Origin of the sequence: Pseudomonas sp. PS01301 (assembly GCF_029960215.1) — a bacterium.
Taxonomy (GTDB): domain Bacteria; phylum Pseudomonadota; class Gammaproteobacteria; order Pseudomonadales; family Pseudomonadaceae; genus Aquipseudomonas; species Aquipseudomonas coleopterorum.
On record NZ_JASCPM010000013.1, the window covers coordinates 1 to 57,456 of the forward strand.

At 62.7% G+C, this 57,456-nt stretch carries 49 protein-coding genes, 5 tRNA genes and 1 pseudogene; 32 read left to right on the top strand and 23 right to left on the bottom strand.

Features of this window, described 5'->3' with window-relative positions; genetic code table 11:
- Nucleotides 1-99: 99 nt before the first annotated feature.
- On the bottom strand, nt 100-1,578 hold the full coding sequence (gene gltX, locus QMX89_RS08970; protein ID WP_282347863.1) for a glutamate--tRNA ligase: 1,479 nt from the start codon (nt 1,576-1,578) through the stop codon (nt 100-102).
- A gap of 202 nt (nt 1,579-1,780) precedes the next feature.
- Nucleotides 1,781-3,796 (bottom strand): excinuclease ABC subunit UvrB, encoded by a 2,016-nt coding sequence (uvrB, locus tag QMX89_RS08975; RefSeq protein WP_049861466.1) that lies wholly within the window; start codon nt 3,794-3,796, stop codon nt 1,781-1,783.
- Between the two features lie 286 nt (nt 3,797-4,082).
- On the opposite strand from uvrB, the gene QMX89_RS08980 reads away from it, so the two are divergent.
- Together QMX89_RS08980 and QMX89_RS08985 are read left to right on the top strand one after the other, a co-directional pair.
- Entirely contained in the window at nt 4,083-5,279 is a 1,197-nt protein-coding gene (locus QMX89_RS08980; RefSeq protein WP_282347864.1) for an amino acid aminotransferase, read from the top strand.
- A 59-nt stretch (nt 5,280-5,338) separates the two neighbouring features.
- Nucleotides 5,339-5,414 (top strand) — tRNA-Asn (locus QMX89_RS08985).
- Between the two features lie 119 nt (nt 5,415-5,533).
- Here QMX89_RS08985 and QMX89_RS08990 read toward each other — a convergent pair.
- The 3 genes from QMX89_RS08990 to QMX89_RS09000 all read right to left on the bottom strand — a co-directional run bounded on the left by QMX89_RS08990 (nt 5,534) and on the right by QMX89_RS09000 (nt 9,536).
- Nucleotides 5,534-7,963: a TonB-dependent siderophore receptor gene (locus QMX89_RS08990; RefSeq protein ID WP_282347865.1), complete on the bottom strand. Its 2,430-nt coding sequence runs from the start codon at nt 7,961-7,963 to the stop codon at nt 5,534-5,536.
- A 121-nt stretch (nt 7,964-8,084) separates the two neighbouring features.
- Entirely contained in the window at nt 8,085-9,023 is a 939-nt protein-coding gene (locus QMX89_RS08995) for a FecR domain-containing protein (protein WP_282347866.1), read from the bottom strand.
- A 3-nt stretch (nt 9,024-9,026) separates the two neighbouring features.
- Nucleotides 9,027-9,536 (bottom strand): sigma-70 family RNA polymerase sigma factor, encoded by a 510-nt coding sequence (locus tag QMX89_RS09000; RefSeq protein WP_090356845.1) that lies wholly within the window; start codon nt 9,534-9,536, stop codon nt 9,027-9,029.
- 285 nt (nt 9,537-9,821) lie between these two features.
- On the opposite strand from QMX89_RS09000, the gene QMX89_RS09005 reads away from it, so the two are divergent.
- From QMX89_RS09005 to QMX89_RS09055, 11 genes are all read left to right on the top strand, one after another.
- On the top strand, nt 9,822-10,832 hold the full coding sequence (locus QMX89_RS09005; protein WP_090356843.1) for a ligase-associated DNA damage response exonuclease: 1,011 nt from the start codon (nt 9,822-9,824) through the stop codon (nt 10,830-10,832).
- Complete coding sequence (locus QMX89_RS09010) at nt 10,829-12,538, top strand: ATP-dependent DNA ligase (RefSeq protein WP_282347867.1); 1,710 nt, start codon at nt 10,829-10,831, stop codon at nt 12,536-12,538. The genes QMX89_RS09005 and QMX89_RS09010 overlap by 4 nt, the downstream gene beginning before the upstream one ends.
- 256 nt (nt 12,539-12,794) lie before the next feature.
- Nucleotides 12,795-13,577 (top strand): transporter substrate-binding domain-containing protein, encoded by a 783-nt coding sequence (locus QMX89_RS09015; protein WP_049861470.1) that lies wholly within the window; start codon nt 12,795-12,797, stop codon nt 13,575-13,577.
- 68 nt (nt 13,578-13,645) lie between these two features.
- Nucleotides 13,646-14,374 (top strand): ABC transporter permease, encoded by a 729-nt coding sequence (locus QMX89_RS09020; protein WP_282347868.1) that lies wholly within the window; start codon nt 13,646-13,648, stop codon nt 14,372-14,374.
- Nucleotides 14,371-15,081, top strand: coding sequence for an ABC transporter permease (locus tag QMX89_RS09025; protein WP_049861472.1), 711 nt, complete (start codon nt 14,371-14,373; stop codon nt 15,079-15,081). Before QMX89_RS09020 ends, QMX89_RS09025 begins: the two co-directional genes overlap by 4 nt.
- 9 nt (nt 15,082-15,090) lie before the next feature.
- Nucleotides 15,091-16,206, top strand: a complete 1,116-nt coding sequence (locus QMX89_RS09030) for a succinylglutamate desuccinylase/aspartoacylase family protein (protein WP_282347869.1) — start codon at nt 15,091-15,093, stop codon at nt 16,204-16,206.
- Nucleotides 16,207-16,219: 13 nt separating this feature from the next.
- Entirely contained in the window at nt 16,220-16,984 is a 765-nt protein-coding gene (locus tag QMX89_RS09035) for an ATP-binding cassette domain-containing protein (RefSeq protein WP_049861474.1), read from the top strand.
- A 170-nt stretch (nt 16,985-17,154) separates the two neighbouring features.
- Complete coding sequence (locus QMX89_RS09040; RefSeq protein WP_282347870.1) at nt 17,155-18,927, top strand: N-acetylglutaminylglutamine amidotransferase; 1,773 nt, start codon at nt 17,155-17,157, stop codon at nt 18,925-18,927.
- 3 nt (nt 18,928-18,930) lie between these two features.
- Nucleotides 18,931-20,673 carry an N-acetylglutaminylglutamine synthetase gene (ngg, locus tag QMX89_RS09045; RefSeq protein ID WP_282347871.1) on the top strand — a complete coding sequence of 581 codons (1,743 nt, stop codon included), beginning with the start codon at nt 18,931-18,933 and terminating at the stop codon, nt 20,671-20,673.
- A gap of 105 nt (nt 20,674-20,778) precedes the next feature.
- Nucleotides 20,779-21,969 (top strand): osmoprotectant NAGGN system M42 family peptidase, encoded by a 1,191-nt coding sequence (locus QMX89_RS09050; protein ID WP_056843330.1) that lies wholly within the window; start codon nt 20,779-20,781, stop codon nt 21,967-21,969.
- Between the two features lie 111 nt (nt 21,970-22,080).
- Nucleotides 22,081-22,308, top strand: a complete 228-nt coding sequence (locus QMX89_RS09055) for a YheU family protein (protein WP_043187253.1) — start codon at nt 22,081-22,083, stop codon at nt 22,306-22,308.
- Between the two features lie 3 nt (nt 22,309-22,311).
- On the opposite strand, the gene csrA is transcribed toward QMX89_RS09055, so the two are convergent.
- Both csrA and QMX89_RS09065 read right to left on the bottom strand, forming a co-directional pair.
- Complete coding sequence (csrA, locus tag QMX89_RS09060) at nt 22,312-22,509, bottom strand: carbon storage regulator CsrA (RefSeq protein WP_049861478.1); 198 nt, start codon at nt 22,507-22,509, stop codon at nt 22,312-22,314.
- 226 nt (nt 22,510-22,735) lie between these two features.
- Nucleotides 22,736-23,068: a YnfA family protein gene (locus QMX89_RS09065; protein ID WP_049861557.1), complete on the bottom strand. Its 333-nt coding sequence runs from the start codon at nt 23,066-23,068 to the stop codon at nt 22,736-22,738.
- 167 nt (nt 23,069-23,235) lie between these two features.
- Between QMX89_RS09065 and QMX89_RS09070 the strand changes: the two genes are divergently transcribed.
- Nucleotides 23,236-23,394 (top strand): DUF3309 family protein, encoded by a 159-nt coding sequence (locus tag QMX89_RS09070; protein WP_090356827.1) that lies wholly within the window; start codon nt 23,236-23,238, stop codon nt 23,392-23,394.
- 101 nt (nt 23,395-23,495) lie between these two features.
- Here QMX89_RS09070 and QMX89_RS09075 read toward each other — a convergent pair whose 3' ends face one another.
- From QMX89_RS09075 to QMX89_RS09095, 5 genes are all read right to left on the bottom strand, one after another.
- Nucleotides 23,496-25,154 carry a cation acetate symporter gene (locus QMX89_RS09075; protein WP_056843331.1) on the bottom strand — a complete coding sequence of 553 codons (1,659 nt, stop codon included), beginning with the start codon at nt 25,152-25,154 and terminating at the stop codon, nt 23,496-23,498.
- On the bottom strand, nt 25,151-25,462 hold the full coding sequence (locus tag QMX89_RS09080) for a DUF485 domain-containing protein (protein WP_049861480.1): 312 nt from the start codon (nt 25,460-25,462) through the stop codon (nt 25,151-25,153). The genes QMX89_RS09075 and QMX89_RS09080 overlap by 4 nt, the downstream gene beginning before the upstream one ends.
- 236 nt (nt 25,463-25,698) lie before the next feature.
- Nucleotides 25,699-26,553, bottom strand: coding sequence for a glycine betaine ABC transporter substrate-binding protein (locus tag QMX89_RS09085; protein ID WP_049861481.1), 855 nt, complete (start codon nt 26,551-26,553; stop codon nt 25,699-25,701).
- A gap of 153 nt (nt 26,554-26,706) precedes the next feature.
- Entirely contained in the window at nt 26,707-27,486 is a 780-nt protein-coding gene (locus QMX89_RS09090; RefSeq protein WP_049861482.1) for an ABC transporter permease, read from the bottom strand.
- Nucleotides 27,483-28,415, bottom strand: a complete 933-nt coding sequence (locus QMX89_RS09095) for an ABC transporter ATP-binding protein (protein ID WP_282347873.1) — start codon at nt 28,413-28,415, stop codon at nt 27,483-27,485. Before QMX89_RS09095 ends, QMX89_RS09090 begins: the two co-directional genes overlap by 4 nt.
- Nucleotides 28,416-28,800: 385 nt before the next feature.
- Here QMX89_RS09095 and QMX89_RS09100 point away from each other — a divergent pair, with 385 nt between their 5' ends.
- The 3 genes from QMX89_RS09100 to QMX89_RS09110 all read left to right on the top strand — a co-directional run bounded on the left by QMX89_RS09100 (nt 28,801) and on the right by QMX89_RS09110 (nt 32,881).
- Nucleotides 28,801-31,248, top strand: a complete 2,448-nt coding sequence (locus QMX89_RS09100) for an acyl-CoA dehydrogenase (RefSeq protein ID WP_282347874.1) — start codon at nt 28,801-28,803, stop codon at nt 31,246-31,248.
- A gap of 72 nt (nt 31,249-31,320) precedes the next feature.
- Nucleotides 31,321-31,731, top strand: coding sequence for a PA2817 family protein (locus QMX89_RS09105; protein ID WP_192000122.1), 411 nt, complete (start codon nt 31,321-31,323; stop codon nt 31,729-31,731).
- 184 nt (nt 31,732-31,915) lie between these two features.
- The gene (locus tag QMX89_RS09110) at nt 31,916-32,881 is read left to right on the top strand and encodes an aliphatic sulfonate ABC transporter substrate-binding protein (protein WP_282347876.1); all 966 of its coding nucleotides are present in this window, start codon (nt 31,916-31,918) and stop codon (nt 32,879-32,881) included.
- An 89-nt stretch (nt 32,882-32,970) separates the two neighbouring features.
- On the opposite strand, the gene mntP is transcribed toward QMX89_RS09110, so the two are convergent.
- The 3 genes from mntP to QMX89_RS09125 all read right to left on the bottom strand — a co-directional run bounded on the left by mntP (nt 32,971) and on the right by QMX89_RS09125 (nt 35,941).
- The gene (gene mntP / locus QMX89_RS09115; protein WP_282347877.1) at nt 32,971-33,537 is read right to left on the bottom strand and encodes a manganese efflux pump MntP; all 567 of its coding nucleotides are present in this window, start codon (nt 33,535-33,537) and stop codon (nt 32,971-32,973) included.
- Between the two features lie 226 nt (nt 33,538-33,763).
- Entirely contained in the window at nt 33,764-34,888 is a 1,125-nt protein-coding gene (locus tag QMX89_RS09120; protein ID WP_282347878.1) for an acyl-CoA dehydrogenase family protein, read from the bottom strand.
- A 159-nt stretch (nt 34,889-35,047) separates the two neighbouring features.
- Nucleotides 35,048-35,941, bottom strand: coding sequence for a LysR family transcriptional regulator (locus QMX89_RS09125; RefSeq protein ID WP_056843338.1), 894 nt, complete (start codon nt 35,939-35,941; stop codon nt 35,048-35,050).
- A gap of 94 nt (nt 35,942-36,035) precedes the next feature.
- On the opposite strand from QMX89_RS09125, the gene QMX89_RS09130 reads away from it, so the two are divergent.
- The 12 genes and pseudogenes from QMX89_RS09130 (at nt 36,036) to QMX89_RS09185 (ending at nt 49,694) form a co-directional block, all read left to right on the top strand.
- Nucleotides 36,036-36,674: a cysteine dioxygenase gene (locus QMX89_RS09130; protein WP_282347879.1), complete on the top strand. Its 639-nt coding sequence runs from the start codon at nt 36,036-36,038 to the stop codon at nt 36,672-36,674.
- On the top strand, nt 36,671-38,254 hold the full coding sequence (locus QMX89_RS09135) for a rhodanese-related sulfurtransferase (protein WP_282347881.1): 1,584 nt from the start codon (nt 36,671-36,673) through the stop codon (nt 38,252-38,254). The genes QMX89_RS09130 and QMX89_RS09135 overlap by 4 nt, the downstream gene beginning before the upstream one ends.
- A 115-nt stretch (nt 38,255-38,369) precedes the next feature.
- Entirely contained in the window at nt 38,370-39,164 is a 795-nt protein-coding gene (locus QMX89_RS09140) for a class II aldolase/adducin family protein (protein ID WP_049861492.1), read from the top strand.
- Nucleotides 39,165-39,228: 64 nt separating this feature from the next.
- Nucleotides 39,229-40,002, top strand: a pseudogene (locus tag QMX89_RS09145) (ABC transporter permease); the annotation flags it as partial.
- Between the two features lie 5 nt (nt 40,003-40,007).
- The gene (locus QMX89_RS09150; RefSeq protein WP_282347884.1) at nt 40,008-40,790 is read left to right on the top strand and encodes an ABC transporter ATP-binding protein; all 783 of its coding nucleotides are present in this window, start codon (nt 40,008-40,010) and stop codon (nt 40,788-40,790) included.
- Between the two features lie 175 nt (nt 40,791-40,965).
- Nucleotides 40,966-42,618, top strand: coding sequence for an ABC transporter substrate-binding protein (locus QMX89_RS09155; RefSeq protein ID WP_282347885.1), 1,653 nt, complete (start codon nt 40,966-40,968; stop codon nt 42,616-42,618).
- Complete coding sequence (locus QMX89_RS09160) at nt 42,615-43,574, top strand: ABC transporter permease (protein WP_043187222.1); 960 nt, start codon at nt 42,615-42,617, stop codon at nt 43,572-43,574. Before QMX89_RS09155 ends, QMX89_RS09160 begins: the two co-directional genes overlap by 4 nt.
- A gap of 20 nt (nt 43,575-43,594) precedes the next feature.
- A complete protein-coding gene (locus tag QMX89_RS09165) occupies nt 43,595-44,539 on the top strand; it encodes an ABC transporter permease (RefSeq protein ID WP_282347887.1) in 945 nt (314 codons plus the stop codon).
- Nucleotides 44,536-46,155: an ABC transporter ATP-binding protein gene (locus QMX89_RS09170; RefSeq protein ID WP_282347889.1), complete on the top strand. Its 1,620-nt coding sequence runs from the start codon at nt 44,536-44,538 to the stop codon at nt 46,153-46,155. The genes QMX89_RS09165 and QMX89_RS09170 overlap by 4 nt, the downstream gene beginning before the upstream one ends.
- Before the next feature lie 285 nt (nt 46,156-46,440).
- A complete protein-coding gene (locus QMX89_RS09175; protein WP_282347891.1) occupies nt 46,441-47,418 on the top strand; it encodes an ABC transporter substrate-binding protein in 978 nt (325 codons plus the stop codon).
- A gap of 12 nt (nt 47,419-47,430) precedes the next feature.
- Nucleotides 47,431-48,765 carry an LLM class flavin-dependent oxidoreductase gene (locus QMX89_RS09180; RefSeq protein ID WP_049861498.1) on the top strand — a complete coding sequence of 445 codons (1,335 nt, stop codon included), beginning with the start codon at nt 47,431-47,433 and terminating at the stop codon, nt 48,763-48,765.
- A gap of 62 nt (nt 48,766-48,827) precedes the next feature.
- On the top strand, nt 48,828-49,694 hold the full coding sequence (locus tag QMX89_RS09185; protein WP_282347892.1) for a TauD/TfdA family dioxygenase: 867 nt from the start codon (nt 48,828-48,830) through the stop codon (nt 49,692-49,694).
- Nucleotides 49,695-49,787: 93 nt separating this feature from the next.
- On the opposite strand, the gene QMX89_RS09190 is transcribed toward QMX89_RS09185, so the two are convergent.
- The 4 genes from QMX89_RS09190 to QMX89_RS09205 all read right to left on the bottom strand — a co-directional run bounded on the left by QMX89_RS09190 (nt 49,788) and on the right by QMX89_RS09205 (nt 50,199).
- Nucleotides 49,788-49,863, bottom strand: a tRNA-Gly gene (locus QMX89_RS09190).
- A 3-nt stretch (nt 49,864-49,866) separates the two neighbouring features.
- Nucleotides 49,867-49,942: transfer RNA gene (locus QMX89_RS09195), tRNA-Glu, on the bottom strand.
- Nucleotides 49,943-50,045: 103 nt separating this feature from the next.
- Nucleotides 50,046-50,121: transfer RNA gene (locus QMX89_RS09200), tRNA-Gly, on the bottom strand.
- Between the two features lie 2 nt (nt 50,122-50,123).
- Nucleotides 50,124-50,199: transfer RNA gene (locus tag QMX89_RS09205), tRNA-Glu, on the bottom strand.
- Between the two features lie 332 nt (nt 50,200-50,531).
- Here QMX89_RS09205 and QMX89_RS09210 point away from each other — a divergent pair.
- Entirely contained in the window at nt 50,532-51,302 is a 771-nt protein-coding gene (locus tag QMX89_RS09210) for a hypothetical protein (protein ID WP_282347893.1), read from the top strand.
- Between the two features lie 13 nt (nt 51,303-51,315).
- Here the strand turns inward: QMX89_RS09210 and QMX89_RS09215 are convergent, their stop codons facing one another.
- Nucleotides 51,316-51,807: a GAF domain-containing protein gene (locus QMX89_RS09215; RefSeq protein WP_049861501.1), complete on the bottom strand. Its 492-nt coding sequence runs from the start codon at nt 51,805-51,807 to the stop codon at nt 51,316-51,318.
- Nucleotides 51,804-52,694 (bottom strand): ATP-binding protein, encoded by an 891-nt coding sequence (locus QMX89_RS09220; RefSeq protein WP_049861503.1) that lies wholly within the window; start codon nt 52,692-52,694, stop codon nt 51,804-51,806. The genes QMX89_RS09215 and QMX89_RS09220 overlap by 4 nt, the downstream gene beginning before the upstream one ends.
- A gap of 125 nt (nt 52,695-52,819) precedes the next feature.
- On the opposite strand from QMX89_RS09220, the gene QMX89_RS09225 reads away from it, so the two are divergent.
- Nucleotides 52,820-55,129, top strand: a complete 2,310-nt coding sequence (locus QMX89_RS09225) for a response regulator (RefSeq protein ID WP_282347895.1) — start codon at nt 52,820-52,822, stop codon at nt 55,127-55,129.
- An 18-nt stretch (nt 55,130-55,147) separates the two neighbouring features.
- Here QMX89_RS09225 and QMX89_RS09230 read toward each other — a convergent pair whose 3' ends face one another.
- Together QMX89_RS09230 and msrB are read right to left on the bottom strand one after the other, a co-directional pair.
- Entirely contained in the window at nt 55,148-55,630 is a 483-nt protein-coding gene (locus QMX89_RS09230) for a glutathione peroxidase (RefSeq protein ID WP_049861505.1), read from the bottom strand.
- Nucleotides 55,631-55,650: 20 nt separating this feature from the next.
- Entirely contained in the window at nt 55,651-56,058 is a 408-nt protein-coding gene (gene msrB / locus QMX89_RS09235) for a peptide-methionine (R)-S-oxide reductase MsrB (RefSeq protein WP_049861506.1), read from the bottom strand.
- Nucleotides 56,059-56,222: 164 nt separating this feature from the next.
- Between msrB and QMX89_RS09240 the strand changes: the two genes are divergently transcribed.
- Nucleotides 56,223-57,434, top strand: coding sequence for a pyridoxal phosphate-dependent aminotransferase (locus QMX89_RS09240; RefSeq protein ID WP_056843477.1), 1,212 nt, complete (start codon nt 56,223-56,225; stop codon nt 57,432-57,434).
- Nucleotides 57,435-57,456 lie beyond the last annotated feature (22 nt).

A 57,456-nucleotide genomic window follows, 5' to 3' on the forward strand; every position in this document is an offset into this window, starting at 1 on the left:
GGCTTGCGCCGCTGCTACAGGGATCGTGGTGCATCGGATGCACATGCGGTGTGCCTGGCCCGCGATCTTCTGTAGCAGCGGCGCAAGCCGCGTCGGGGGTCAGGCGATCGCGGCCAGGAGCTTTTCCCATTCCTTGTTTTCTTTCTTGGAAACACCGCCGAGCAGATCCAGGGCTTGGCGCAGGCGGAAGCGGGTCAGGTCGGGGCCGAGGATTTCCATGGCGTCCAGGACCGACACCGAACTGGCTTGCCCGGTGATCGCGGCAAACATCAGAGGCATGGCGTCGCGCAGTTTCAGGCCGAGCGACTCGACCACGGCCTGGATGGTTGCAGTGATGCGCTCCTTGTCCCACTGGCGCAGGCTTTCCAGCTTCCAGAGGATCAACTGCATCAGCTGCCGCACCTGGTCGGCGGAAAGCTTCTTGCTCTCGAACAGGCGGGCATCCAGTTGCAGGCCGCCGGCGAAGAAGAAGCCGCCCAGCGGAACGATCTGACTGAAGGTCTCTACCCTGCCCTGCACATGGGGGGCGATCTTCATCATGTAGTCGGGATTGAACGCCCACTGCTGCACTCGTGCGGCGAACTCCTGTACCGGCAGCTCGCGCAACCACTGGCCGTTGAGCCACGAGAGCTTCTCGATATCGAAGATCGGACCGCCCAGGGAAACGCGGGAGAGATCGAAGTGCTCGACCATTTCGGCAAGGGAGAACTTCTCGCGTTCGTCAGGCATCGACCAGCCCATGCGCCCCAGGTAGTTGAGCATGGCTTCGGGCATGAAGCCCATGCGCTCGTAGAAGGTTACCGAGGTCGGGTTCTTGCGCTTGGACAGCTTGCTCTTGTCCGGATTGCGCAGCAGCGGCATATAGCACAGCGCCGGTTGCTCCCAACCGAAGTATTCGTAGAGCTTCATCAGCTTGGGCGCCGACGGCAGCCATTCTTCGCCGCGCAGCACGTGGGTGATGCCCATCAGGTGGTCGTCGACCACGTTGGCCAGGAAGTAGGTAGGCAGGCCGTCGGTCTTCATCAGGACCTGCATGTCCATGCGGTCCCATGGGATTTCGACGTCGCCGCGCAGCATGTCGGGAACCACGCAGACGCCTTCGGTGGGGACCTTCATGCGGATGACGTGGGGTTCGCCGGCGGCCAGGCGGCGCTGGACTTCCTCGGCCGACAGCAACAGCGCGCGGCCGTCGTAGCGAGGGGTTTCGCCACGGGCGGTCTGTTCGGCGCGCATCTGGTCGAGTTCTTCGGCGGTGCAGAAACACGGGAATGCGTGGCCCATGTCGACCAGTTGCTGGGCGTATTGCTTGTAGATATCGCCCCGCTCGCTCTGCCGGTACGGACCGTGCGGGCCGCCTACGTCGGGGCCTTCGCTCCATTCGATGCCGAGCCAGCGCAGGGCGTCGAAGATCTGCTGCCCGGATTCGCGGGTCGAGCGCAACTGGTCGGTGTCTTCGATGCGCAAGATGAATTCGCCGCCATGCTGTTTGGCAAAGCAATAGTTGAACAGGGCGATGTAGGCCGTGCCGACATGGGGGTCGCCGGTGGGCGATGGGGCGATACGCGTACGAACGGTCATTGAGGGTCTCGAGCAGGTTGAATCGAAACGCCGATGTTAGCAGGGCTTGGGGGGCAGGCTCCAGAATCGTGTGGCAGGGGGTATGGGCGTTCGGTTTGGGGACGGTGGTGTGTCCTTCGCGGGCAGAGGGCTCGCCGCCCGCCCCGCTCCCACAGGTCGGGTGGTTGCGGGTGGGCTCTGGTGTGGTGTTCGCGGTTCGGCGTCAGACCTTGAGCAAGCGCTCGCGCAGTTTGCCGATTTCGTCGCGCATCTGCGCGGCGGCTTCGAATTCCAGGTCGCGGGCCAATTGGTACATCTTTTCTTCCAGTTGCTTGATGCGCTTGGTGATCTCGCTGGGCGAACGCAGCTCGTTTTCGTAGCGCGCATTTTCCTCGGCGGCCTTGGCCATGCCCTTGCGCTTCTTGCTGCGCGAGCCAGGCACGGTGGCGCCTTCCATGATATCGGCGACGTCCTTGACCACGCCTTTGGGCACGATGCCATTGGCTTCGTTGAAGGCGATCTGCTTCTCGCGACGACGCTCGGTCTCGCCGATGGCGCGCTCCATCGAGCCGGTCATGCGATCGGCATAGAGGATGGCCCGGCCATTGAGGTTTCGCGCGGCACGGCCGATGGTCTGGATCAGCGAGCGATCCGAACGCAGGAACCCTTCCTTGTCGGCATCGAGGATGGCCACCAGCGAAACCTCGGGCATGTCCAGGCCTTCGCGGAGCAGGTTGATCCCCACGATCACATCGAATGCGCCCAGACGCAGGTCGCGGATGATCTCCACTCGCTCCACGGTATCGATGTCCGAGTGCAGGTAGCGCACGCGCACGTCGTGGTCTGCGAGGTAATCGGTAAGGTCCTCGGCCATGCGCTTGGTGAGTACGGTGACCAGAATGCGGTCGTCGTTGGCCACCCGCTTGCGAATCTCCGACAGCAAATCGTCGACCTGGGTCAATGCGGGCCGCACCTCGACCTGGGGATCGACCAGACCGGTCGGCCGTACCACCTGCTCGATGATTCGCCCGGCATGCTCGGCCTCGTAGTTGCCGGGGGTGGCCGAGACGAAAATGGTCTGGGGGCTCACCCCTTCCCATTCGTCGAAACGCATGGGTCGGTTGTCCAACGCAGAGGGCAGGCGGAAACCGTATTCGACCAGGGTTTCCTTGCGTGAGCGGTCGCCCTTGTACATGGCCCCCACCTGCGGAACGCTGACGTGGGACTCGTCGATCACCAGCAAGGCGTCAGGGGGCAGGTAGTCATAGAGGGTGGGCGGAGCTGCGCCAGCAGGACGTCCGGACAGGTAGCGGGAATAGTTTTCGATACCGTTGCAGTAGCCCAACTCCAGGATCATTTCCAGATCGAAGCGCGTGCGTTGTTCCAGACGCTGGGCTTCGACGAGTTTGTTCTTGTCGCGGAAGTAGTCCAGGCGGTCCTTGAGTTCTTCCTTGATGCCTTCCACGGCGCCCAGCAGGGTTTCCCGTGGGGTGACGTAGTGGCTCTTGGGGTAGAAGGTGAACCGTGGCAACTTGCGCGTGACCTCGCCAGTCAGCGGATCGAACGCGGCGATGTTCTCGACTTCATCGTCGAACAGCTCGATACGGATGGCTTCCAGATCGGATTCGGCGGGGAACACGTCGATCACGTCGCCACGCACGCGGAAGGTGGCGCGGGCGAAGTCGATCTCGTTGCGGGTGTATTGCAGGTCGGCCAGCCGGCGCAGCAGCGCGCGCTGGTCGAGCTTGTCGCCGCGGTCGACGTGCAGGACCATTTTCAGATAGGTTTCGGGACTGCCCAGACCGTAGATGCATGACACAGTGGTGACGATGATGGCGTCCTTGCGTTCGAGTAACGCCTTGGTCGCGGACAGGCGCATCTGTTCGATGTGGTCGTTGATCGAGGAGTCCTTCTCGATGAAGGTGTCCGACGATGGCACGTAGGCCTCGGGCTGGTAGTAGTCGTAGTAGGAGACGAAGTATTCGACCGCGTTATTGGGGAAGAACGCCTTGAACTCACCGTACAGCTGAGCGGCCAAGGTCTTGTTCGGCGCCAGCACCAGCGTCGGGCGCTGAACCTGCGCAATCACGTTGGCGATGCTGAACGTCTTGCCCGACCCGGTTACCCCCAGCAAGGTCTGGTGCGCCAGGCCCGCTTCGATACCCTCCACCATCAGGCGAATGGCTTCCGGCTGGTCGCCGGCCGGCTCGAAACGGGTAACCAGTTGAAACTCGGACATGCCACACCTCATGAGTCGCTACAGTCGGACTTTTCCGACTGTATTTATAGACAGTACTTAACCCTAATTGGCACCTGTTGCGGCAAGTTTCAAGGGCATGGCCCAAGACCTTCGGCAAGCACGGGACCAATGGTCGAAAAATAATCGGCAAAAATCGGTAAAACCAGGTGCAACCTGTCGCCCCATGGGCCAAGCGTCTTTATACTGACTCCCCACTCGTGCACCGCTTCGTGCCGCATGGATGAAGCGTGCATCCTCTTCACTCCCGATCAGAGCTACGGTAAAAATGAGCCTGTTTTCCGCTGTCGAATTGGCACCCCGCGATCCTATCCTGGGCCTCAACGAAGCATTCAACGCCGACACCCGCACCGACAAGGTGAATCTGGGCGTTGGCGTGTACTGCAACGAAGAGGGGCGAATTCCCCTGCTGCGCGCGGTCATCGAAGCCGAAACCCAGCGCGTTGCACAGCACGCCGCACGTGGCTATCTGCCCATCGACGGTATCGCCGCCTACGACAAGGCTGTACAGACCCTGATCTTCGGCGCCCAGTCCCCGCTGCTGGCGGCAGGTCGCGTGGTGACCACGCAGGCCGTCGGCGGTACCGGCGCCCTGAAGATCGGTGCCGACTTCCTCAAGCAATTGTCGCCTGACGCCGTGGTCGCGATCAGTGACCCAAGCTGGGAAAACCATCGTGCCCTGTTCGAGACCGCCGGTTTCAGCGTGCAGAACTATCGCTACTATGATGCGACCAGCAACGACGTGAACCGTTCAGGCATGCTCGAAGACCTCGACGCCCTGCCCGCCGGTTCCATCGTCGTGCTGCATGCCTGCTGCCACAACCCGACCGGCGTCGACCTCAGCGCATCCGACTGGGTCAACGTGCTGGACGTGGTCAAGCGCAAGGGTCATGTGCCGTTCCTCGACATGGCCTACCAGGGTTTTGGCGAAGGCATCCACGAAGACGCCGCGGCCGTGCGCCTGTTCGCCGAGTCGGGTTTGAGCTTCTTCGTGTCCAGCTCGTTCTCCAAATCGTTCTCGTTGTATGGCGAGCGTGTCGGCGCATTGTCGATCGTCACCCAGTCGAGCGACGAGACCTCTCGCGTGCTGTCGCAGATCAAACGCGTCATCCGCACCAACTACTCCAACCCGCCGACCCATGGCGCAATGATCGTCGCCAACGTGTTGAACAGCCCGGAGCTGCGCGCCATGTGGGAAGACGAGCTGGGCGAGATGCGCCAGCGCATTCGCAGCATGCGTCTGCAAATGGTCGAGGGGCTGGCGGCCCAGGGTGCGAACCGCGATTTCGGTTTCGTTGCCCGTCAGGCCGGCATGTTTTCCTATTCGGGGCTGAGCGCCGAGCAGGTCGCTCGCCTGCGCAACGAGTTCGGCATCTACGCACTGGACACCGGACGTATCTGCGTGGCCGCGCTGAACCAGCGCAACATCGATGGCGTGATCAAGGCCATCGTTCAGGTGCTGTAGCCTTTTTGCCTGGGGGAGGCTTGACTTCCCCTTAGCAATCAGTAACATACGCAGCAGATTCCGCGATAGCTCAGTTGGTAGAGCAAATGACTGTTAATCATTGGGTCCCTGGTTCGAGTCCAGGTCGTGGAGCCAAACTTGATGTCAGAGAGGGTTCCTACCCACTCTGATATCACCAAAAAACCCGCCTTATGGCGGGTTTTTTCGTTTTGGCACCTTGAAGAAGACGGGCATGAACGGATCGAATTCGGCGATCACCAAACGTACTTGACGCTGGTCAGCAACGTGCGTCGCATGCCAGGGTAGCACTCGTAGGAGTCGTCACAGGTGGCCACATACTCGGTATTCAACAGGTTTTGCGCGTTGACCGAGACAGTCACGTGTTTGTTGATCGGATAGCTGGCGCCGGCATCGAACAGGGTGTAGTTGTCGATGTGATAGGTATTGCCGTTGTCGCCATACAGCACGCCGGTGTACCGGACACCGCCACCCAGGCTCAGTCCCTTGAGCGGGCTGTCGTCGAACGTGTAGTTCAACCAGGTGGACGCCATGTGCTTGGGCACGTTGGCTGGCCGGTTGCCTTCGTCGCCACGATTGCTCCTGGTGATTTCAGCGTGGGTGTAGGTGTAGGACGCAATCAGGTCCCAGTGCTGATCCAGCCGCGCCTTGATCTCGGCTTCGATGCCGCGCGATTGCTGCTCGCCCGACGCAACGGTGAAGCCGGTGTTCACACCACCAATGATTTCAGTGGTCAGCACATTGGTCTTGGTCAGGTCATAAGCAGACAGGGTTATCAGGATGGTATCGCTGGGTTGGTATTTCACACCCACTTCCCATTGATGCGCCGTGCTGGGGTCGAACGCACTACCGCTGCGGTCGGTGCCGGTATTGGGCGTGAACGATTCGGCGTAGCTGACGTAGGGCGCCAGACCAAACTCCGTGAGATAGGTCAAACCCAGGCGTCCGGTAAAGGCAGTGTCCTTCTGGTTCGATAAGGCACCTACATGGTTGTCCAGGTCGTTGCGAACATAGTCATAGCGCCCGCCGCCCGTGAGAATCCAGCGATCGTCGAACTTGATCTGATCCTGAATGTAACCGCCCGCCTGTTCGATGGTCTGGTCGTAATCGATCGAGCTCAGACTGTTGCCAGCGCTGGGACGAGCGATCGCCAGGCCATACTGTGGCGCAGTCAGGTTCAGGCTTGGCGCTCGGGTGCGCCAGCGCGAGATATCGGCGTCTTGCCAGGTGTAGTCGACGCCCATCAGAAGGGTGTGGCTCAGTGGGCCGGTGGTAAAATCGGCTTGCAATTGGTTGTCGAGGTTGAACGTGTTCAGGTGCTGATCGAAGCGGTCGGCGATCCGTGTCACATTACCTGTGGTGGTGTCGACAGCGGCCGGTAGCAAGTTCTGGAAGATCAAGTCGACCTGTCCGTAGCGGGCGTTCTGGCGAAACTCCCAAGTATCGCTCAGCCGATGGCGGAATTCGTAGCCCAGACTGAATTGCTCCTGGTCCAGATGGTTGAAGCTGTGATCGCCCATCAGCGTGTTGGTGGTATGACCGCTCGGCGTGCTGTAGGCGAACAGCGAGCCGCCGTTCGAATCGCGCATGAAGTCGCTGAGCATGGTCAGGCTGGTGTCTTCGTCCGGCGCCCAGGTCAGAGACGGCGCTATGTACAAGCGGTCGTCCGTCAGCGCGTGGCCATCCGCATAATCCACCTGGGTATCGGCTTCGCGGGCGAGGCCAATCATACGGTAGATCAGATGTTGGTCGTCGCTAAGCACACCGCCCACATCGAACTGGCCTTGCAGGCGATCATGGTTACCACCGGTCAACTGCACTTCGTTGACGTGGTTGGCCTCGGGTCTCTTGCTCACACGGTTGATGATGCCACCCGCGTCCCCTTGACCGAACAGGCTGGAGGCCGGGCCTCGTACGACGTCTATGCGCTCCAGAGAATAGGGTTCGCTGCGGAAAAACGCGTAGCTGTTGTTCTGCTGACGCAGCCCGTTGAGATAGTCACTGCTTGCCTGGCCGTTGAAGCCGCGGATATACAACCAGTCAAAACCCTTGGGGTCCAGGCCGTAGGCTTCCACTTTGACGCCGGGCACGTAACGCAACGCTTCGGTGACGGTCTGCACGCCTTGGGCCTGCATCTGCTGACGGGTCACTACCGAGATCGACTGCGGGATCTCGATGATAGGTGTATCGGTCTTGGTACCTGCACTGCTACGAATGGCCACGTAACCCTCCACCGGGCTGGCAGCTGAGTCAGCCGATCTGCCGGTGATGTTCGTGGGGTCCAATTGCAGCGTTGCGTCGATGACAGGGATCAGCGAGTAGCTGCCGTTGCTCAGCGGCACGGCTTGCAATTTGCTCGCGGACAACAACTGGCGCAAGCCTGAGTCCACGGTGTAGACGCCATGCAGACCCGGCGAGCGTTGTCCTTGTGCCTGGGCTGGATCGAAAGACACATTGATTTGCGCCGCAGTCGCGAACTGCGCCAGCGCGGCGTTGACCGTGCCGGAAGGGATATCGAACTGAAGGGTCGCGGCCGTCTGCCCCCAGGCGGGCGCAGCGTTCATGACCGAAGTCAGCGGTGCGCCCAACGCGATGCCGAGCAACGTGCGGCGCACGATGCGGGTCAGTGACGAAGGTCGTTGAGTGATTGGCTTGTGTCCGGACATACCGTTTCCTTTCGCCCAGTGGCAGTAGAGTGACAGCGCCGTGTGATGCGCTTCTATCTACCAAGTCGAATGAAAACTGGAATCGGCAACCCCAAGCGGCTATTTATTTTGTGGTATTGGTTCAGACCGACTCCACGCGCGTCCAATAACGGCTGAATCGGCGAATACGCACGGGCAGGGTCGAGGAAAGGTTTTCCAGGATCGTATCGATATTGCGCAACTGAAACGCCCCCGAGATGCGCAACTCTGCGATCTGCGCCTGACAGCCCAAATGCCCGGGACGGTAGCGTTGGAGCTCGAGGATCAAATCTTCCAGCCGCCAGTTGTTGACGACCAACATGCCGCGAGTCCAGGCGTCGGCGTCGGGGCTTGCAGCCTGCACGTTGCCCATTCGGTCCTGGTTGAACCACATTTGCTGGCCCGCCTCCACCCGCACGGTCGGCGTGAGAATTACGCTGCGCACTTCCACGGCCTGTTCGAGCACGCAGACTTGGGTTCGAGCGTCCAGGCGGCGCACGATAAAGCGTGTACCCAGCGCGCGGATGCTGCCTTCTTGAGTGTGCACCACAAACGGCCGTGCCAGAGAATCGCGCGCCGTTTCCACGAGGATTTCTCCATTGAGCAGTTGCAGCTCGCGAAGGCTTGGGCCGAAGTGGATGTTCACCGCGGTGGCGGTATTGAGGCGTACCTGACTGCCATCCTCCAGGGACAGGCTTTTGCTTTCACCCGTCACGGTGTGCTCATCTGCTATCAATGACGGCAGGGCAGTGTTACGCCAGGCCAACGTGCCAGCCCCTCCGGCCGCGAGCAGTAGCGACAGCACCTTGAGCGCTTCGCGGCGTTTGATTCGAGCACTTTTGAGCGTTGGCTCGGCCATTCCAGGGCCGATCCGATCAAAGCGTTCCTGTAATCGGATCAGCCTTTCCCAGGCCTGGCGATGGCCGGGCGCACTCTCAAGCCAGCGCAGATGCGCTTCCCGAGTGGCGTTATCGGCGTCATCACATCGCAAATCGACGTACCAGCGCGCGGCGGCTTCAAGGATCGCGGTCTCCAGTGCCACGTTTTAATCCTCGGTGGCTAACAAACAATGCATCAAAGCGCGCACCGCGTGTTTCTTGACGGTGTTGACCGATACCTGCAGTTGCCGACCGATTTCCACATAGCTCAAGCCATCCAGGTGGGCCATCAGGAAAATCTGTCGAGTTCGAGCACCGAGGCCGTGCAGAATTCGGTCGATTTCCAATAGCGTTTCAATGATCAGAAGGCGTGTTTCCGGCGAAATATCCAACGCTTCGGGTCGGGATGCCAGGGTTTCCAGATACGCCTGCTCCACCGTGCGGCGCCGGAACATATCAATCATCAGGCTACGTGCGATGGTGCTTAAATACGCACGCGGCTCACGCAGTTCGTGGGCCTTGCGCTGGGTCAGTACCCGCATGAAGGTGTCCTGCGCCATGTCAGCCGCGTGATCGACGCAGCCCAGGCGCTGGCGCAGCCAACCACACAACCAGCGATGATGATCGAGGTACAGGGTGTGTACGGTCTGTTTATGCAGGGGATCGACGCAAGACATGGCTCAAACCTAGGAAGGCTTATGTGATAATGACTCTCATTTTCGTGTTTGCCGGGTTATTTTGCAATGCTGGAAACCGGGCCGGTCTGCGTCATTTCGACTGTAAATCAGTCACAGCGATGGGACGACCTGTTTCAGTCGTGAGCGCCGACCACGTCGTCGGCGAAGTGAGGATCATTTCTTACGTCCGACTCCATGCAAGCTATCTATCCTCAAGCCTTCGCACCCGAACTTTCCCCCGCCCTCCTCGCTCATAACAACACACCCATCACCTGGCCACCTGCCATGGACCTAGTCGTCGCGCGTCCCGAAGGTTTGTATTGCACCGCCGGGGATTTCTATATCGACCCGTGGCGGCCCGTCGAGCGTTCGGTGATCACCCATGGTCACGGCGACCATGCGCGGACCGGCAATGAACATTATCTGGCGGCAGCGCCGGGCGAAGGCATCCTGCGTACCCGTCTTGGCCAGGACATCAATCTGCAGTTGCTCGAGTACGGGGAAGTCCTGCAGCACAATGGCGTGACGCTGAGCTTTCATCCGGCCGGACACGTGCTGGGCTCGGCCCAGGTTCGCCTGGAATACAAGGGTGAGGTGTGGGTCGCTTCCGGTGACTATAAAGTCGAGCCGGACGGTACGTGCGCGCCCTTCGAGCCGGTGCAATGTCACACCTTCATTACCGAATCGACGTTCGGCCTGCCGATCTATCGCTGGCAGCCGCAGGCGGAGATTTTCGAGGAAGTGAACCAGTGGTGGCGTGCCAACGCCGAGCAAGGCAAAGCCAGCGTTCTGTTCGCCTACGCGTTCGGCAAGGCTCAGCGCTTGCTGCACGGCATCGATGCCAGCATCGGGCCGATCCTGGCGCACGGTTCGGTGGAGCCGCTAAACAGGGTCTACCGTGATGCCGGCGTCTACATCCCGGAAACCCAGTACGCCGGCGACTTCAAGAAAACCGACCCGGCGTTGCGCAATGCTCTGATCATCGCGCCGCCTTCGGCTGGGGGCAGCACCTGGATGCGCCGCTTCGGCGACTACAGCGATGCCTTCGCCAGTGGCTGGATGCGTCTGCGCGGTACCCGTCGGCGCCGCGGCGTGGACCGTGGCTTCGTGCTGTCCGACCACGCCGACTGGCCAGGGCTGCTGTGGGCCATCGAGCAGACCGGGGCCGAGCGAGTCATGGTCACCCACGGTTCGGTGGAAGTGCTGGTGCGCTACCTGCGCGACATCGGTCTGGATGCCCAGGGCTTCACCACCGAATACGGTGACGAAGAGGAACCTCAGGAGGCCACGTCTTGAAAGCGTTCGCACAGTTGTATGCCAATCTCGACGAAACCACTTCGACCAATGCCAAGCGTCAGTTTCTGGAAGACTACTTTCGTCAGGCCCAGCCGGCCGATGCCGCCTGGGCGGTGTATTTTCTTTCCGGCGGCCGACCTCGGCAACTGGTGCCGACCAAGGTCTTGCGCGAGTTGGCCATCAAGTTGGCGAACGTGCCTGAATGGTTGTTCGAAGAAAGTTATCAGGCGGTAGGGGATCTGGCCGAGACGTTTTCGCTGCTGCTTCCCGAAGCAGAACAGACCAGTGACGAAGGCCTGGCCTGGTGGCTGGAGAATGCCCTGCTGCCCTTGCGCGGGCTGCCACCTGAAGAATTGCACGAGCGCTTGCCGCCGCTGTGGGCTCAGCTGGATCGTGCCAGCCTGATGCTGTGCCTGAAGCTGATCACCGGCAGCTTCCGCGTGGGCGTTTCGAAACTGCTGGTGACCCGAGCACTCGCGCAGATGGCCGGTCTGGACAGCAAACGCGTGGCCCAGCGCCTGGTGGGCTACACCGACCTTTCGCACCGTCCGGTTGCCGACAGCTACCTCAAGCTGATCGCCGAGGAATCCTCGGACGAGCATGCCCAGCGTGGCGGCCAGCCGTACCCGTTCTTTCTCGCTCATTCGCTGCAACAACCGGTCGATCAGTTCGACACCCTGCTGGGCCCCAGCAGCGACTGGCAGGTTGAGTGGAAGTGGGACGGGATCCGCGCGCAGCTGGTCAAGCGGGACGGACGCCTGTGGATCTGGTCGCGAGGCGAGGAGCTGGTGTCGGATCGCTTTCCCGAGCTGCATTCCCTCACCGCGAGCCTGCCTGACGGCACCGTGATCGACGGCGAGATCGTGGTCTGGAAAACACCGCCACCGGCGGATGTGGCGCCCGAGGATTTCAGCCTGGACGATGCGTCGAGCACCTCGGCAGATGCACCGGCGGTGCAGCCGTTCGCTCTGCTGCAACAGCGCATCGGTCGCAAGACCTTGAGCAAGAAGATTCTCGAAGAGATTCCCGTGGTGGTGCTCGCCTATGACCTGCTCGAATGGCAGGGGGAAGACTGGCGCAGCCGTCCGCAACACGAACGTCGTACACAGATGGAACAGGTCATCGCACAGGCGGCCGATCCGGTACTGCGTCCTTCGCCGGTATTGACCGGCGAAGACTGGATGGATCTGGGCCGACAGCGTGAGGCGTCACGGGCACTGGGGGTCGAAGGCATGATGCTCAAGGCGCGCGATTCGCTCTATGGCGTGGGCCGGACCAAGGACATGGGCACCTGGTGGAAATGGAAGGTGGACCCCTTCAGCGTCGACGCGGTTTTGATCTATGCCCAGGCCGGCCATGGGCGCCGGGCGAGCCTGTACAGCGACTACACGTTTGCCGTGTGGGACGGTCCGCCAGAAGCGTCCGGGCGCACGTTGGTGCCGTTCGCCAAGGCCTATTCCGGATTGACCGACGAAGAGATGCGTAAGGTCGACGCGATCGTGCGCAAGACCACCGTGGAGAAGTTCGGCCCGGTGCGTAGCGTTACGCCGACGCTGGTGTTCGAACTGGGGTTCGAAGGCATTGCCTTATCCAAGCGTCACAAGAGCGGCATCGCCGTACGTTTCCCGCGCATGTTGCGCTGGCGCCATGACAAACCGGTGGCCGAAGCCGACAGCCTGGCGACCCTGCAGGACCTTCTGGCCTGACCTATTGAATGCACCGCCACGGTGCATTTTTTTGCCATGGATTATTTCGGGGCATTGCTGTACCAATGGCACGCGCTTCGAGCGAGCCGACGCGTGCGAGCCCGCAGAAAAGTTGCAGCGACGCGACACAACCTTACTCAAGCCGGTCTGCACTGGGACTATGGTGCGGAAATTGCTATCAGAATGATGTCTGGCACTCGCCGGTAACGCACATCGCCCTCACCCAACGCATTCAACTGGTTTTAAGGACTGCACGATGAAAAAAGCATTGCTGACCCTTTCTGCTCTGGCCCTGGCGTTCTCGGCCGGCAGCGCGATGGCCAAGGAATACAAGGAGTTGCGTTTCGGGGTCGATCCATCCTACGCACCATTCGAATCCAAGGCAGCCGATGGCAGCCTGGTGGGCTTCGACATCGACCTGGGCAATGCCATCTGCAAGGAGCTGAAGGTCACCTGCAAATGGGTCGAAAGCGATTTCGACGGCATGATTCCAGGCCTCAAGGCGAAGAAGTTCGACGGCGTGATTTCCTCGATGACCGTGACCCCTGCCCGTGAGAAAGTCATCGACTTCTCCAACGAACTGTTCTCCGGCCCGACCTCGTTGGTGTTCAAGAAAGGTGCAGGCCTGAGCACCGACCTGGCCTCGCTCAAGGGCAAGACCGTAGGCTACGAACAGGGCACCATCCAGGAAGCCTACGCCAAGGCCGTGCTGGACAAGGCAGGCATCAAGACTCAGGCCTACCAGAATCAGGACCAGGTTTACGCCGACTTGATCTCGGGTCGCCTCGACGCTTCGATCCAGGACATGCTGCAGGCCGAGCTGGGCTTCCTGAAGTCGCCACAGGGCGCCGGCTATGAAGTCAGCGAGCCGATCGACAGCGAGCTGTTGCCGTCCAAGACCGCCGTGGGTATCGCCAAAGGTAACAAGGAACTCAAGGCGTTGATCGATAAAGGTATCAAAGCGTTACACGATGATGGCACCTACACCGAAATCCAGAAGAAACACTTCGGTGAGCTGAACCTGTACAGCGGCAAGTAAGTACCGCTGTGACAGCGCCCATTCCCGCTCGGGGATGGGCGTTTTTTTGACCGGCACAGGCCAGATTCATGTTCGACGACCTTTTGCAGTACCTCGGGTTGTCCGCGTTCAGTTTGAAGGGCTTTGGCCCGCTGCTGCTCGAAGGCACCTGGATGACCATCAAGCTGTCCCTGCTGTCGCTGCTGGTCAGCGTGGTACTGGGGCTGATCGGCGCCAGCGCCAAGCTGTCCGGTACGGCAGTGCTGCGCGTACCTGCCCAGCTCTACACCACTCTGATCCGCGGCGTGCCCGACCTGGTGCTGATGCTGCTGATTTTCTACAGCCTACAGACCTGGCTGACCGGCCTGACCGAAGCCCTAGAATGGGACTACATCGAAATCGATCCTTTCGCCGCCGGAGTCATTACCCTGGGCTTCATCTACGGCGCCTATTTCACCGAAACCTTCCGAGGCGCCATGCTCGCCGTGCCACGCGGCCAGCTTGAAGCGGCTACGGCTTACGGCCTCAAGCGCGCGCAGCGTTTCCGCTACGTGGTCTTCCCGCAAATGATGCGTTATGCCCTGCCCGGCATCGGCAATAACTGGATGGTCATGCTCAAGGCCACGGCGCTGGTCTCGATCATCGGCCTGGCCGATCTGGTCAAGGCCGCCCAGGATGCCGGCAAAAGCACCTATCAACTGTTCTATTTTCTGGTGCTGGCCGCGCTCATCTATCTGCTGATCACCAGTGCGTCCAACATCGCCCTGCGCTGGCTTGAACGACGCTACAGCGCGGGCACCCGGGAGGCGCTGCGATGATCGAACTTCTTCAAGAATACTGGCGGCCGTTCCTCTATTCCGATGGGCAGAACATTACCGGCCTGGCCATGACCCTGTGGCTGCTCAGTGCCGCGCTGGTGATCGGCTTCGTGGTTTCGGTGCCGCTGTCGATCGCCCGCGTCTCAAGCCGGCGCTGGGTGCGCTGGCCGGTGCAGTTCTACACCTACCTGTTCCGCGGAACGCCGCTCTATATCCAGCTGCTGATCTGCTACACCGGCATCTACAGCCTGGAAGCCGTGCGGGGGCAGCCCCTGCTCAACGACTTTTTCCGCGACGCGATGAACTGCACGATCCTGGCTTTCGCCCTGAACACCTGCGCCTACACCACGGAGATCTTCGCCGGGGCAATCCGCAGCATGAACCACGGCGAGGTCGAGGCGGCCAAGGCCTATGGCCTGAGCGGCTGGAAGCTGTATGCCTACGTGATCATGCCGTCGGCCCTGCGCCGTTCGCTGCCCTACTACAGCAACGAAGTGATCCTCATGCTGCACTCGACCACGGTGGCATTCACTGCCACCATCCCGGACATCCTCAAGGTCGCACGGGACGCCAACTCGGCGACCTTCCTGACCTTCCAATCCTTCGGCATCGCCGCGCTGATCTACCTGACCATCACCTTTGCCCTGGTCGGACTGTTTCGCCTGGCCGAACGCCGCTGGCTGGCCTTTCTCGGCCCGACGCACTAGGACCTGAACATGCAACACGACATTCATGAATTGCTGGCTCGCCTGCCCGGTACCGTGCGCCAGATCCACAGCTTCAGCTACGGCCCGACGGGTGCCGGGAAAGTCTATATCCAGGCCTCGCTGCACGCCGACGAGTTGCCGGGGATGCTGGTCGCCTGGCACCTGCGCCAGCGTCTGGCCGAACTGGAGGACGCAGGACTGCTGCGTCGGCAGGTGGTCATCGTACCGATCGCCAACCCCGCCGGGCTCGATCAGATCGTCATGGACACGCCACTGGGCCGCTACGAGCTGGAAACCGGCGAGAACTTCAATCGCCGTTTCGTCGACCTGGCCGATCAGGTTGGCTGCGCCGTCGAGCCGCTACTGGGTGATGATGAGGCACGCAATACGGCGTTGATCCGCACGCACCTGAGCCAGGCGCTGAACCAGTTGCAGCCGACCACAGCCCTGCAATCACAGCGCCTGACTCTGCAGCGCCTGGCATGCGATGCGGACATGGTGCTGGACCTGCACTGCGATTTCGAGGCCGTGCAGCATTTGTACACCACACCCGAAGCCTGGCCGCTGGTAGAGCCATTGGCACGCTACCTGGGCGCTCAGGCCAGCCTGCTGGCCACTGACTCGGGCGGGCAGTCGTTCGACGAATGCTTCAGTCTGTTCTGGTGGCAACTTCAGCAGCGCTTTGCCGAGCGTTTCCCGATCGCCATGGGCAGCTTTTCGGTGACCGTCGAGTTGCGCGGCCAGGGTGACGTCAACCACCCCATGGCCAGCGGCGACTGTCAGGCCATTCTCGACTACCTGGCCAGCACCGGGGTCATCGACCGCACGCCAGCACCGTTGCCTGCCCTGCTCGCCGCCGCCACGCCGCTGGCCGGCGTGGAACCGGTGACCGCGCCGGTGGGTGGACTGTTGGTGTTCACTGCGGTGCCCGGCCAGTACCTGGAAGCCGGGCAGTTGATCGCCGAAATCATCGATCCGCTGAGCAATACGGTCACCCCTGTGCGCAACCGCCAGCCGGGGCTGATGTATGCCCGCTCGCTGCGTCGCATGGCCACCGCGGGCATGCTGGTCGCCCATGTCGCCGGCACCCAGGCCTGCCGCAGCGGCTATCTACTTCAACCTTGAGGACCTGTTGCGCATGTACAAACTGACCATCGATGGCCTGCACAAAAGCTATGGCGACAACAAGGTGCTCAAGGGGGTTTCGCTCAAGGCCAGCACGGGTGACGTGATCAGCCTGATCGGCGCCAGTGGCTCGGGCAAGAGCACCTTTCTGCGATGCATCAACTTCCTCGAACAGCCTGACGACGGTGCCATGAGCCTGGATGGCAAGGCCATTCGCATGACCACCGATAGCGGCGGCATGCGCGTGGCCGATGCCGAAGAACTGCAGCGCTTGCGCACGCGTCTGGCCATGGTGTTCCAGCACTTCAACCTGTGGAGCCACATGACCGTGCTCGACAACATCACCATGGCCCCGCGCCGGGTGTTGGGCGTCGACAAGGACGAAGCGCGGGAACGGGCGTTGCGCTACCTGGACAAGGTCGGCCTGCCGGAGCGCGTGGCCAGCCAGTATCCGGCCTTCCTGTCCGGTGGCCAGCAGCAGCGCGTCGCCATTGCCCGCGCCCTGGCCATGGAGCCGGAGGTGATGCTGTTCGACGAGCCGACCTCGGCACTGGACCCGGAGTTGGTGGGCGAAGTGTTGAAGGTGATCAAAGGTCTTGCCGAGGAAGGACGCACCATGATCATGGTCACCCATGAAATGAGCTTCGCCCGTGAAGTCTCCAGCCAGGTGCTGTTTCTGCATCAGGGCCTGGTCGAGGAAGAAGGCTCGCCTGCACAGGTACTGGGCAGCCCGAAAAGCGAACGCTTGCGGCAGTTTCTCAGCGGCAATCTCAAATAACCCTCAGGCACCACACCCCTGCGGGAGCGGGTTCTACCCGCAAATGCCTACCCAGCAAAAGGATCCCTTATAACCGATCGATCTAAAACTCTCGCTACCTGCCTCGGTCAGTTTCATACCTGGCCGAACTTCCATCGGCCGTTCCCCAACGGAAAAACCGGTAAGGACTTATGTGCGGATTAGCTGGTGAGTTGCGCTTCGATTTTCAACCTGCGGACCTTGCGGCCGTGGAACGCATCACCCACGACCTGGCCCCACGCGGCCCGGACGCCTGGGGCTTTCAGGCGCAAGGGCCGATTGCCCTTGGCCATCGTCGGCTGAAGATCATGGACCTGTCGGATGGCTCCGCGCAGCCGATGACCGATCCCCATCTCGGCTTGAGCCTGGCCTTCAACGGCGCCATCTACAACTTCCCCGAACTGCGCGCCGAACTGGAAGCGCTGGGTTATGGTTTTCACTCCGGTGGCGACACCGAAGTATTGCTCAAGGGCTACCACGCCTGGGGTGAAAAGCTGCTGCCCAAGCTCAATGGCATGTTCGCCTTTGCCATTTGGGAGCGTGACACCCAGCGCCTGTTCATCGCCCGTGACCGTCTGGGCGTGAAGCCTTTGTACCTGTCGCGCACCGACAAGCGCTTGCGTTTTGCTTCGGCCCTGCCGGCGTTGCTCAAGGGTGGCGACATCAGCCCGATCCTCGACCCGGTGGCGCTGAACCACTATCTGAATTTTCACGCCGTCGTGCCTGCGCCGCGCACATTGATCGCGGGTATCGAAAAGCTGCCGCCAGCGACCTGGATGCGCATCGATGCCAACGGCAAGACCGAACAGCAGACCTGGTGGACCCTGCCCTACGGGCCTCATGCCGATGAAGCCAATCTGACTCTGGAAGATTGGCGCGACCGCGTGCTGGAGAGTACCCGTGAAGCGGTTGCCATTCGCCAGCGGGCCGCCGTGGACGTCGGCGTGCTGCTCTCCGGCGGTGTCGATTCGAGCATGCTGGTGGGCCTGCTGCGTGAAGTGGGCGTGAAGGATCTGTCGACCTTCTCCATCGGTTTCCAGGACGCCGGTGGCGAGCGCGGCGACGAGTTCCAGTATTCGGACCTGATTGCCAAGCACTACGGTACTCAGCACCACCAACTGCGCATCGAAGAACGCGAAATCATCGAGCAACTGCCCGCCGCGTTCCGCGCGATGAGCGAACCGATGGTGAGCCACGACTGCATCGCCTTCTACCTGTTGTCACGCGAAGTTGCCAAGCACTGCAAAGTAGTGCAGAGCGGCCAAGGCGCCGACGAACTGTTCGCCGGCTACCACTGGTATCCGCAAGTGGACGGCGCCAGCGATCCGTACCAGGCCTACCGTGATGCCTTCTTCGACCGCAGCTACGATGACTACGCCGCAACCGTCGCGCCCAAGTGGCTGACGGCGAACGATGCAGCCGGTGATTTCGTGCGCGAACATTTCGCCATGCCCGGTGCCGATGCGGCGGTGGACAAGGCATTGCGCCTGGACAGCACGGTGATGCTGGTCGACGACCCGGTCAAGCGGGTCGACAACATGACCATGGCCTGGGGCCTGGAAGCGCGTACGCCGTTTCTGGACTACCGCCTGGTCGAGCTCTCGGCGAGGATTCCCGGCAAGTTCAAGCTGCCTGACGGCGGCAAGCAAGTGCTCAAGGAAGCGGCGCGGCTGGTGATTCCCAGTGAGGTCATCGACCGCAAGAAAGGGTATTTCCCCGTGCCCGGTCTGAAGCATCTGGAAGGCGATACGCTGAACTGGGTCAGAGACCTGCTGCTGGACCCCAGCCAGGACCGCGGCTTGTTCAACCCTAACATGCTCGACCGCCTGCTGACCGACCCGCAAGGTCAGCTGACCCCGCTGCGCGGCTCCAAGCTGTGGCAGTTGGCGGTGTTGAATCTGTGGCTCAGCGAACAAGGACTCTGATCGATGAAAGCTCACGCCACGGCCTTCAATCAGCGCCTGATGCGCGGCCAGTCGCCGTCGTACGAGCGGCTGCAGGCGCGCTTTGCCGAAGACGGCAACAGCGACGAATTGCAACAGCGCCCGCTGCATTGCGGCTGGGGACGGCTGCTCGTCGGCCATACTTATCCGGACCCCGAAGCACTGGCTGCCGAACTGCTCAACGAGCAGCAGGGCGAACGCGACATTGCCCTGTACGTGGCCGCGCCCCAGCAGGTGTTGGCCCAAGCACCGCAGCAGCTGTTTCTCGATCCGTCCGACACGCTGCGTCTGTGGTTCAGTGATTATCGGCCGGCACAACGCGTGTTCCGGGGGTTCCGCATTCGCCGGGCGCAAACCGAAGGCGACTGGCAGGCCATCAACCAGCTGTACCTCAAGCGCAAGATGTTGCCTATCGATCAAAGCCTGCTGACACCCCGCCACCAGGGCGGCCCGGTGTACTGGCTGGCCGAAGACGAAGACACCGGCCATGTGATCGGCAGCGTCATGGGGCTCAACCACGCCAAGGCCTTTCGCGATCCGGAAAAAGGCAGCAGCCTGTGGTGCCTGGCGGTCGATCCGCGTTGCACGCGTCCGGGCGTGGGCGAAGTGCTGGTTCGGCATCTCGTCGAGCACTTCATGAGCCGCGGTCTGGCCTACCTGGACCTGTCGGTCATGCATGACAACCGTCTGGCCAAGAATCTCTACGCCAAGCTGGGCTTTCGCAACCTGCCCACCTTCGCCATCAAGCGCAAGAACGGCATCAACCAGAAGTTGTTCCTGGGCCCCGGCCCCCAGGCCGACCTGAACCCCTATGCGCGGATCATCGTCGACGAAGCGTTCCGTCGTGGCATCGACGTGCAGGTGGACGATGCCGAAGCCGGCCTTTTCACCCTGATCCATGGGGGTCGGCGGATCCGCTGCCGCGAGTCGTTGTGCGACCTGACCAGCTCGGTGAGCATGACCCTGTGCCAGGACAAGAGCCTGACCCACAAGGTGCTGCGGGCTGCTGACCTGAGCCTGCCGTCGCAGCAGCTCGCGGGCAGCGCCGACGACAACCAGGATTTTCTCGACGAACATGGTCGCGTGGTGGTCAAGCCGCTGGACGGTGAACAGGGCAACGGCGTGGCCGTTGACCTGAGTACGCTGGAGGAGGTGCAGGAGGCCATCGAGCACGCGCGTCAGTTCGACAGCCGAGTTCTGCTGGAAAGTTTCCATGAGGGCGTCGACCTGCGCATCGTGGTCATCGGCTACGAAGTGGTCGCAGCGGCCATCCGCCGTCCCGCGCAGATCATCGGTGACGGGCATACCAACATTGGCACCCTGATCGAGGTGCAGAGTCGCCGTCGCCAGGCCGCCACCGGGGGCGAAAGCCGCATCCCGATGGACCAGGAAACCCTGCGTACCGTACAGGCTGCCGGTTTCAACATGGACAGCATCCTGCCCAGCGGCCAGCAGCTGACGGTGCGCAAGACCGCCAACCTTCATACCGGTGGGCACCTGGAAGACGTGACGCAGATTCTCCATCCGGTGCTGGTCGACGCAGCGGTGCGCGCAGCCCGCGCACTGGACATCCCGGTGGTGGGTCTGGACCTGCTGGTGCCGGCTGCGGACCAGCCGGAGTACGTGTTCATCGAAGCCAACGAGCGGGTAGGACTGGCCAACCACGAACCGCAACCCACGGCAGAGCGCTTCGTCGATCTGCTGTTTCCCCATAGCCGCCCGATGTAGCGGCCGTGCATGGTGCCTGCCGGGTCAACCGTGCAGGCACCTCGCCCCTGTTTTACCGGGCCCGTGACACCCTCGCCGTCACCTCTATCCACCTCAGGAGTTTCCATGACTTCCAAAATTCCCGAACCGGATATCCAGTATCTGCAGAAAGTGCTGTTGGAAATGCTCGCCATTCCCAGCCCTACCGGGTTCACCGATACCATCGTGCGCTATGTGGCCGAGCGTCTCGAAGAACTGGGCATTCCGTTCGAAATGACCCGCCGCGGCACCATTCGCGCCACGCTCAAAGGCAAGCAGAATTCGCCGGACCGCGCCGTGTCCGCCCACCTGGACACCATCGGCGCCAGCGTGCGTGCCGTGCAGGACAACGGGCGCCTCTCGCTGGCCCCGGTGGGCTGCTGGTCGAGCCGTTTCGCCGAGGGCAGCCGGGTCAGTGTATTCACCGACAACGGAGTGATCCGCGGCAGCGTGCTGCCACTGATGGCCTCCGGGCATGCCTTCAATACCGCCATCGACCAGATGCCGGTGAGCTGGGATCACGTCGAACTGCGTCTGGATGCCTATTGCGCGACCCGCGCCGATTGCGAGTCGCTGGGCGTCAATATCGGCGACTACGTGGCGTTCGATCCATTGCCCGAGTTCACTGACAGCGGCCACATCAGCGCCCGCCATCTGGATGACAAGGCGGGTGTTGCGGCGCTGCTGGCATCGCTCAAGGCGATCGTCGAAAGCGACTACGAGCCCCTGATCGACTGTCACCCGCTGTTCACCATCACCGAGGAAACCGGCTCCGGTGCGGCAGCTGCCTTGCCTTGGGACGTCAGCGAGTTCGTCGGCATCGACATCGCGCCGGTCGCCCCGGGCCAGCAGTCGAGCGAGCATGCCGTCAGCGTGGCCATGATGGACTCCGGTGGTCCCTACGACTATCACCTGTCGCGGCACCTGTTGCGCCTGGCCGATGAAAACGAATTGCCCGTGCGGCGCGACTTGTTTCGCTACTACTTCAGCGACGCCCATTCCGCCGTCACCGCTGGCCATGACATCCGTACGGCACTGTTGGCGTTTGGCTGCGATGCCACCCACGGCTACGAACGCACCCACATCGACAGCCTGAGTGCGCTCAGCCGGATTCTCACGGCCTACATGCTCAGCCCGCCAGTGTTCGCCAGCGATGCCAAGCCCAACACCGGCTCGCTCGAGCGCTTCAGCCATCAACTGGAGCACGATGCGCAGATGGAGTCGGACACTCGCGTGCCCGCGGTTGAAGACGTACTGGGGCAGAAAACCAGTAGCTGAGAAGCCTGATGCGCTCGTCAATGCCCGCACCACCCTGCCCTTGCCGTCAGGCTTCGGACACCGGGGTGCGCGGCACTGTTACACTGCGCGCCTACCCTGCGAGCACCTGACATGCTGATTCCCTACGACCATCTCGAAGCCGACACCCTGACCCGCCTGATCGAAGACTTCGTGACTCGGGACGGGACCGACAACGGCGACGAAACGCCGCTGCAGACCCGGGTCGAACGCGTGCGTCATGCGCTGGGCAAGAAACAGGCGTTCATCGTGTTCGACCCGGAAAGCCAGCAGTGCACGCTCATGCTCAAGCACGACATAGCGCCCGAGCTGTTCGACTGAGACTTACACTACAGGCACCTGCTTGGCGTGTTTGCCGTGTTTCTCCTGGATTCGTCGATAGACCTCGGCACGGTGCACCTCCACGTCCTTGGGTGCCTGGATGCCGAAGCGCACGGTGTTGCCGCGCACGTCCAATACCTTGATCCAAACGTCATCTCCGATGGAGATGAGTTCGCCCACATGTCGCGTCAATACCAGCATGGCTTTGTTCCCTCAAATGAATGCTTGTTGAGGGTGGACCCTGTTTTCGCGCACCACAAGGCAATCAGGGCAATACAGTTTAAGCCTACGAAAGTTAGTAAATTCCCTGTCAGATATTTCGTACTTACTCGCACTTACAAGGGACATGGAGTAGAAAGTTGTACCCTTCCATACACTTTCAATCGTCTTGTAAGGATATTTATACACTTTCAAACCTTGGGCAGGCTTAAGCCTGTTGCAATCTCGGCCCCCAGAGGATAAGGCTCGCACCCAAGACACAAAGCAGAGCGCCCATCCAGTCGAACATCTGCGGGCGCACCCTTTCGACCACTGCCAACCACCCCAGCGACGCAACGATGTAGAGGCCGCCGTAGGCCGCATAGGCACGTCCGGCATAGGCTGCTTCGACCCGGGTAAGCACCAGCGCGAAACAGGTCAGGCTCAACAGCCCGGCCACCGCCCACCACGCGCTTTTATCCAGCCGCAGCCAGAGGTAAAAGGCGTAGCAGCCGGCGATCTCGAAAAGCGCGGCCAGTAGAAACCAGCAATAGTTGAGCATCTGAGGCATCCAGCTAAATATCAGAGCGCCAGCATACGACAGCGCATCCATCGCAGAAACATTTTTTAATCTTTGGGACTTTTTATGACGCGCCACAGTCCGACCTATTAAGCAGTCGAGCGCTGCGTGGCTTTACTGACGAATATTCTCACTGTCCACATAAGGAAATCGCCATGGGCACCATACTGATCATCGTTCTGATTCTGCTGTTGATTGGCGGATTGCCAGTATTCCCGCACTCCAGAAGTTGGGGCTACGGTCCGTCGGGTATCATCGGTACCGTACTGATCATCCTGCTGATTCTGGTATTGCTCGGCAAGATATAGCCTTGCAGGTGTGCAGGCCTTCTGGGGCAGCGCGCCAGGAATGAAAAATCCGATGCCCTTGCGGGCATCGGATTTTTTTTGCGTTGCAATGGGTGCGGGTATCAGTGCGAGACTGCGCCGCTGGAACCCAGACCGGTCTGCGAGCGTACGAACTGCGGGTAGAACAGTGCGCGCTCTTCGTCGGCGGCTGCCGACTTGTCGGTGATCGAGAAGAACCAGATACCCACGAAGGCGATCGCCATCGAGAACAACGCTGGGTACTCGTACGGGTAGATCGGCTTGTCGTGGTGCAGGATCTGCACCCAGATGGTCGGGCCGAGGATCATCAGCGTCACCGCGCTGATCAAGCCCATCCAACCACCGATCATGGCGCCACGGGTGGTCAGCTTCTTCCAGTACATGGAGAGCAGCAGCACCGGGAAGTTGCAGCTGGCCGCGATCGAGAACGCCAGGCCCACCATGAAGGCGATGTTCTGGCTTTCGAACGCGATACCCAGGCCAATCGCCAGGACACCGAGGCAGACAGTGGTGATCTTGGAGACGCGGATCTCGTCCTTGTCGTTGGTCTTGCCCTTCTTGATGACGCTGGCATACAGGTCGTGGGACACCGCCGAAGCACCGGCCAGGGTCAGGCCGGCAACGACCGCCAGAATGGTGGCGAACGCTACGGCCGAAATGAAGCCCAGGAAGATGCTGCCACCCACGGCATCGGCCAGGTGGACCGCAGCCATGTTGTTACCGCCGAGCAAGGCGCCAGCGGCATCCTTGAACGCCGGATTGGTGCTGACCAGCAGGATCGCGCCGAAACCGATGATGAAGGTGAGGATGTAGAAGTAGCCGATGAAACCGGTCGCGTACAGCACCGACTTGCGGGCTTCCTTGGCATCGGACACGGTGAAGAAGCGCATGAGGATGTGCGGCAGGCCGGCAGTACCGAACATCAACGCCAGGCCCAGCGAGAACGCCGAGATCGGATCCTTCACCAGCCCGCCGGGGCTCATGATGGCCTCACCCTTGGCGTGTACCCTGACCGCTTCGGAGAACAGCATGTTGAAGTCGAAGTTGACATGCTTCATCACCATCAGGGCCATGAAGGACGCACCGGACAACAGCAGTACCGCCTTGATGATCTGCACCCAGGTGGTCGCCAGCATGCCGCCGAACAGTACGTACAGGCACATCAGGATGCCCACCAGAACCACCGCCACGGCATAGTCGAGGCCGAACAGCAGCTGGATCAGCTTGCCGGCACCGACCATCTGCGCGATCAGGTAGAACGCCACCACCACCAGCGAACCACAGGCTGACAGGGTGCGGATTTCCTTCTGCTTCAAACGATAGGACGCGACGTCGGCAAAGGTGTACTTGCCCAGGTTGCGCAAGCGCTCGGCGATCAGGAACAGGATGATCGGCCAGCCCACCAGGAAGCCGATGGAATAGATCAGGCCATCGTAGCCGGAGGTGAACACCAGCGCGGAAATGCCCAGGAAGGATGCCGCCGACATGTAGTCGCCAGCGATCGCCAGGCCGTTCTGGAAACCGGTGATCTTGCCGCCTGCCGCGTAGTAGTCCGCCGCCGACTTGTTGCGCTTGGAGGCCCAGTAGGTGATGCACAGCGTGGCACCCACGAACAGCACGAACATGACGATCGCCGAGACGTTGAGGGGCTGCTTCTGCACCGCGCCGGTCAGCGCCTCGGCAGCCATCACGCTTGGGGCCAGGGCGAGTGCGCCCATTGTTGCCAATAGACGCCGCATCATTGCTTGGCCTCCTGCAGGATCAGACGATTCAGGTCGTCGAACTCGCCGTTGGCGCGCTTGACGTAGATGGCGGTCAACACGAAGGCGGAAAGGATGAGGCCGACACCGATGGGTATGCCCCAGGTGATCGACGATCCCGGACTGAGCTTGGCGCCCAGAATGTGGGGGCCATAGGCGATCAACAGGATGAAGGCCGAATACAGTCCGAGCATGATCGCCGAAAGTATCCAGGCAAACTTCTCCCTCTTTCTCACCAGCTCCTTGAAACGCGGGCTGTTTTGAATCGAGAGGTAAATGCTGTCGTTCATTGTTTTTGTCCTCGCAGCATAGATGGATAGAACGTATTCCACTTTAGGCTGCTCTGGGACGCACTCCAGACGACCTTAGTAGTAGATCGGGGCTCGCAGACGCAAAAAGGTCGCCCTGGGGCGACCTTTCATGGTTCAACGTAGGAGCGGTCAGTGGCCGCGAAGGCTGCACCGGGGTTGACCCGATATAACGCAGTGCCTGATTCGCGGCCGATGACCGCTCCTACAGGGAGGGGTTACTTGGCGGTCCACTCGGCCACACGGTCCGGGTGCTTGGCGACCCAGTCCTTGGCGGCAGCGTCAGGCTTGGCGCCGTCCTGGATGGCCAGCATCACTTCGCCGATCTCGTCCTTGGACGACCACTGGAATTTCTTCAGGAAGGCTGCGACCTCTGGCGCCTTCTTGTCCAGACCCTTGCTGCCGATGCTGTTGACGGTTTCCGCCGCGCCGTAAACGCCCTTCGGATCTTCCAGGAAGCGCAGTTTCCACTTGGCGAACATCCAGTGCGGAACCCAGCCGGTCACGGCAATGGACTGCTGGGCGTTTTCGGCGCGCGTCAGTTCCGCAATCATGCCTGCACCCGAACTGGCCTGCAGCTTGTAGCCGGACAGACCGTAATCCTTGATCGCCTGTTCGGTCTTGAGCATGACGCCGGCGCCGGCGTCGATACCGACGATGCGGTTCTTGAAGGTGTCGTCGGTCTTGAGGTCTTCGATGCTCTTGGCCTTGACGTATTCGGGCACGATCAGGCCGATCTTGGCATCCTTGAAGTTGGGGCCGTAGTCGACCACCTTGTCCTGGTTCTTGCTCCAGTACTCGCCATGGGTCACCGGCAGCCAGGCCGACAGCATCGCATCGAGTTTGCCGGTGGCCACGCCCTGCCACATGATGCCGGTGGCAACCGCCTGCAGCTTCACGTCATAGCCCAGCTTCTGCTTGATGACTTCGGCGGCGACATGGGTGGTGGCGACGCTGTCCGACCAACCATCGACGTAGCCGATGGTGACTTCCTTGGCGGCAGCACTGGCCCAGCTGCAGCCCATGGCCAGAACCAGAGCAGCACTGGCTCCGAGAACTTTCTTCATGCTCATTCTGCTTCCCCGATAAGGCTGCGCGCGACGAATGCCGCACGGCAAATGTTGGCGTACTGATCATCGACTTCACGCGCCGATGATCATGCTCCACCTACGACCTTGAACCGTCGAGAAACGACATGGCCGGCCTTGCGGTCCGGCCGGGGGAACTCAGCTGCGCATGCCGCGGCCGCTGACCAGCAGCTTCACGCAGGCGAAGTACAGCACCACCGTGGCCACCAGCATGAACGCCACCGCTACGCCGATGCTGATATCCGAAACGCCGAGGATACCGTAACGGAAAGCGTTGACCATGTGCAGCACCGGGTTGGCCAGCGACACCGTCTGCCAGAACGGCGGCAGCAGGCTGATGGAATAGAACACCCCGCCCAGGTAGGTCAACGGCGTGAGCACGAAGGTCGGCACGATGGAGATGTCATCGAAGTTGCGCGCGAACACCGCATTGATGAAGCCGAGCATGGAGAAAATCGTGGCCGTCAGCAGCACCACCAGCACGGTGATACCCAAGTGATGCACCTGCAGATCGGTGAAGAACAGCGACAGCACGGTGACGATGATCCCCACCATCAGGCCGCGCAGCACACCGCCCGCCACATAGCCCACCAGAATGGTGTGCGGCGACAGCGGTGACACCATTAGCTCCTCGATGGAGCGCTGGAACTTGGCGCCGAAGAAGCTGGAAACCACGTTGCCGTAGGAGTTGGTGATCACCGACATCATGATCAGCCCCGGCACGATGTACTCCATGTAGCTGAAGCCACCCATGCCACCGATCTGCTTGCCGATCAGGTTGCCGAAGATGACGAAGTACAGCACCATCGTGATGGCCGGGGGCAGCAGCGTCTGCGGCCAGATCCGCGTGAAGCGGCGCACTTCGCGGTAGATGATGGTCTGCAGGGCGACCATATTGGCCTGGAATTCGGAACTCATACCGCAACCTTCCTCAGATTCTTTTCCACCAGGGACACGAACAGCTCCTCCAGGCGATTGGTCTTGTTGCGCAGGCTCAGCACCGGAATGTTCAGCAATGCCAACTGGCCGAACAGCGAGGTGATGCCGATCTCCTTGTCGACCTGCACTTCCAGGGTCTGCGGATTGACCAGCGTGCAGGGGTAGCCTTGCAACTGCGGCGCAGCGTTGAGCGGCTGCCCCAGATCGAGCAGGAAGGTCTCCACGTGCAGGGTGCCGAGCAGATCGCGCATGCTGGTGTTCTGGACGATGGTGCCGTGGTCGATGATGCCGATGTTGCGGCACAGCTGTTCGGCTTCTTCCAGGTAATGAGTGGTGAGGATGATGGTGATGCCTTTCTCATTGAGCTCGGTGAGAAAGCTCCACATCGAGCGGCGCAGTTCGATGTCCACGCCTGCGGTGGGCTCGTCGAGGATCAGCAGGCGCGGCTCGTGGATCAGCGCCCGCGCGATCATCAGGCGGCGCTTCATGCCACCGGACAACGATCGCGACGGCGTATCGCGCTTGTCCCATAGCCCCAGTTGGGTCAGGTACTGCTCGGCGCGCTCCTTGGCGACCTTGGCTGGAATGCCGTAGTAGCCCGCCTGCGTCACGACGATGTCGAAGGTCTTCTCGAACTGGTTGAAGTTGAACTCCTGGGGCACCACGCCGATGCTGCGCTTGAGCGCGGCCGGCTGGCGGTCCAGGTCGTTGCCGAAGATGTTGACCGTACCGCTGGTCTTGTTGACCAGGGTGGAAAGGATGCCGATGGTGGTCGATTTACCTGCGCCGTTGGGGCCCAGCAGTGCGAAGAAGTCGCCTTCCGCTACGTCGAGATCGATGCCACTGAGGGCCTGAAACCCGTTGCCGTAGGTTTTGGTCAACTGTCGAATGGACAGAGCAGAACTCATAAGGGGTCTATACGCCGTGTTGAGAATGGTGATGAAGTGAGGGCGACTGCGATGATTTGCAACCAGATGTGTGGGAACGGACGCCATGATGGGCGCCGTCTCCGCTGTCGTAAAGTGACCGTTGTCGATAGTGGACATCAGTCTCACGCGTGTCGCATCTGCCCATTGAGGTAGGGCCACAACCGCAGGCGAACGTTCCGGGCAACTGCCCACCGCCATGCGCTGTGCGAACTCCCCTACCCCGCAACGGTCACTATCCAGGCAAGACCTGGATCTGTCCCACACCGAAGCTACGTGCCTGGCCACCGTTTTTTCCGTGTGCCGTCGTTTCCTCGACGGCGTCCGCAGGTGGTTCGTCCCACCTGGCTTTCACGGAGAAAACACTATGCTGTTGTTGTGGATCGTCGCCCTTGTGGTCGGCATCGCCTGGCTGGCTCACCGCCGCATTCCCGCGTTGCCTGCCATGGGCATCGTCGCCGTCTTCCTGCTGGTGATGGGCGCGGCCAGTCGCGCGCCGGGCTGGCTGCTGGCGGTGTTCTGGCTGCTGCTGATTGCCAGCGCCCTGCCCCTGCTGCTGCCAGAGGCGCGCCGCAAGTGGTTCACCGCGCCGTTGTTCCGCTGGTTCAAAAAGACCCTGCCGCCGATGTCCGACACCGAGCGCGACGCCATCGACGCTGGTACGGTCTGGTGGGATGGCGAATTGTTCAGCGGCCGACCTGACTGGAATACGTTGCTGGCCTACCCCAAGGTCCAGCTGAGTGCAGAAGAACAGGCGTTCATCGACGGCCCGACCGAGCAGCTCTGCGCCATGGTCAGTGACTGGCAGATTGGCCAGGACATGGACCTTCCGCCAGCGGCCTGGACCCATATCAAAGAACACGGCTTTTTCGCCCTGATCATCCCCAAGGAATATGGCGGTAAAGGCTTTTCGGCTTATGCCCACTCCCAGGTGGCGATGAAACTGGCCACCCGCAGCGGCGACCTGGCCTCCACGGTCATGGTGCCGAATTCCCTGGGCCCTGCCGAACTGCTGCTGCACTACGGCACGGACGAGCAACGCAACTACTACCTGCCGCGCCTGGCCCGTGGCGACGACATCCCCTGCTTCGCCCTGACCGGGCCCCTGGCCGGTTCGGATGCGGGGGCAATGCCCGACGTCGGCGTCATCTGCAAAGGCCAGTGGCAAGGCGAAGAAGTCATCGGCATCCGCCTGACCTGGGAAAAGCGCTACATCACCCTTGGCCCCATCGCCACATTGCTCGGCTTGGCCTTCAAGGCCCACGACCCGGAGCACCTGCTGGGTGACAAGGAAAACCTGGGCATCAGCCTGGCGCTGATACCGACCGATACGCCCGGCGTCGAGATCGGTCGTCGCCATTTGCCGCTGGGCGCCGCGTTCATGAACGGGCCGAACTCGGGCAAGGACGTATTCATCCCCCTCGACTACCTGATCGGCGGCCAACCCATGCTGGGCAAGGGCTGGATGATGCTCATGAACTGCTTGTCGGTGGGCCGTTCGATCTCGTTGCCAGCGGTCGGCACCGGGGCGGCCAAGTACACCAGCCTGGTGACCGGTCAGTACGCCCAGGTGCGCGAGCAGTTCAACGTACCGCTGGCGGCCTTCGAAGGCATTCAGGAATCTCTGGCGCGCATCGGTGGTAACGCCTGGCTGATGGACAGCGCGCGTATGTTGACTGCCAACGCCGTGGACCTGGGAGAAAAGCCCTCGGTGCTGTCGGCCATTCTCAAGTACCACCTCACCGAGCGCGGACGCGACTGCATCACCCACGCCATGGACGTCCACGGTGGCAAAGGCATCATCATGGGGCCCAACAACTACCTGGGTCGCAACTGGCAGGGCGCACCGATCTTCATCACCGTGGAGGGCGCGAACATTCTCTCGCGCAACCTGATGATCTTCGGTCAGGGCGCCATCCGCTGCCATCCGTTCGTGCTCAAGGAAATGGCCCTGGCCGCACGCGAAGACCAGAGCCAAGCGCTGCTGGAATTCGATGCCCTGCTGCTCAAGCACATCGGTTTTGCGGTGAGCAACGCGGCCAGCACCTTCATTCTCAACCTGGGGTTCGGGCATTTCGAACAGGCGCCGGGTGACCGCCTGGCCCAAGGGTATTTCCGGGCTCTGAACCGGCAGGCTGCCGCCTTTGCCCTGCTGGCCGATCTGAGCATGATGCTGCTTGGTGGCGAATTGAAACGTCGCGAACGCCTCTCGGCGCGGCTGGGCGATGTGCTCAGCTACCTGTACCTGAGTTCGGCGGCGCTCAAGCGTTATCACGACCAGAACTCGCCCGAATACCTGGAGCCACTGCTGCGCTGGGCCATGGAAGAAAGTCTGGGCAAGGCCGAACATGCCCTGGACGCGATCCTCAAGAACTTCCCCAGCAAACTGCTCGGTTGCCTGTTGCGCGGCGTGGTGTTCCCGTTCGGTCGCCGTCACACCGGTCCGTCCGACAAGCTGGAAGCCGAAGTGGCGGCGATCACCGGTCGCCACAAGGGCGACCCGGCACTGGAAGAGCTGCTGGCCGGCTGTTACCGCCCACAAGGCGCGGATGATCCGGTCGGCGCCCTCCAGGTTGCCTTCGACCTGCTGCGTGACAGCCAGCCGTTGCACAAGAAGCTGCAACAGGCCCACAAGGCGCGTCAGTTCAGCGCCACGCCCGGGCAATCGCTGATCGATGCGGCGCTCGAGGCTGGCGTCCTGCAACCGGGCGAGGCGCAGACGCTGCATCAGGCCGAAGCGGCGCGACGCAAGGTGATCGACGTCGACGACTTCAGCAAGGATGAACTGCTGCCCACTGCCGGCAAGGTCCGCTGAGGATCTGCAATAAGACAGCGGGCGCGTGGAGCTTTATACTCCCGCGCCCGTTTCGCTCTAGAGGACCCCACCATGGCCACTGCCCATCTCGAACACCACCTCGTCCTGCTGGACCACTTGCGCGGCATCCTCGTGGCGCTGGGCGAGGCGGAGCAGGTACCCGAGGAAAGCCACGCGTTGTTCCTCGAACGCTTCGATGAACTGCGCGCGCAGCTGCCGGTCGACCCCGTGGAAAGCCAGTACCTGGGCCAGGACATCCTGTGTCAGGTGATCACCCGCTACCCGCAGATCGCCCACTTGGTGCCACGTGACCTGCTGTGGTTCTTCGCCGGTGACTGCCTGCACTACATGCCCGACGAAGAGATCGAGCTGTATCAAGCACTGGAAGAACGCCGCTTCGAGGCCGAGGAGAACGACGAGCCGTTCGATTGGAATCAGGAGAAGCAATTGATGGCTATGTCGGGTCCGCAAAGCCATCATTGACCGTGCTTCACTTCGCCGTCGCAATGACGGCGAAGTGCTGTCTGCATAAGCTGATAACCAAACGCCATTACCCTCCCCCCTGTCGTTCTTCTATAGTCGCCTCACCGGATCACCGGGCATGCCCCTCCCTGTTCTCTTCGAGCCGACCGCACCCAGCGGATGCGTCGAAGACGAGACTCACATCATGTCCACCCTCTTCACCCCACGACACCTGCTCGCCGCAAGCCTCAGCGTTGCGCTCGGTTTGTCCTTCAGCGTCGCGGCCCACGCCGAAACGCAGCTGCGCATCGGCTACCAGAAATCGTCAACCCTGATGGTGCTGCTCAAGCAGCAAGGCACGTTGGAGAAACAACTGGCCGATCAAGGCGTGCGCGTCAGCTGGCATGAATTCGCCAGTGGTCAACCGCTGCTCGAAGCGCTCAACGTCGGCAACGTCGACCTGTCCGCCGACGTCGCCGATACGGTGCCGGTGTTCGCTCAGGCCGCCGGCGGCAAGCTCACCTACTACGCGTCCGAATCGGCCTCGCCGCAGGCTCAGGCGATCCTGGTTCGGCAGGACTCGCCGCTGAAGACACTGACCGATCTGAAGGGCCACACCGTGGCAGTCACCAAGGCGGCGGGCGCCCATTACCTGCTGCTGGCCGCCTTGCGCAAAGCCGATCTGAAATTCACCGACATTCAGCCCGCCTACCTGACCATCGCCGACGGCCGAGCGGCCTTCGAAAACCAGAAAGTGGATGCCTGGGTGGCGTGGGAACCCTTCCTCAGCGCCGCGCAGCAGCACCAACCCACACGCGTGCTGGCCGGCAGCGAAGGCCTGGCGGCGTACAAGCGTTATTACCTGGCCGGCACGCCTTACGCCCAGGCCAACCCAGCCATTCTGAAGACGGTATTCGACGATTTGGCGGAGACCGGCAAATGGGTCAAGTCGCACCCTGCCGAGGCGGCCGCGATACTGGGTCCATTGTGGGGCAACCTGGACCCGGTCGTGGTACAGCAAGCCAACGCCCGTCGCAGCTACTACGTACAGCCGGTCACCCGCGAGGGGCTGGCCGAGCAGCAGAAGATCGCCGACGCCTTTTACGACGAGAAGCTGATTCCCAAGCGGATCGACGCGGTGAACGTGGAGGTATGGGCGCCGGGCCAGTAGTCTATCGGCTTGGGCTTGGGCTTGGCATCAACTGTGCGGCGCCTTGTCTGGCGCCGTCGCGGGGCGGCTCCCGGAAACCTTGCTCTCGATCACGCCGCAGACAAGTGTTCATAGAGGATGACCGCGCCGACCAGCATCAGCACGATGCCACCGATGATTTCCGCGCGTTTGCCGACGACGACGCCCAGTACCCGACCCAGCATGACGCCGATCGTGACCATGACGGTGGTCGCTACGCCGATGGCGGCTGCTGCGATCCAGATGTTCACGTTGACGAAGGCCAGACCTACGCCGACCGCCAGAGCATCAATGCTGGTGGCGAAAGCGGTGACGGCCAGAATGACAAAGGAATGCTGTTGCGGCTTGTCCTCTTCCGGGGCTTCAGCTTTGACGCCGTTGTAGATCATGTGCAGCCCGAGTGCCACCAACAGCACGAAGGCAATCCAGTGATCGAAGTCCTGAACATATGAAGTGGCCGCCTGACCGATGAACCACCCTATCAATGGGGTGATGGTTTCGATCACGCCGAAGATGATACCGGTGCGAAGTGCCTCGGCCAGGCGCGGCTTGTGGAGGCTGGCGCCTTTGCCGATGGCGGCTGCGAAGGCATCGGTGGACATGGCCAAGGCGACGAAAATGATGGAAATGAGGTTCACGGTCGAGCATCCAGCCGGGCTATGAGTCAACGACGCAACCACACGCCCGGCTTTAGGCATGGATGCATCGTTGGTCTCACCAACCCGAAGGTGTTCGTGCCACGGCAGACGGCCGAGAATGTTGACACGAACGCTCTGAACCGAGGTCAAGAGCAGGCTACTCCCCAACAAGGGACGCCACTGTAAGCAGTCGCACATGAAAATTTCGTGAGCGCAACCATGGGTGTCAGGGCAACAGCGCCTGCCGCCCAATGGCAACCAGTGCACTGTCATCCTGGGGCGTATGAATGCGTGCGCAGAGCACGTTGCGGTAGTGCCGCTCCAGCGCGTTGCGGCGGTCCAGCGCGGGGTTGCCGCCGGCTTCGATGGCCAGCGTCACGGCGCGGATGGCCTGGTTGCAGACCAGGTACTTGATGGCCGGCCAGCGTTCGGCGGGCAGGCGGCCTTCGGCGGACGATTGCAGCAGGGCCTGGTTGGCCAGCAGCAGGCTGTCGATCTCGCCGACCCGCTCCTGAAAGCGCGGCAACGTCGCCAGGGCGGCGCCGAGGTTGGCCGGCACACGATGCTGCAACCAGTCAATGAACGAGTCCCGCGCGGCCTGGGCGACGCCGTCGTAGACGCTGGACATCAGCACCGCCATCCAGCGCAGGCCTTCGGCATCGAGCTCCGGCTGCGGTGCGCTGGCAGGGCTTACGCTGACCGCCTGGTCGAGGGGCACCAGCACGTCGTCGAAGACCACGTCGTGGCTGCAGGTGGCGCGCATGCCCAGGTGGTCCCAAGTGTCTTCGATGCTGACGCCGGGCGTGTCCCTGCGCACCAGCCAGGAGCCGACCAGCGGGTCATCGTCGTCACTGCGCGCCCACACCAGCAGCCAGGTCAGGCCATGGCTGCCCGTGGAGTAGATCTTGCGCCCACTGAGTCGCCAGCCCTCGGTGGTCCGTCGCGCCACGGTGTTGGGCAAACCGCCGCGCGCCGGGGTGCCGAGTTCGGGCTCGACCCGCAGGGAATTGATCAATGCTCCGGTTTCCACGGCCTCCAGAGCCAGGCGCTGCTGCCAGGCCTTGGGCCAGCGCTCGCTTTGATGCAGACGAGCCTGCTGCAGATACTGCATGACCAGAATCAACGCCGTGGCCGGCTCGCCCTTGGCGACGGCCGCCACCACTTTCTGCGCCGTGGCCAGGTCGGCCCCACCGCCGCCATAGGCGGTGGGCACGGTCAGGGCGAGCAGGCCCAGGCTGTGCAGGTGCTCGATGTTGTCATGGGGAAACTCACCGCTGCGGTCGTAACGCTCGGCATGCAGGGCCATTCGCTGAGTCAGCGCGGCAAGGGCGGTGGGGTCGAGTGGGGTCATGGAAAAACTCTGTCGCGCCGTTGCAGAACGGCAGGCCGGCGGCCTCGCGACTGACCGCCGCGAGGCCGTTGATTTGCGCCCATCTAACCATTCGTCCTGACATGAGTAAAATTCAATTTAGTCATATCCTAATATGCGAAACACGAGCGATGACTGCCCTCAGTCCGTGTTCATGCCGTGGGCCACGGTTTCCCCGAACACGCGAATCGCACCCTGCAGATTGCCGACGAAGGCGGCGTGCACCAGCCACAGGTCGACCATGGGTTTGAAATCCGAGATCTGCAGCACCTGCAGTTGATCGCGGTGTCGGCTGTGCTGCAACAGCGGTGCCGGGACCAGCCCCAGGCCCATGCCACTGGCCGCCAGACCCAGCTGCAGGTCGGTACCGAAAATCTCCAGATTGAGTTTCAGGCTCAGGCCCTGTTCGGCCAAGGCGTGCGAAAGGCCGGCGCGGAAGCCGCAGCCGTCGGGGTTCAAAACCCATCCGGTACTCTGGCAATCGGCGAGCTTGCACCGTTTGCCGAGGTCCAGGCCCTTGGCGCCGACCACCAGCAGCGGCATGCGCGCCAGGGAATGCCCCACCACGCCCTCGGGAAACACCTTGCCGGCCGGGAACAGCGCCGCAGCGGCGTCCAGCTCCCGGTGCTGGATACGCTGGACCAACTGGCCGCCCCACCCGTGTGCGACCTGCACCTGCAGATCCGCGAAGCGCTGCTTCAAGGCTTGCAGGGCATCGAGCAGGACCGCGTCGCCCACGGTCTGCGGCACGCCGAGGCGCAGGGTGCCGGAAGGCGCTGCATCTTCGGCCACCAACTCATGCAACGAATCGATCTCGCGCATCACGCCCTGGCAGCGTTCGTACACACGCAGGCCGATGGCCGTGGGTTTCATGGGCTTTGTGTGGCGATCGAGCAGGATCGCTCCCAGTGACTCTTCGAGACTCTGCAGACGCCGGGTGATGGCGGACTGGGTCAATTGCAGGGATTCGGCGGCGACGCTCAACGATTGCAATCGCACCACCGCCAGAAACGCTTGGATGTCATCTATCTTCATTCGCTTTTCGCATATTAGCTTATGAACAAATTGAATTTCGGGAAGCTTATCCCCTTTGCTAGGGTAATAACGAATCTGTTCGAGGGCTACTGAAATGACTCATCCCCTGCGCTATGACCGTTTTCGCCAGTTCGTCGGCGACCTGGCCGAGCTGCTCGAGCGCACGTCCAGCGAGCCCAAGGTGCTGGAGCACGGCGCGCTGTTGCTGCAACGACTGGTCAGCCATGACGACTGGCTGCCGGAAATCGCTGCGCAGCCGGATCCGCAACGCTACCAGCAATTCCTGCTGCACGCCGATGCGCGCCAGCGCTTTTCCGTGGTGAGCTTCATCTGGGGCCCTGGGCAACGGACACCGATTCATGACCATCGCGTGTGGGGCCTGATCGGCATGTTGCGCGGCGCCGAATTCTCCCAAGGCTTCAGCCGCACGATCGATGGCCGCCTGGCACCCGACGGTGCGCCTGTGCGTCTGGGTCCGGGGCAGGTCGAGGCGGTCTCGCCCAGCGTCGGCGATATCCACCAGGTCAGCAATGCCTTCGACGACCGTGTCTCCATCAGCATCCATGTCTACGGCGCCAACATCGGCGCCGTGCAGCGCGCCGTGTACAGCGAGAGCGGCGAAGAGAAACCCTTCATTTCCGGCTATTCCAATGCCGGTATCCCCAATTTCTGGGACCTGTCCAAAGAGCCTGCGTCCACCGAAAGCTCGTTCAAAGAGAGATCGCCTGCATGACCAAGATTGCCGTACGCCCCTACTCCGCGATTCGCCAGGCACTGCTGGACAAGCAGGAACTGGCCTTGATCGATGTGCGCGAGGAAGCGCCCTTCGCCGAAGCGCATCCGTTGTTCGCCGCCAACATTCCCCTGTCGCGCCTGGAGCTGGACATCTACGCCCGCGTACCGCGCCGGGATACCGCGATCACCGTCTACGACGATGGCGAAGAACTTGCCCAATTGGCGGCGCAACGCTTGCAGGCGCTGGGTTATACCGATGTGGCCCTGCTGGAAAACGGTCTGGCTGGCTGGCGTGAGGCGGGTGGAGAATTGTTTCGCGACGTCAACGTGCCGAGCAAAGCGTACGGTGAACTGGTGGAAAGCCGTCGCCACACACCGTCGCTAGCGGCCGAAGAGGTCAAGGCGCTGCTCGACCGTCAGGCGGACGTGGTGGTGGTCGACGCGCGCCGTTTCGATGAATACCAGACCATGAGCATCCCCGGTGGCATCAGCGTGCCGGGCGCCGAACTGGTGCTGCGCATCCGCGAACTGGCGCCGAACCCGCAGACCCAGGTGATCGTGAACTGCGCCGGACGCACCCGCAGCATCATCGGCACCCAGTCACTGGTCAACGCCGGAATTCCCAACCCGGTGGCGGCGCTGCGCAACGGCACTATCGGCTGGACGCTGGCCGGTCAGGCCCTGGAGCACGGCCAGCAGCGTCGTTTCGGTGAAGTCGACGAACACACCCGTGCCGCAGCGGCGCAGTCGGCACGCGCAGTGGCCGACAAGGCCGGCGTGCAACGGGCGACGCTGGCGGCACTGGGCAACTGGCAGGCCGAACAGGGGCGCACCACCTATGTGTTCGACGTGCGCACCCCGGAAGAATACGCGACCGGGCACCTGCCTGCGGCTCGCTCCACGCCCGGCGGTCAGCTGGTGCAGGAAACCGATCACTTCGCCAGCGTGCGCGGCGCGCGCCTGGTGCTGGTCGACGACGACGGTGTGCGCGCCAACATGAGTGCGTCGTGGCTGGCCCAGATGGGCTGGGACGTGTTCGTGCTGGACGATGCGCAATCCAGCGACTTCACCGCCACGGGCGCCTGGCAGGCACCAGTGCCGCCCCTGCCCGAGGCTCCGACGGTCAGCCCGACCACACTCGCCCAGTGGCAGAGCGAGGGCGACACCCAGGTGTTCGATTTCACCACCAGTGCCAACCATGTGCAGCGCCACATCGCCGGCGCCCACTGGGCATTGCGCGCGCAACTGCCCCAGGCCCTGGAGAACGTGCCGGTGGCCAAGCGCTACGTGGTGACCTGTGGCAGCAGTCTGCTGGCGCGCTTCGCCGTGGCCGACCTGCAAGCCTTGACTGGCAAACCTGTCTTCCTCCTCGAAGGCGGCAATGCAGCCTGGGTGGCGGCAGGCCTGCCGGTGGAGCAAGGCGATCATCGTTTGGCGGTGCCTCGCAGCGATCGCTATCGCCGCCCCTACGAGGGCACCGACAACCCCCGCGAGGCCATGCAAGGCTATCTGGACTGGGAGTTCGGTCTGGTCGAGCAACTGGCCAAGGACGGCACCCACGGCTTCAAGGTGATCTGACCGCGCCACACCCCTTACCTCACTGGCAGCTCGGGACCTGATGAAACCGGACCGAGCGGCGATCGCGCCTCAGCGCCAGCGCCGCCGGTCTGTACGTTTTTCAGGAGAGACCCGAATGACTTCGTTGTCCGTTCTGCACGATTCCACGCCCACGCTGCGCCAGCGGGTCACGCCCCAGGAATGGGAGGTGCGCGTCAAGCTCGCGGCTGCCTATCGACTGGCCGCGCAATTGCGCTGGACCGACCATATCTACACGCACTTCTCGGCGCGGGTACCCGGCGATCAGGAGCACTTCCTGATCAACGCCTTCGGCCTGCTGTTCGATGAAATCACCGCATCCAACCTGGTCAAGGTCGACATCGACGGTGAACTGATCGACGACCCCCTGGGCCTGGGCATCAACCACGCCGGCTACGTGATCCACAGCGCCATTCACCGCGCGCGTCCCGACCTCAAGGCCGTGTTGCACACCCACACCCGCGACGGCGCCGCCGTGTCGGCGCAACGCAACGGCTTGCTGCCGCTGTCCCAGCACGCCCTGCTCTACTACAGTCGCGTGGCCTACCACGGCTATGAAGGCATTGCCCTGGACCTCGACGAACAGACGCGCCTGGTCAGCAACCTGGGCGACAGCAACATCCTCATCCTGCGCAACCATGGGCTGTTGACCGGTGGCGTCAGCGTGGAGCACGCCTTTCGCGAACTGCATGGCCTGGAGCGGGCCTGCAACATCCAGATCGCCGCCCAGGCTGGCGGCAATGCCGACCTGCTGCTGGCGCCGCAGGCGGCCATCGACAAGGTGCACCAGCAGTCCGCCAGTGCCGCCAGCGGCGACAACCCCAAGATCCAGCTGCACTGGGACGCCTTGATCCGTCAGCTGGACCGCGAGGGCCAAGACTATGCCACCTGAAATCGCCCTCCAGCCGGTTGCACAAGCACCCTTGCAGATGCTGGAAATCACCCCCAGTGCGCCCCGCCGCGGCGTGCGCGTGCCAGGCTTCGTGCTCAGGCTGCTGAGCCCGCTGGCGATCCTGGTGCTGTGGGAGCTGGCCTCCCGGGCCGGGCTGATTCCACCGCGCATCATTGCCGCGCCGTCGAGCATCGCGGTGACCTTCTGGTCCCTGACGGTCAGCGGCGAACTGCCCATGCACCTGTTGATCTCCCTGCAACGCGCGGTGTCGGGGCTGGCCATCGGGGTCGTCATCGGCACCGTCGCCGCCCTGTTCACCGGGCTGTCGCGGCGCGGCGAAGTGCTGCTCGACTCGCCCATGCAGATGCTGCGCACCGTGCCGTCACTGGCGCTGGTGCCGCTGTTCATTCTCTGGTTCGGCATCGGCGAATTCACCAAGGTCGCGCTCATCGTCATGGGCACCACCTTTCCGGTGTACCTGAACCTGTTCGCCGGTATCCGCAGCATCGACCCCAAGCTGATCGAAGCCGGCAATACCCTGGGGCTGAACCGTCGCGAGCTGGTCTGGCACGTGATATTGCCCGGCGCATTGCCGTCCTTCTTCGTCGGCCTGCGCTATTCCCTGGCAATCTCCTGGCTGGCGCTGGTGTTCGTCGAGCAGATCAACGCGACCTCCGGCATCGGCTTTCTGGCCAGCGACGCGCGCGACTTCATGCGCACCGACATCATCGTCATCTGCCTGCTGGTGTACAGCCTGCTGGGGTTGGTGATCGACGGCATCATCCGCGCCCTGGAGCACTACGCCCTGGCCTGGCGCCCCACCTTCGTGAAGAGCTGATTCCCATGACCGCACACACCGCGCTGCACCCCCAACCCGCCGTCAGCCTGCAGAACGTGGTGCGCCAGTTCGGCGCCAATCGTGTCATCGACGGCCTGGACCTGGACATCGCGCCCGGCGAGTTCGTTGCCCTGCTGGGCGCCAGCGGCTCGGGCAAGACCACCCTGCTGCGCTCGCTGGCCGGGCTCGATCCGATCGAAGGCGGCCGCCTGCTGGTGCCCGCGGCGCGCTCGGCAGTGTTTCAGGAACCGCGCCTGATGCCGTGGAAACGGGTGTGGAAGAACGTCACCCTCGGCGTGCGCGCCCCGCAGGCTCGCGAGCGTGCGGTCAAGGCCCTGACCGAAGTGGGCCTGGCGCATCGGCTGGATGCCTTTCCGGGCACCTTGTCCGGCGGGGAAGCCCAGCGCGTGGCACTGGCCCGCAGCCTGGTGCGCGAGCCTCGCCTGCTGTTGCTGGACGAACCCTTCGCGGCCCTCGACGCATTGACTCGTATCCGCATGCATCAACTGATCATCGACCTGTGGCGCGCCCATGGGCCGGCAGTGTTGCTCGTCACCCACGACGTGGAAGAAGCGATTCTGCTGGCCGATCGCATCATCGTGCTCAAGCAGGGACGCATCGCCGAGGCGCTGCCCATCGGCCTGGATCGCCCACGGGAAAAAGGTACCCCGGCCTTCAATGCCATTCGCCGTCGTCTGCTCGGACTGCTGGGCGTGGACGCCAGCCCGCCTCAGGTGGCCGATGGGCCCTTGCCGCTGGCGAGCAGACCACGAGCGCTCGCGACCTGAATCGGGGTGAGCCCTTCGCGGGCAGAGGGCTCGCCGCCCGCCCCGCTCCCACAAAGAACTCGCCGCCCGCCCCGCCCCCACAGGCACCACCAACCTCTGTGGGAGCGGGGCTCTGCCCGCGAATGGCCCCACCCCAAACCCAAGCCGATCACAGCACTACAAAGGACCCTCACCCATGCCCCACCCAACCCCCTCATCGGCTTCGAACCCACCCCAACGCCCCCGCCTGCTGGCGCTCGGCGTACTGCTCGCAACGCTTGTGGGCTGCTCACCCTCGGCCCCCGAGCAGGCCGACAAGACCCTGAAGATCGCCTTCTTCGGCGACAACACCACCCTGGTCAGCGTCGACCCGTTCCAGGTCTACTGGCTCGAACACCGCGTGCTGTTGCGCAACGTCGCCGAATCCCTGACCGATCAGGACCCCGACAGCGGCAAGATCATTCCCTGGCTGGCGAAAAGCTGGAACATCAGCGACGACGCCCTGAGCTACACCTTCCACCTGCGTGACGACGTCACCTTCAGCAACGGCGAGCGCTTCGATGCACACGCGGTCAAGACGGCGTTCGACAGCGACAAGGCCTTCGCTCAGGAACTGCCGGCCACCTTCGGTGCCACCTACCTGGCCGGCTACGACCACGCCGAAGTGCTGGACGACTTCACCATCAAACTGGTGCTGTCGCGACCCAACGCCGGCTTCCTCCAGGCGACGTCCACCACCAACCTGGCGATTCTCGCCCCGGCGTCCTACCAATTGACCGCCAAGCAGCGCTCTCTGGGCCAGATCATCGGCACCGGGCCTTTCGTGCTGGAGCACTACACACCGGAGAGCGGCGCCCGCCTGACCCGTCGTGCGGGCTACCACTGGGCGTCGGCGAACATGAAGAACAAGGCCGAGGCTCATCTCGATGCGGTGGACATCAGCTACATCGCCGAGGAAAGCGTACGCAATGGCCTGTTCCTGCAAGGCAAGGTCGATGTGCTGTGGCCGCGCAACCCCTTCTCGGAGGTTGACCTCAAGCTGTACCAGAGCAAGGGCGCGACCATCCAGAGCCGTGCCTTGCCGGGCCCGGCCCTGAACCTCTACCCCAACACCCGCAACGGCCGCGTGCTGGCCGACAAGAAGGTTCGTCAGGCACTGCTCAAGGCCATCGACCGCAAGAGCTACGCCAGCACCGTGTACAACGCCGATTTCCCGGTGGTGACCGGCGTCTACGACAGCACCACGCCGTACTTCAAGGCCCAGGGCGACAAGCTGGCCTACGATGCCGCCGGTGCCGCGCGCCTGCTCGACGAAGCAGGCTGGGCCCCGGCTGCCGACGGCTATCGGCACAAGGACGGCAAGCGCCTGAGCCTGGCCTACAACATCAACGGCAGCGAAACGGCCGGTGATGTGCTGGTGCAGGACCAACTGCGCAAAGTGGGCATCGACCTCAAGCTCAACGTGGTGACCCGCGCCGAATGGACAGCGGCCAACGCCCAGGGCAACTACGACCTGACGTCCACCTACATGACCCGCGCCGACCCCATCATCCTGCAGACCATTCTCGATCCGCGCAGCGCCAACAGCTCGACCCTGGCCACCAACACCTACGAACCGGCCACTCTCAACCGCGCGACCGCCCTGTTCGATGCCGGCATCACCGCCACCCAGACCGAGCAGCGCGCCAACGCCTATGGCGACCTGCAAGACCTGCTGGTGGACGAAGCCTCGGCCTTTCCGATCTACGAGCGGGTCTGGCAGGCCGCCACCGCCGCGCGGGTGAAGAACTTCCACTGGACCGCCGAGGGCTTCGCCTTCCTAGGTGACATCGAGGTCGGCACGCCATGAACCGTTACCTGCTGGGCCGTGTCGGCCAGGCGCTGCTGGTGCTGTGGGGCGCCTATACCATCACCTACTTCATCCTCTACCTGCTGCCGGGCGATACGCTGTCGATCATGCTCAGCGCGTCGGGCATCGAGGTCGATGCGCTGTCGCCTGCGGACCTGGCCAAGGCGCGCGCCTACTACGGGCTGGATCGTGGTCTGTTCGAGCAGTACGGGCATCTGCTCTGGCAGGCCCTGCAGGGTGACTTCGGCCAGTCGTTGTCACTCAACCGGCCCGTGACCGCGTTGCTGGCCGAGCGCCTGCCCCAAACCCTGACCCTGGCCGGTTCGGCCATCGTGCTGTCGCTGATCGGCGGCGTCGGCCTGGCCTACCTGACCGCCTACGTACGTTGGCAGCCACTGCAATCGGCCATGGCACGTCTGCCTTCGCTGGGCTTCTCGGTGCCGGTGTTCTGGCTGGGCCTGCTGCTGATCCAGGTGTTCGCCTTCGGTCTCGGCTGGTTTCCCGCCACCGGCAGCCAAGGCCTGGACAGCCTGGTGCTGCCGGCCATCACCCTGGCGATCCCCAGCGCGGCAGTGTATGCGCAGGTGCTGCAACGCGGGTTCCAGCACGTGGCTCGCGAGCCCTACATCACCACCGCCTACGCCAAGGGCCTCAGCCGAGCCCAGGTGCAGTACCGCCACGGCCTGAAGAACGCCGCGCTGCCCATCCTCACGCTGTTCGGCCTGCAGGTCGGCAATACCGTGTCCGGCGCGGTGCTGGTGGAAACCATCTTCAGCCGCAACGGCGTCGGTCGCCTGGCCCAGGAAGCGGTGCTACGCCAAGACATCCCGGTGGTGCTGGCCATCGTCGCGATCTCGGCCGCCGCCTTCGTGGTGGTGAACCTGCTGGTGGACCTGCTCTACCCGATCTTCGACCCCCGTATCACCCACGCGCCTGCCGCGCCCACAGCGGCCTAGGCCAGCCAAGGACTTCGCTCATGCCTTCATCCAATGCCGTGCGTGATCTCGACCAGCGCTTCATCCCGGCCGCGCCTGCTGCGACGGCCTACGCGCCGCCACCGCCAGCGGTCCTGCCCGCGTGGCGGCGGCGCAGTCGCTGGGCGCGCCTGCTCGCGGCCTCACGTCCCTTGTCACGCCGACCTGGCTTCTTGCTGGCTGCTCTGGTGGTCGCCTTCGCGTTGCTCGCCGCCGTGGCACCGGGCGCGCTCAGCGGCTTCGACCCCAATGCCACCGCGCCGCTGGCCAAGCTCACCGCGCCGAATGCGACCCACTGGTTCGGCACCGACGAGTTGGGCCGCGATCTCTACACCCGGGTGATACACGGTGCCAGCCTGTCGATCCAGGCTGCGCTACTGGCCGTCGGCCTGGCCCTGCTCGGAGGCCTGACCCTGGGCGTGCTGTCAGGGTTCGCCGGTGGCCGCGTGGACGCGGTGATCATGCGCGTGATCGATGTACTGCTGGCCCTGCCCGGCTTGCTCCTGGCCTTGGCCATCGTCACCGCCATCGGCTTCGGCACCCTGCCGGTGGCCCTCGCCGTGGGCGTCGGAATCATCCCCGGCTTTGCCCGCACCACCCGCGCCGAAGTGCTGCGGGTCAAGACCCTGCCCTATGTCGAGGCCGGACGACTGGGCGGCGCGAGCTGGCTGCAGACCTTGTGGCGGCACATCCTGCCCAACGCCTGGGGCCCGGTCGCGGTGCTCGCCACCCTGGATTTCGGAGCGGCCATCCTGGCCACTGCCGGGCTCAGCTTCCTCGGTTTCGGCGCCGCACCACCGGCGCCGGAATGGGGCACGCTGATCGCCACCGGCCGGCACTTTCTGATCACCGCGCCATGGGTGGCGCTGTTGCCCGGCGTGTTCGTCGTGGCGGTGGTGTTCAGCCTCAACCACCTGGCCCGCACCCTCGAAGAGATCAAGCGATGAATCCGCTCATTGAAGTGCACGACCTGAGCATCGCCTACCGTCACGGGCCGCAACAGACCCGAGCCGTGACCGATGTATCGTTCAGCCTGATGCAAGGCGAGACCCTGGCCATCGTCGGTGAATCCGGCTCGGGCAAGACCACCATCGCCAACGCCATTCTTGGCTTGCTGCCGGACAGCGCCGTGGTCACCGCCGGGCGCCTGTTGGTGGCTGGTCAGGACCTGAGCCAGGCCAGCGAACGGACCAAACGCCAGTTGCGCGGCCGCACCATCGGCCTGGTGCCGCAAGACCCGATGGTCAGCCTCAATCCGACCCAGCGCATCGGCCGCCAGATCGCCGAAGCCTTGGTGCTGGCCAAGGGCGCGCGCTACAAAGGGGTAGACGCCGACGTCAGCGAACTGCTGGCCCAGGTGGGTCTGGACAACCCGCAGCTGCGCGCTCGGCAGTACCCCCATGAGTTGTCTGGCGGCATGCGCCAACGGGTGCTGATCGCCATCGCCCTGGCCGGCAACCCGCGCCTGATCATCGCCGACGAGCCCACCAGCGCCCTGGACGTCACCGTGCAGCGGCGCATCCTCGACCATCTCGAAGGGCTGGTACGTGAGCGCGGCATTTCCCTGCTGATCATCACCCACGACCTGGGCGTGGCTGCCGACCGAGCCGACCGCGTGCTGGTGATGAAGGCCGGCGCGTTGGTCGAACAGGGCACGCCGCATCAGGTGCTGGCCAACCCGAGACAGCCCTATACCCGCGCGCTGATCGCCGCAGCGCCGGCGTTCGCCGAGCACCGCGCACCGCGCCCGGCTCCCGCCTCGGGGCAAACGCCCCTGCTTTCCCTGACGGCGGTGAACAAGCATTACCGCCTGCCACGCATGCGCGGCCAGGCCGAGCGTTTCCAGGCGCTGGCCGATGTGAGCTTCAAGGTCTGCGCCGGGCAGACCTTGGGCATCGTCGGCGAATCGGGCTCGGGCAAGAGCACAGCGTTGCGCATCGCCTTGGGCCTGGAGAAAGCCGACAGCGGTCGCGTTCAGTTCGCCGATCAGGACGTGACCGACTTCGGCTGGCGACAATTCAGACCCTTGCGTCGGCGCATGCAATTGGTCCAGCAGAACCCCTTCGCCGCGCTGGACCCGCGCCTGTCGATCTTCGACAGCATCGTCGAGCCGTTGGTCTCGTTCGGGCTGGCCAAAGGTGCGGAGCTGGATCGCGCCGCGCGTGAGCTGATCGAACGGGTGCATTTGCCGGCGCATTTTCTCGACCGTCTGCCCAGAGAACTGTCCGGCGGTCAGCGCCAGCGCGTGGCCATCGCCCGGGCGCTGGCGTTGCAGCCCGATCTGGTATTGCTGGACGAGCCGGTGTCGGCGCTGGATGTTTCGGTGCAGCGGCAGATTCTCGACCTGCTGGACGAACTGCAACGCGAGCTGGGTATCGCCTATGTGATCGTTTCGCACGATCTGGCGGTGATCGCCAACGTGGCCGATGACGTGCTGGTCATGCGCCAGGGCCGCATCGTCGACCAAGGCCCCACCGCCCAGCTGTTCGACCAGCCATCGAACCCCTACACCCGCGCGTTGCTCGACGCCATACCCGGCAAACGCCAACGAGCCCTGGCCTAGAACCCGTAGGAGCGGTCATTGGCCGCGAACCTGCCACCACGCTCTTTCTGGTAGACCGCGGCGTTGCGTTCGCGGCCGATGACCGCTCCTACGGGGATGCAGTGAATGGGACAGGATCCCAATATGCGCAATACGCATAAACATGAGCTAGATGAATCCACAAAAAGAATAATTAACATAGAACTAAATGTCATTTCACAGCGCCCCTTTAGAGCTTTAGTTTGAACCCAGACCGACCCCTTGCCTGGTGGAGGTAACTCAATCCCTCTTCAGGAGTCGCTGTCCATGACCCGTTCCCGTGTCCTTTCCTTCGTTCTGGCGGTGGGGCTGTTGGCCGCAGGCCCGCTGGCCTTTGCCGACAAGCTCGAACCGTTGCGCGTCGCCAATCAGAAATCAAGCCTGAAGCTGTTGCTCACCGCAGCGGGCGAACTCAAAGACGTTCCCTACCCCATCGAGTTTTCCGAGTTCGCTGCCGCCGCGCCCCTGGGCGAAGCGTTGAACGCCGGTGCGGTGGACGTGGGTTACCTGGGCGATGCGCCTTACGTATTCGCGCTGGGTTCCGGCGCGCCGCTCAAAGCCGTCAGCATCACCCATTTCGAAGGCCGCTACACCACCTCCATTCTGGTGCCCAAGGACTCGCCACTGCAGTCGGTTGCCGACCTCAAGGGCAAGCGCGTGGTCACCAACCGCGGTTCCATCGGCCACTTTCTGGTGATCAAGGCCCTGCGCGACGCGGGCCTGAAAACCTCCGACATCACCTTCGTCAATTTGCTGCCCAGCGACGCCCAGGGCGCACTGCAATCCGGCGATGCCGACGCCTGGTCGACCTGGGACCCCTACACCACCATCGCGCTGAACCAGGGCAACGCCCGCATCCTGCGCAAGGGCACCGACCTGCTGACCAACAACACCTACCTGGTGGCCACCCAACAGGCCACCGAAACCAAGCGCGCTCAGGTCGAGGACTTAGTCGTGCGTCTGGAGCGTGCCTACCAGTGGGCCAACACCCACCACGACGAGTTCGCTGCCGCTCAGGCCCAGGTCACCCGCCTGCCGTTGGCGGTGCACCTGGCCTCGGTCAACGAGACCCGCTACACGCGCGCCGAGATCACCGACGCGGTGATCGCCGACCTGCAGCAGACCGCCGACATCTATCTGGAAGAAGGCGTGCTGGCGCAGCCGGTCAAAGTCGCCCAAGGCTTCGACAAACACTTCAACGACTTCCGCGCACCCACCCAAACCCCGCTGGCCAGCGCGCCATAACAGGAGATTTCCATGAGCACACGACAACTGAAACTGGGCGCCATGATCCACGGCGTAGGGCACGGCTGGGGCGAGTGGCGGCATCCACAGGCACTGGCCGACGCCAGCACCAACCTGCGTTACTACCAGCACCAGGCGCGGCTGGCCGAAGACGCCCGCTTCGACTTCGCCTTCATCGCCGACAGCCTGCACATCCACGAGCGCTCCAGCCCCCATTACCTCAACCGCTTCGAGCCGCTGACCCTGCTCTCGGCGCTGGCCGCCACCACCGAGCACATCGGCCTGGTCGCCACCATCACGGTCAGCTACACCGAGCCCTACCAGGTCGCCCGGCAACTGGCCTCCCTCGACCACATCAGTGGCGGCCGCGCCGGCTGGAACGTGGTCACCTCGTGGCTTTCAGGCACCGCCGACAATTTCAGCAAGGCCGAGCATCCACCCCATGCCGTGCGCTACAAGATCGCCCGGGAACACGTGGATGTGGTCAAGGGACTGTGGGATTCCTGGGAGGACGACGCTTTCACCCGCAACAAGGCCACCGGCGAGTTCTTCGACCGCAGCAAACTGCACGCCCTGAACCATCGTGGTGAGTTCTTCCAGGTCAAGGGACCGCTGAACATCGCTCGTTCGCGCCAGGGCCAACCGGTGATCTTCCAGGCCGGCGTTTCCGAGGACGGCCGCAATTTCGCCGCCCAGAACGCCGATGCGATCTTCTGCCGACACGAGTCGTTCACCGAGTCGCGCGCCTATTACCAGGACCTCAAACAACGCGCTGCAAGCGCCGGTCGCAATCCGGACAAACTGTTCGTCCTGCCGGGCATCAGCCCGATCACCGGGCGCGATCGCGAAGAGGTCGAGCGTCGCTACCAAGAGGCCGCAGACCTGGTCGGCATCGAAGACGCCATCGTCGCCCTGGGCCGCCCGTTCAACGACTACAACTTCAGCGGCCACGATCTGGACGCCCCCTTCCCCGACCTCGGCGACCTGGGCGCCAACAGCCACAAGGGTACGTCCGAGCGGATCAAGCAACTGGCCCGTGACGAGCACCTCACCTTGCGCGAAGTGGCCCTGCGCTTTGCCAAACCCGAGCGGGATTTTGTCGGCCTGCCCGAGGAGGTAGCGGACGCCGTGCAAGCCTGGTTCGAGGGCCACGCCGCCGACGGCTTCATCATCAACTCGCTGCTGCCCGACGGCCTCGAATACTTCACCCGCTACGTGGTGCCGATCCTTCAGCAACGCGGCCTGTTGCGCACCGAGTACCCCGGCCTGACCCTGCGCGACAACCTCGGCCTCGAGGTGCCGGCCAATCGCAACGCGGCCCTGCGCCGCAACGAAGAAGTGGCCTGAAAACCGATTCCCCACCCGCCGTGGCCGTGGGCTCCGGCACTCGATTGCAAAGGACACCTGCCATGTTTGCCGAAAAAATACAGCGCCCCGCCACGGCGATCCGCGCCACCGCCCTGGAGCCGACCATCGGCGCGCAGATCGAAGGCGTCGATCTGCGCCACCCCCTCGACGCGCAAACCCGTGATCAGATACGTGCGTTGCTGCTCAAGCACAAAGTGTTGTTCTTCCGTGATCAACACATCGATACCGCCCAGCAGTTGGCCTTCGCTCGCCAATTCGGCGAGCTTTACCAGCATCCAACCACTCAGAAACAGGACCGAGAGCGGCCCAACGCTCACCTGATCCTGGCCAGCGAAGCCCGCGACCGTTATGGCGATGCCCGCAAGGGGCGCTGGCACACCGATACCAGTTGGATGCTCAAACCCACCTTCGGCGCCGTGCTGCGCGCCGTGTCGCTGCCCGAAACCGGCGGCGACACGCTGTGGGCCGACACGGGACTGGTGTACCGCAGCCTGCCGACGGCGCTGCGCGAACGCATCGATAACGCCTTCGTCACCCACAACTTCAAATCCTCGCTGGACAAGGTCGGCTACAACTATCCGATCCTCGCGCACCCGCTGGTACGTACCCATCCCGAAACGGGTGAAGATGCCCTGTTCATCAATTTTTCGATGTCGCCGCAGATTCTCGGCCTGTCACTGGAGGAAAGCCGCGAGATCGTCGGCCTGCTGCTCAAGGAAGTGAGCAACCCCGAATACCAGCTGCGCTTCAAGTGGCAGCCGGGCGATGTAGCGTTCTGGGACAACCGCGCCGCCCTGCACTATCCGGTCTACAACTACGGTGATTTCCCGCGCGTGATGGAACGGGTACTGATCGCCGACGATGACATTCCCCATCGACGCCGGGCTGATCCGGATAAATCGCGCTGAACCCTTCGCGGCCAATGACCGCTCCTACGGTCGGCTCGCTAACGCGCACAAACAAAAACGCCGCTCATTGCTGAGCGGCGTTTTCATTGAATTTGGAGCGGGAAACGAGACTCGAACTCGCGACCCCGACCTTGGCAAGGTCGTGCTCTACCAACTGAGCTATTCCCGCAAATGGCGTCCCCTAGGGGACTCGAACCCCTGTTACCGCCGTGAAAGGGCGGTGTCCTAGGCCACTAGACGAAGGGGACACGCTGACCGAAACACATGGTGTGTATTCCGGCGCCCAGACCCGAGCCCGAAGACTGGATACTGGTTTCACTCAGTGCCGCCCGAGAGCCACACTGCTTAAACTGGAGCGGGAAACGAGACTCGAACTCGCGACCCCGACCTTGGCAAGGTCGTGCTCTACCAACTGAGCTATTCCCGCAATGGCGTCCCCTAGGGGACTCGAACCCCTGTTACCGCCGTGAAAGGGCGGTGTCCTAGGCCACTAGACGAAGGGGACACGCTACAACATTCACTCCCTGCCGCGCTTCGCTGTGTGCTTTACGCTGCAAGTGGCGCGCATTCTATGGATGCTTTCGAGGGTCGTCAACCCCCTGTTATAAATTTATTTAAATCAATGACTTCACTGCGCTTTGCAGGCCCTGTGGCAGGCCACTGCCAAGCGGCAATGCGCAGGAGGACCAATAAGCTTTTGACACCGTTAGTGGCACAAAGCCATAGTTGCCACACCCCCTCCCTAAGCACCCCATGGCTGCGGCGGGGCGGGTTAGGCTACCCGTGTCGGCACAGCGGCCCTACACTTGAACTTCATTCCACCTCGAGAGCTCCCCGGTGACTCCACTCATGATCACCCTGTTCATCGTAACGGGGATCGCCATCCTTATCGTCATCGGCCTGCTCAACAATATGGTCGAGAGCAACAAGCTGGCCAAGGCGCGCGACAAGCTCGAACTCACCGACCGCCTGCGCCGCTGTGGCCGTATCGACGAGACGTTCCCCGGTCAACTGATGACCCCTGCCCTCAAGCAACTGCTCGCGCGACTGGAACTCAACATCAGCCAGCGCCTGCTGCAGCTCGACAAGCAGGACGCACCGCTCAAGGCTCGCCTGGAAGCTTTGCAGGGGGAAATCGCCAAGGGCGATGACATTGCCATCAATAACCCTCCTCTCCCGATCATGACCGAAGACCGAGCCAAGGAAGTGCGCTTCCTGCTCGAAGCCCTGCACGCCCAGGTAACCCGGGCCGGGCAGGAAGGCTTTCTCAGCACCGTCGAGACCAAACACTGGGCGAACGAAATCCGCGGCATCCTCGTGCTGCTGCACATCGAGTTCTTCAATAACCTGGGCCAGCAACTGCTGGGAGAGGGTCTGCCGGGTCGCGCCCGTCTGGCCTTCGAGCGCGGCGTGCAATACCTCAAGAGTCAACCCGACGCCGTGCTCTACCAGGAGCAACTGCAATACCTGCAGAAGATGCTCAAGCGCACCAACGCCATGGTCCTCAGCGAAATGGAGCCGACCGGAGACGAGGTCAACGAACTCACCGACGGTTTGAAAGCCGACGAGAAGGAAGACCCGTTCCAGAAGAAAGCCAACTACGACTGAAAGCGGTCGCGCTTCAGTAGCGGCTGCAGTCGGTCGATTGCAGGAAGATCGCCGCCAGTTGTTCCAGACCCTGCTGGTCGGCTTCGCTGAAGCGTGCGAGGCGTGGGCTGTCCAGGTCCAGCACACCGATCAGCTTGCCGTCCTTGAGTAGCGGGATCACCAGTTCGCTGTTCGACGCACTGTCACAGGCGATGTGGCCAGGGAACGCATGCACGTCCTCGACCCGCTGGGTCTCGCGGCTGGCTGCAGCCGCACCGCACACGCCACGACCAAACGGAATGCGCACACACGCCACCTGCCCCTGAAAGGGTCCGAGCACCAGTTCCTCATTGCGGTTGAGATAGAAACCCGCCCAGTTCAGGTCATCGACCTGATTGAACAGAAATGCGGAAAACTGCGCCGCATTGGCGACGAAATCACGCTCGTCGGCCAGCAGCGATTCCAGTTGAGCGCACAGCATACGGTAGCCTTCCAGCCCCGCGCCTGCAGCGTGCAGATCGATCATGGTTGTTGCTCCAACAGTTTGAGACCCACCCAGTAGCGGGCGAATTGGTAGGCGCAGCGGCCATTGCGGTTGCCGCGGCCAGTGGCCCAGCGCACGGCGAGGATATCCAGTTGCTCGTCACGGGACCATTGCAGGCCGCTGTCACGGGCGAGCTCGCCGATCCAGTGTTCCACCACGCGCAGGAAATGCTCCTGGGTGAAGGGATAGAACGACAGCCACAGACCGAACCGGTCCGACAGGGCGATCTTGTCTTCGACCGCTTCGCTGGGGTGCAACTCGCCGTCGACCCGGGACCAGTTCTCGTTGTCGCTCTGATGTTCGGGAACCAGGTGCCGGCGGTTGGACGTGGCGTACAGCAGCACGTTGTCCGGCGCCTGCTCCAGCGAACCGTCAAGCACGCTCTTGAGCACTCGATAATCGCCCTCGCCCGCCTCGAACGACAGGTCATCGCAAAACAGCACGAAGCGTTGCGGCAGCTTCTGCAACTGCTCGACCACCCGCGGTAGATCGGCCAAGTGGTCACGCTCGATCTCGATCAGGCGCAAGCCCACGGCGGCATGCTCGGCAAGCAACGCCCGCACCAGCGACGATTTGCCCGTGCCGCGCGACCCCCACAGCAACGCATGGTTGGCCGGATGGCCGTCGAGGAACTGCTGCGTGTTGCGCGCCAGCTGCTGGCGCTGTTGATCGACCCCGATCAGATCGCTCAGGCGCATGTCCAGACTGACCTCCAGCGGCAGCAGATAGCCGCTGCGGCCCTCGCGCTGCCAACGCGCAGCCAGGCACTGGTGCCAGTCGATTTCAGGGCGCAGCGCAGGCAGCAGCGGCTCAAGCCGCGCGAGTACGGATTCGGCGCGCTCAAGAAAGGCATTCAAACGAGAGTCCACGACTTTTCCTCAAGGCAAGTTGCGTGTAAAAGGTTCGGCAAGGGGACATGCCGTCGCACACTGCGGCGCACAGACATGGTCCATGCTTTGGCCCTGCGCACGGAATGGAAATTGGCCCAGTATCCATGGATATAAAATTCACCCAGCGGCTGTCCTATAAACAAGCCCGCTTGACGGTACTGGTCGGCTTCATTCTGGGGGCTTTGCTCAGCGTTATCCAGATCGGCATCGATTATGCCATCGTCGATCAAACCATCGATCGGCAAATGCGTTCACTGCTGGAAATCAGCCACAACCCCGCCTCGCGCATCGCCTACAACATCGACGCCGAGCTGGCCAAGGAACTGACCCTGGGCCTGTTGCAATCGGAGTCGATCACCGCTGCACGGCTGACGGACAACAATGGCAACATCCTGGCCAGCGTGCAGCGGCCGCGCCTGGAAAGCAGCTACCGCTTCATCAGCGACATCCTCTTCGATGCCCAACGTCAGTACGAAGACCCCCTGTTCCTCTCGCACATGCCCGACGACCGCCTCGGCACCCTGCAGTTGACCGTCGACACCTTCGCCATCGGCAACCGCTTCCTGCGCCGTGCCGAAATCACCTTGGCCAGCGGCTTCCTGCGCACGGCGCTGCTCACCGCCCTGCTCCTGGGCTTTTTCTACGTAATGCTGACCAAGCCGCTGAACCGGGTCATCCGCGCGTTGAGCAATAGCGATCCGCACCAACCCAAACCGGCGCGCCTGGACTATCCCCCGGGCCACGAACATGACGAGATCGGCGTGCTGGTGAAGGTCGCCAACCAGCAGTTCATCAGCATGGCCACGGAAATCCAGCAGCGGCGCAGCGCCGAGAACCGCCTGACCGAGTACCTGGGCGAGCTGGAAAACATCGTCTCGGCACGCACCACCGAGCTCAAGGCCAGCAATACCCGCCTGAGCATGTCCAACGAGGAGCTGGAGAAAGCGCGCCGTACGGCCTTGGACATGGCCCAGGCGCGCGCCTCGTTTCTGGCCAACATGAGCCACGAGATTCGCACCCCGCTCAACGGGTTGCTGGGCATGATCGCGCTGTCGCTGGACAGCCCGCTCAATGCCGAACAGCGGCAGCAACTCTCCATCGCGCACGATTCGGGCAAGGTGCTGGTCGAGTTGCTCAACGATATCCTCGACCTGTCCAAGTTCGACGCCGGGCAGCTGGAGCTCGAGCGCATCCCTTTCGACCTCGGCGCGTTGATCGAAGACACTGCCAATCTGCTGTCGCAGAACGCCGCACCCAGCGTCGAGCTGACCTGCCTGATCGACCCGCATTTTCCGGCACTGGTCCTGGGCGACCCGACCCGGGTTCGGCAGATCGTCAGCAACCTGCTGTCCAACGCGCTGAAATTCACTCGCTTCGGCCGGGTCGACGTGCGCCTCTATACCCGGCCAGGTGGGGTGCGCATCGAAGTCAGCGACACCGGCATCGGCATCGCTCAGGAAGCCCAGGTCAAGATCTTCCAGCCCTTCACCCAGGCCGGCGCCGGCATCACCCGCCAGTTCGGCGGCACCGGCCTGGGCCTGGCTCTGACCAACAACCTCTGCGAGGCTATGAAGGGCCGCTTGAGCATCAGCTCCGAAGCCGGATTCGGCAGCCAGTTCTACGCCGACCTGCCGCTGGTTGCGCACAGCCCTGCCCAGGTGCCACCGCTGCTGCGCGGCCAGGTGGTGTTGGTCGGGCATGCCGGCAGCGGTCTGGCGGAGCTGTTGCTGGACGTGCTGCCACTGTGGGGCATCGATTACCAGCGCTACGACCTGGGCGCGGACCTCTCCGGCATCGCGCCGGACCTGGTGATCACCGATAACCTAGACTGCCTGTTCAGTCTGCGCCCAGGCATTCAGGCGCCCATTCTGCTGGTCACCGCCTATGGCAACTTCCTGCCGACCGAGCAGGCCAACGCGCTGATGCCGCTGCAGCAGCAAGCCCGACCGCTGGCACGCAACGCGCTGTATCAGGCCTTGCGTCGCAGCCTGGTGGGTGATGAGCCGGCGACGCTCGACAATCTCGCCAACCGGCGTAGCGCGCAGCGTCGCGCGCGTATTCTTCTGGTGGAAGACAACCCGGTGAACCAGCTGGTGGCCAAGGGCATGCTGAGCAAGCTGGGGTGCGAAGTCACAGTGGCCGCCCATGGTGGCGAAGCACTGAGCGAGCTGGAAAAGCGCGAGTTCGACTTGGTGCTGATGGACTGCAACATGCCGGTCATGGATGGCTACGAAGCCAGCCGGCAAATACGTCGAAGCGGCCGCTGGCCACAGTTGCCGATCGTGGCACTGACGGCCAACGCCATGCCCGAAGAGCGCGAACGTTGTCGCGCCGCTGGCATGAGCGACTACCTGGCCAAGCCGTTTCGCCGTGAAGAGCTGGTGATGCTGATCGACCAATGGGTACCCGTATAGCCAGGCACCCAACCTGCTTCAGCCCAGCGCCCGCTCGATCTCGTGCGCCAGGTCGGCAGGCTTGGTCAGAGGCGCGAAGCGTTTGACGCTGCCGTCAGGCGCCACCAGGAACTTGGTGAAATTCCACTTCACCTTTTCCGAACCGAACAGTCCGGGCGCGCTTTTCTTCAGGTGAGCGAACAGCGGATGGGTCAGCTCGCCGTTGACGTCGATCTTGCGGAACATCGGAAAGGTGACGCCGAAGTTCTTCTCGCAGAACTGCACGATGTCCAGCGTATCGCCGGGCTCCTGATTGCCGAACTGGTTGCAGGGGAAGCCCATCACCACCAGCCCCTGCTTGCGATAGGTCTGCCACAGCTCCTCCAAGCCCTTGTACTGCGGGGTGAAACCACACTGGCTGGCGGTATTGACCACCAGCAGCACCTTGCCGGCGAAATCGCCGACCGTCTTGTGCTGGCCGTCCAGGGTGATGCATGGGATGGAGAGAAGATCTTTGCTCATGGTCGCTTTCTTGTCAGGGGTCATGCAGGCTGTTCGGCCCGCGGCTGGAAATCCAGGCACACCGAATTGATGCAGTAGCGCAGGCCAGTCGGCGCCGGCCCATCGGGGAACACATGACCCAGGTGCGACTCGCACGTGGCGCACTTGACCTCGGTACGGATCATGCCGTGGCTGGTGTCACGGATCTCGACCATCGCCTGCTCGCCGATCGGCGCGTAGAAGCTTGGCCAACCGCAGCCGGAATCGAACTTGGTGCGCGAATCGAACAGGGGCTCATTGCAACCCACGCAGATGAAGATTCCGTCACCTTTGAAATCGTTGTACTTGCCCGTGAACGGCCGCTCGGTCGCACTCAGCCGGCAGACGTTGTACTGCTCGGGGTCGAGCATTTCCTTCCATTCTTGTTCGGTTCGCGTGAGCTTGGCCATCGGTACACCTCGGCGGTTCAAAAAGCCCGATCTGTGTCTTTTGCAACGATCGGGCGGCACGTATGATTGCGCCTTTGGACAGCAGTCTGTCACCCGCGTTTCAGCGATTCAATTTTTTCATCTTCAGGGCCGGCGCGGGCCTTGTCATCTTTCGGGACCTCACCATGCAGTTCAGCAAATCGAACAAGCTCGCCAACGTCTGCTATGACATTCGCGGGCCGGTGCTCAAGCACGCCAAGCGCCTGGAAGAGGAAGGCCACCGCATCCTCAAGCTGAACATCGGCAACCCGGCGCCGTTCGGTTTCGAGGCGCCGGTCGAGATCCTCCAGGATGTCATCCGCAACCTGCCCACCGCCCAGGGCTACAGCGATTCCAAGGGGCTGTTCAGCGCGCGCAAGGCCGTCATGCAGTACTACCAGCAGAAGCAGGTGGAAGGCGTCGGCATCGAAGACATCTACCTGGGCAACGGTGTGTCCGAGCTGATCGTGATGTCGCTGCAGGCCCTGCTCAACAACGGTGACGAGGTCCTCATCCCAGCGCCCGACTATCCGCTGTGGACGGCTTCGGTGAGCCTGGCCGGCGGTCACGCCGTGCACTACCTGTGCGACGAGCAGGCCAACTGGTGGCCAGACCTGGACGACATCAAATCCAAGATCACCCCCAACACCAAGGCCATGGTGATCATCAACCCGAACAACCCGACCGGCGCCGTGTACTCCAAAGAAGTGCTGCTGGGCATGCTGGAAATCGCCCGCCAGCACAATCTGGTGGTGTTCTCCGATGAGATCTACGACAAGATCCTCTATGACGATGCCGTACACATCTGCACCGCGTCGCTGGCGCCGGACCTGCTCTGCCTGACCTTCAACGGCCTGTCAAAGTCCTATCGCGTGGCCGGTTTCCGTTCCGGCTGGATCGCCATCTCGGGGCCCAAGCACAACGCCCAGAGCTACATCGAAGGCATCGATATCCTGGCCAACATGCGGCTGTGCGCCAACGTGCCGAGCCAGCACGCGATCCAGACCGCGCTGGGCGGCTACCAGAGCATCAACGACCTGGTCCTGCCCAACGGTCGCCTGCTGGAACAGCGCAACCGCACTTGGGAGCTGCTCAACGACATTCCCGGTGTCAGCTGCGTCAAACCCATGGGCGCACTGTACGCGTTCCCGCGCATCGACCCCAAGGTCTGCCCGATCCACAACGACGAGAAGTTCGTGCTCGACCTGCTGCTCTCGGAGAAGCTGCTGGTGGTCCAGGGCACTGCGTTCAACTGGCCCAACCCGGACCATTTCCGCGTGGTGACGCTGCCGCGAGTCGATGATCTGGAGCAGGCCATCGGTCGCATCGGCCGCTTCCTCAAGAATTATCGCCAGTAAAAACCGAACGTATTCAAGTGTC

Bases quoted from the DNA above. Each gene is read 5' to 3' on its own strand.
- gltX (WP_282347863.1), bottom strand. From the start codon at position 1,578: ATGACCGTTCGTACGCGTATCGCCCCATCGCCCACCGGCGACCCCCAT.
- uvrB (WP_049861466.1), bottom strand. From the start codon at position 3,796: ATGTCCGAGTTTCAACTGGTTACCCGTTTCGAGCCGGCCGGCGACCAG.
- QMX89_RS08980 (WP_282347864.1), top strand. From the start codon at position 4,083: ATGAGCCTGTTTTCCGCTGTCGAATTGGCACCCCGCGATCCTATCCTG.
- QMX89_RS08990 (WP_282347865.1), bottom strand. From the start codon at position 7,963: ATGTCCGGACACAAGCCAATCACTCAACGACCTTCGTCACTGACCCGC.
- QMX89_RS09000 (WP_090356845.1), bottom strand. From the start codon at position 9,536: ATGTCTTGCGTCGATCCCCTGCATAAACAGACCGTACACACCCTGTAC.
- QMX89_RS09005 (WP_090356843.1), top strand. From the start codon at position 9,822: ATGGACCTAGTCGTCGCGCGTCCCGAAGGTTTGTATTGCACCGCCGGG.
- QMX89_RS09015 (WP_049861470.1), top strand. From the start codon at position 12,795: ATGAAAAAAGCATTGCTGACCCTTTCTGCTCTGGCCCTGGCGTTCTCG.
- QMX89_RS09020 (WP_282347868.1), top strand. From the start codon at position 13,646: ATGTTCGACGACCTTTTGCAGTACCTCGGGTTGTCCGCGTTCAGTTTG.
- QMX89_RS09025 (WP_049861472.1), top strand. From the start codon at position 14,371: ATGATCGAACTTCTTCAAGAATACTGGCGGCCGTTCCTCTATTCCGAT.
- QMX89_RS09030 (WP_282347869.1), top strand. From the start codon at position 15,091: ATGCAACACGACATTCATGAATTGCTGGCTCGCCTGCCCGGTACCGTG.
- QMX89_RS09035 (WP_049861474.1), top strand. From the start codon at position 16,220: ATGTACAAACTGACCATCGATGGCCTGCACAAAAGCTATGGCGACAAC.
- QMX89_RS09040 (WP_282347870.1), top strand. From the start codon at position 17,155: ATGTGCGGATTAGCTGGTGAGTTGCGCTTCGATTTTCAACCTGCGGAC.
- ngg (WP_282347871.1), top strand. From the start codon at position 18,931: ATGAAAGCTCACGCCACGGCCTTCAATCAGCGCCTGATGCGCGGCCAG.
- QMX89_RS09050 (WP_056843330.1), top strand. From the start codon at position 20,779: ATGACTTCCAAAATTCCCGAACCGGATATCCAGTATCTGCAGAAAGTG.
- QMX89_RS09055 (WP_043187253.1), top strand. From the start codon at position 22,081: ATGCTGATTCCCTACGACCATCTCGAAGCCGACACCCTGACCCGCCTG.
- csrA (WP_049861478.1), bottom strand. From the start codon at position 22,509: ATGCTGGTATTGACGCGACATGTGGGCGAACTCATCTCCATCGGAGAT.
- QMX89_RS09065 (WP_049861557.1), bottom strand. From the start codon at position 23,068: ATGCTCAACTATTGCTGGTTTCTACTGGCCGCGCTTTTCGAGATCGCC.
- QMX89_RS09075 (WP_056843331.1), bottom strand. From the start codon at position 25,154: ATGATGCGGCGTCTATTGGCAACAATGGGCGCACTCGCCCTGGCCCCA.
- QMX89_RS09080 (WP_049861480.1), bottom strand. From the start codon at position 25,462: ATGAACGACAGCATTTACCTCTCGATTCAAAACAGCCCGCGTTTCAAG.
- QMX89_RS09085 (WP_049861481.1), bottom strand. From the start codon at position 26,553: ATGAGCATGAAGAAAGTTCTCGGAGCCAGTGCTGCTCTGGTTCTGGCC.
- QMX89_RS09090 (WP_049861482.1), bottom strand. From the start codon at position 27,486: ATGAGTTCCGAATTCCAGGCCAATATGGTCGCCCTGCAGACCATCATC.
- QMX89_RS09095 (WP_282347873.1), bottom strand. From the start codon at position 28,415: ATGAGTTCTGCTCTGTCCATTCGACAGTTGACCAAAACCTACGGCAAC.
- QMX89_RS09100 (WP_282347874.1), top strand. From the start codon at position 28,801: ATGCTGTTGTTGTGGATCGTCGCCCTTGTGGTCGGCATCGCCTGGCTG.
- QMX89_RS09105 (WP_192000122.1), top strand. From the start codon at position 31,321: ATGGCCACTGCCCATCTCGAACACCACCTCGTCCTGCTGGACCACTTG.
- QMX89_RS09110 (WP_282347876.1), top strand. From the start codon at position 31,916: ATGTCCACCCTCTTCACCCCACGACACCTGCTCGCCGCAAGCCTCAGC.
- QMX89_RS09120 (WP_282347878.1), bottom strand. From the start codon at position 34,888: ATGACCCCACTCGACCCCACCGCCCTTGCCGCGCTGACTCAGCGAATG.
- QMX89_RS09125 (WP_056843338.1), bottom strand. From the start codon at position 35,941: ATGAAGATAGATGACATCCAAGCGTTTCTGGCGGTGGTGCGATTGCAA.
- QMX89_RS09130 (WP_282347879.1), top strand. From the start codon at position 36,036: ATGACTCATCCCCTGCGCTATGACCGTTTTCGCCAGTTCGTCGGCGAC.
- QMX89_RS09135 (WP_282347881.1), top strand. From the start codon at position 36,671: ATGACCAAGATTGCCGTACGCCCCTACTCCGCGATTCGCCAGGCACTG.
- QMX89_RS09140 (WP_049861492.1), top strand. From the start codon at position 38,370: ATGACTTCGTTGTCCGTTCTGCACGATTCCACGCCCACGCTGCGCCAG.
- QMX89_RS09150 (WP_282347884.1), top strand. From the start codon at position 40,008: ATGACCGCACACACCGCGCTGCACCCCCAACCCGCCGTCAGCCTGCAG.
- QMX89_RS09155 (WP_282347885.1), top strand. From the start codon at position 40,966: ATGCCCCACCCAACCCCCTCATCGGCTTCGAACCCACCCCAACGCCCC.
- QMX89_RS09160 (WP_043187222.1), top strand. From the start codon at position 42,615: ATGAACCGTTACCTGCTGGGCCGTGTCGGCCAGGCGCTGCTGGTGCTG.
- QMX89_RS09165 (WP_282347887.1), top strand. From the start codon at position 43,595: ATGCCTTCATCCAATGCCGTGCGTGATCTCGACCAGCGCTTCATCCCG.
- QMX89_RS09170 (WP_282347889.1), top strand. From the start codon at position 44,536: ATGAATCCGCTCATTGAAGTGCACGACCTGAGCATCGCCTACCGTCAC.
- QMX89_RS09175 (WP_282347891.1), top strand. From the start codon at position 46,441: ATGACCCGTTCCCGTGTCCTTTCCTTCGTTCTGGCGGTGGGGCTGTTG.
- QMX89_RS09180 (WP_049861498.1), top strand. From the start codon at position 47,431: ATGAGCACACGACAACTGAAACTGGGCGCCATGATCCACGGCGTAGGG.
- QMX89_RS09185 (WP_282347892.1), top strand. From the start codon at position 48,828: ATGTTTGCCGAAAAAATACAGCGCCCCGCCACGGCGATCCGCGCCACC.
- QMX89_RS09215 (WP_049861501.1), bottom strand. From the start codon at position 51,807: ATGATCGATCTGCACGCTGCAGGCGCGGGGCTGGAAGGCTACCGTATG.
- QMX89_RS09225 (WP_282347895.1), top strand. From the start codon at position 52,820: ATGGATATAAAATTCACCCAGCGGCTGTCCTATAAACAAGCCCGCTTG.
- QMX89_RS09230 (WP_049861505.1), bottom strand. From the start codon at position 55,630: ATGAGCAAAGATCTTCTCTCCATCCCATGCATCACCCTGGACGGCCAG.
- msrB (WP_049861506.1), bottom strand. From the start codon at position 56,058: ATGGCCAAGCTCACGCGAACCGAACAAGAATGGAAGGAAATGCTCGAC.
- QMX89_RS09240 (WP_056843477.1), top strand. From the start codon at position 56,223: ATGCAGTTCAGCAAATCGAACAAGCTCGCCAACGTCTGCTATGACATT.